Source organism: Pseudomonas sp. SJZ077 (assembly GCF_007993905.1).
GTDB lineage: Bacteria > Pseudomonadota > Gammaproteobacteria > Pseudomonadales > Pseudomonadaceae > Aquipseudomonas > Aquipseudomonas mandelii.
The window spans coordinates 224,102-279,892 of the sequence record NZ_VIUJ01000005.1; the positions used below are offsets into that span (position 1 = coordinate 224,102).

The following is a 55,791-nucleotide window of genomic DNA, read 5'->3' on the forward strand; positions in this document are numbered from 1 at the left end:
GCAGGGTTTTGCTTTCCAGGGCTTGCATGAGGGCGTGGGCGCGGAAGCGCAGGACCAGGTCAAGTTCAGGTGCGCCGATTTCAAGGAGAAGGTGCGTATCCCCCGACAACCTCGCAACCAACCGCGTATCCCCCTGACCCAACTCCAAAACAACAGGCGACACAATCCCTTGTAGGAGTGAGCCTGCTCGCGATAGCGGTGTGTCAGTCACATCAACGTTGGCTGTACCGCCGCCATCGCGAGCAGGCTCACTCCTGCAGGGGGTATTCCATTTCAGGGCCAGGTTGCGGGCGGTTTTGAGATCGACGGGGTGGAACTGAATCTTGTCGCCAGCCTTGAGTTGCCCAAGCTGCCAAAGGTCCGCCTCAATCACCGTCACCGGGCAGACAAACCCGCCCAGGCTCGGACCATCCGGCCCCAAAATCACCGGCATGTCCCCGGTGAAATCCACCGCACCAATGGCATATGGATTGTCATGGATGTTCGATGGATGCAGCCCCGCTTCACCCCCATCGGGCCGAACCCATTCAGGCTTCGGCCCGATCAATCGCACGCCGGTGCGGCTGGAGTTGAAGTGCACTTCCCACTGGGTCGCGAAAAAGGTGCCGATGTAGTGCTCAGTGAAATATTCCGGGGCACCGTGAGGGCCATAGATCACCCGGATCTGCCGCACGGCAGGTAACTCGGTGACGTGGTCCAGTTGTTGACCGACGCGGCTGTCGATCAAGGCAGGCACATGCAACACATCGCCCGCCCGCAACGCACGACCACCATGTCCACCAAACTGTCCGAGGGTGAAGGTGCTTTTGCTGCCCAGATAATCCGGCACTTGCAGGCCACCGCGGAGGCTCAGATAGCTGCGAGCTCCGGCCCCGGCAATCGTGCCGAGGCTCAGCGTAGCGCCCGCTGGAATCAGCAACGCCGTGTTCATCGCGACGGTTTCACCGTTCAACGTCAGCGGGATGACGGCCCCGGTCACCGCCACCACGGCCTCGCAGTTGAAGCGCAGCAACGGCCCGCTCATGGTGATTTCCAGCGCCGCGGCGCCTTCGTCATTACCCAGCAGAAGATTGCCCAGACGCAACGCGCGACTGTCCATCGGCCCCGACGGCGGTACACCTACCGCCCAATAACCGAGACGGCCGGGATAGTCCTGAACGCTGGTCTGAGTCCCTGCGCTGAGCACTTCAAAGGTGTTGGCCTGATACACCAGGCCTTCCAGGCAACGGGTCCACGGCTGGCCGCTGGCGAACGGCGCATCGAGCAGAATTTGCCGCAGGTAATCGCGGTTGGTTTCCACGCCGTACAGCAGGCTGTCACCCAGCGCCTGATGCAGATCCGCAGCGGCCTCTTCACGGGTCGGCGCCCAGCAGATGACCTTGGCGATCATCGGGTCGAAGTACGGCGGGATCTCGCAACCGGCTTCGACCCAGGTGTCGATGCGCAGCTGTTTGCCGTCGGCAGCAGGGAAGTTCACGGCGGTCAGCAAACCTGGGCTCGGCTGGAAATCACGGCCCGGATCTTCGGCATACAGCCGCGCCTGAATCGCATGACCGTCGGCTTTCAAGCCTCGGCTCAAGTCGCTCAATGGCGGCAAATCACCGGCTGCCAGTTCCACCATCCAGCGCACCAGGTCCACGCCCCACACTTGCTCGGTGACGCCGTGCTCCACCTGCAAACGAGTGTTCACTTCCAAGAAGTAGAAGCGCTGATCTTCGCTGTCGAAGACAAATTCCACGGTGCCGGCGCTGCGGTAATTCACCGCTTTCGCCAGTTTGATCGCCGCCGCGCAGAGTTCTTCAGCCATGCCTTCGGGTAAGTTCGGCGCGGGAGTCTCTTCGAGGACTTTTTGATTGCGGCGCTGCACCGAGCAGTCGCGCACGCCGAGGGCAATCACGTCGCCGCGACCGTCGCCGAACACCTGGACTTCCAGGTGGCGGGCGCGCTGGATGTACTTCTCGATGAACACGCCGGCGTCGCTGAAATTGTTCTGGCCGAGGCGTTTGACCGCTTCGAAGGATTCACTCAACTCGGCCGCGCTGCGGCACACGCGCATGCCGATGCCGCCACCGCCCGCCGTGCTTTTGAGCATCACCGGGTAGCCGACCTGGTCGCCGGCAATCAGCGCCGCGTCGAGGCTGTCGAGCAGTTCGGTGCCTTCGAGCATCGGCACGCCGTGTTGCTTGGCCAGGGCGCGCGCGGTGTGCTTGAGGCCGAACACGCGCAGTTGCTCCGGCGCCGGGCCGATGAAAGCGATGTCGGCGGCTTCGCACGCTTCAGCAAACGCAGCGTTTTCCGAGAGAAAACCGTAGCCGGGGTGGATCGCCGTGGCGCCCGAGGCTTTGGCGATGGCGAGAATTTTATCGACGGCCAGATAGGTGCCGGCGGCGGCGCCTTCCCCGAGGCTGTGGGCTTCATCGGCCTGCAGGATGTGCAGGCTCGCGGCATCCGCTTCGGAGTAAACGGCAACGCCCTTGACCTGCACGTCACGCAGGGTGCGCAGGATGCGGCAGGCAATGGCGCCACGGTTGGCAATCAGGACTTTTTCGAACATGGCATAGACCCCGGAGGGGATGCGGGCCGTCCCGCAGTTTTTCGATGAGCGCCAGGGTCGTCCCCGACGGCAGAATCACTAACCTTGAAAACACCACTGAACCCCTGTGGGAGCGAGCCTGCTCGCGATAGCGGTGTGTCAGTCAACATCGATGTTGAATGTGCTGACGCCATCGCGAGCAGGCTCGCTCCCACATTTGGATTGAGGTGTTCTTACTTTTTGAGGCACTGCCCGGAACGGGCCTGGCACAGGGTGAACAACCACCGCCGCAACCGCGCGAATTTCAGTTCCATACCAAAAGCTCCGCAGGAGTGGGGTTGTAGGCGTTGCACGGATTGTTCAGTTGCGGGCAGTTGGAGATCAGTACGATCACGTCCATTTCGGCGCGCAGGTCGACGTATTTGCCCGGTGCCGAGATGCCGTCTTCAAAGGTCAGCCCGCCGTCGGCGGTGACCGGCACGTTCATGAAGAAGTTGATGTTCGGTCCGATGTCGCCTTTGCCCAGTCGCCCGTCATGCACGCAGGCGCGCAGGTAGTTGTCGCGGCAACTGTGCATGTAGCGTTTCTCCAAGGCGTAACGCACGGTGTTGCTCTCTTGCGCGCAGGCGCCGCCGAGGGTGTCGTGACGCCCGCAGGTGTCGGCGACGATGGTCAGCATCGGCTTGCCGAGGTTGGAATAAAGCACGCTGCCGGTACTCAGGTAGACGCTGTTCTGCCGGCGCAACGTGCGCTGCACGTCATAGCGTTCCTTCGGATTGGCCACGCTGTAGAACAAGGTGTCGACGGCCTGGTTACCTTCCAGGTCGAGGATGCGCAGGGTCTGGCCGGCCTTGACCTCCATCAGCCACGGTTCGCCGGCCGGGATGGTGGCGCGGTAGACCGCAGTTTCAGGCGACTGTTGAGCGGTAGCGATTGCAAGTGACATGGCAGCGATCCTCAGGCGAACAAACGGTCGGTGTTGATGAAGCCGCGCTCGTTTTCCGGGCGCGAGGTGCGGCAATGTTCGGCGACGCTGGCGTCGGCGTTCATCCAGCTGAGCTTCAGGGGTTTGGGGGCGTAGTCCGGCGATGGGTCCGTCGGATGCTGCAACGCGGTGAGCACCACCAAGGTGTCCATCGGCGCGTACAACTCGATGTAATCGCCGGCCTTCGAGTTGCCTTCGACAAAGTGGAAACGTCCGGCTTCATCGACGTTGACGCGGCTGAACAGGTTGAGGGTCATCAACAGATCCGACAGGCCCAATCCCCACTTGCCCAGTTCCACCAACAGGTTGTCGGCGCCGTTGCGGAAAAAGCCGTTGCGCAGTTCCTGATAACGGCCGGCGCCGTATTTTTCCGCGACTTCTTCAGCGCAGAGCACGCCGCCGAGGCTGTCGCTCCAGCCACAGGTGTCGGCGGTGATCGCGGCGAGCACGCGGCCCATGTCCGAGTAGAGGCAATGGCCGCGGGTGAGCTTGGCGGTGTGTTGGCATTTGAGGCTGTCGGGCAGGTTCAGGCGTTCGGTTTTTTCATTGGCATTGAGCAGCGTCAGGCTGACGTTGGCGCCGCCACGCAGGTCGGTCAGGCGCAGCAACTGGCCGCGTTTCAACACGAACGAACGATGGCCGCCGCCAGGGAGCATTTCTTCGGCGAAGGGCGGGAACAGCTGGGTCGAATCAGTCATTTCAAAATTCCTCTAAGCGATACGAAGCGTGCCCGCCAGCGCAGCCGGCAAGGCATCGACGGCGGCGCGGTTGACGCGGCGGTCGCTGTTCAAAGGGATGTCGTAAGTGATGCGCGCGCCATAGGCACCGGGGGCGTGCGGGTCGACGCGGACCTTGTCGAACACCAGTAAACGAGTGCCGAGGCTGAAACCTTCGGACAGGTCATGGGTGACCATGAACACCGTCAGTTGCGTCTCGCGCCACAGCTCCAGCAGCAAGGCGTGCATGTCTTTGCGGATGCCCGGATCGAGCGCGCCGAACGGTTCGTCGAGCAGCAACACGCGGGGTTTCATGATCAGCGCCTGGGCGATGGCCAGCCGTTGTTGCATGCCGCCGGACAGCTGCGCCGGGTACTTGTCCAGCGAATGGCCGAGGCCGACCTTGTGCAGCAGCGCTGAGGCCTGTTCGCGGGCGTCTTTTTTTGCACTGCCGAACAAGCGCCCGAGCAAGGGCGAGCGCGGCAGTTCGAGGCCGAGGGCGACGTTATCGAGCACGGTCAGGTGCGGGAACACCGAGTAACGCTGGAACACCACGCCACGGCTGGAATCCGGTTCGCCAGCCAGCGCCTGACCGTCCAGCAGAATCTCGCCGCGACTGGCGCGTTCCTGGCCGAGTAACAGGCGCAGGAAGGTCGACTTGCCGCAACCCGACGCGCCGACCAAGGTGCAGAATTCACCTTCGTTGACGTTCAGGTTCAGGCCTTCGAGCACGACTTGATCGGCGTATTGCTGCCAGACGTTTTTTACCGTGATGAAGCTCATGCGCGGGCTCCTTCATACCAAGGGAACGCGCGTTGGGTCAGGCGTTTGAGGCCCCAATCCATCAACCAGGCGAGCAGGGTGATCCACACCACGTAAGGCAGAATCACGTCCATCGCCAGGTAGCGGCGCACCAGAAAAATCCGATAGCCGAGGCCGTCGGTGGAGGCGATGGCTTCGGCGGCGATCAGGAAAAGCCACGCCGAGCCGAGCATCAAACGCAGCGAGATCAGCAGACGCGGCAACAGTTGCGGCAGCACCACGCGCAGCATCAATGTCCAGGTCGACGCGCCGAGGGTCTGGGCCTTGATCAGCAACTCGACCGGAATTTCCCGGGCGCGCTGTTCCAGATCACGGGCCAGGCACGGGGTGATGCCGATCACGATCAGCATCACTTTCGACAATTCCCCCAGCCCGAAGACGATGAACAGAATCGGCAGGATTGCCAGTGGCGGCACCATCGACAACACCGTCAGCAACGGCGACAACGGCGCGCCGAACAGCGGCAACGTTCCGGCGGCGATGCCCAGGCACAGCCCGGCCAGCGCACTGATGCCGAGGCCGATGGCCAGGCGGCGCAGGCTGGATGCGGTGTCTTGCCACAACAGGTATTCACCGGTGCGGGTGTCGGCAGTGAACGCCAGGCGTTTCACCGCGTCGGTCATCTGCACGGCGCTCGGCAATAGCTTGTCATTGGGGTTATCCGTCAGCCGCTCGGCCGAGCCCATGAAGTAGGCGAACAGCACCAGGGCGAACGGCAGGATCACCAATAGCAGACGACTCGGGCGATCCGGGTGGCGATTGATCAGGCGCATGGCCAGTCCTCCGGTTTACAGCTTGGCGTCAGCGGCCATCTGCACGTAGGTCGGGTCGAAGCGCAGCTTGAGGTTGGTCTTGTCGCCGCTGGTCACGCCATTGGCGAAGGCCATGCCGATGGCGCTGGTGTCTTTGGCGCCTTCACCCAGCAAGCCGTGCTGGAACGAAAACTCGGCGACCTTGCGCATGGTTTCCGGCAATTGCTTGCTGGTGGAGAAGTCCAGGGCTTCCTTGGGCGTGGCGAACAATTTGGTGGTGTCGAGTTGCGACTGGAAACCGGCCAGGTCGGTGCCCGAAGCTTTGGCCATGTGTTCGAGTGCGACCTTGCTGGCGGCGTTTTTTGCGTTCATCAACGCGACCACTTCGAACCAGGCGCCAGTCAGGGCTTTGCCCAGGGCCGGGTTGTCTTTGAGGGTGGCGCTGTTGACCACCATCATGTCCATGATTTCGCCGGGGATCTGGCTGGAGTTGAAGACTTCGGTCACCCCGGGCTTGGCCTTGATGTCCGACAGCATCGGGTTCCAGGTGGTGACGGCGTTGACCTGATCGGTGTTGAAAGCGGCCGAGATATCGGCGTCCGAGGTGTTGACCACTTTCAGGTCTTTCTCGGTGAGGTCGACCGAATCCAGCGCTCGGGCCAGCAGGTAGTGCGACACCGACAGTTCGACCAGATTGACGTCCATGCCCTTGAGGTCGGCGACCTTCTTGCCGTCGCCTTTGAGCACGATGCCATCGTTGCCGTTGGAGAAGTCGCTGACGATCAGCGCGGTGCTGTCGACGCCACCGGCCGCCGGAATGGTCAGCGCGTCCATGTTGGTCATGGTGCAACCGTCGAACTGGCCGGCGGTGTACTGGTTGATGGATTCAACGTAGTCATTGAGCTGCACCACATCGATTTTGATGCCGTACTTCTTCGCCCATTTGTCGACGATGCCTTGGCTGCCGGCGTATTCCCAGGGCATCCAGCCGGCGTAGATGGTCCAGCAGACGCTGAAGTGGTCTTTTTGAGCGGCGTGGGACGGGAGGCTCACGAGGGCTGCGAAGGCAGCGGCGAGCAGGGCGGGTAAACGAAGCTTGAGCATGGGTGGTTCTCCAGTTGATCAAGGGCGGGCAGGAGTCAACGCAGCACCGCGAACGGTGGCTTGTCTCCCGGGCTTTTGTCCCGCCGTGTAACCTCAACTGGAGGTCGCCAACTCTCGGACCAGCCACTCGCCTTAGCGAGCCGGAACCCTAGTCAGCCATTGCAAATTGTGGTGCCGCGAACCTTGTGATGACTCCTGCACGGGTTTGCTAAAGCGAGAGCCGTGCCAAGTTGGCTTGAGGGCTCTAGGGTAGGGGATTGCGCGATGAGCGCGTGGGGCAGGCGAGGCGGTGCTGCCTTGTGATGGTGCGCAGGTGCACCGCTATGGGACGTCGTGGCCGCTGATCTGAAGGTCCGCACCCTTCGGCACTCGCCCCGGCATTGCCAGTCAAATGGATGTCAGCCGGCCTGTTGCGGCTGTGGGTCTTTCAGGAGGCCGCCATGTTTCGTCGACTGTTGTTCGGTATGGTTCTCGGTCTTGGGCTATCCGGCTGCTATTACTACGCCGGTGGTTACGATGTGTATTCCGCGCCTTATTACTACCCCGGCTATTCTCCCTATTCCTATTATTACGGCCCACGTTATTACTACGGCCCGCGCTTCTATGGGGGCTATCGCTACTACTATTGGGGCGGGCACGGGCCACGTCATTACGGCGGTGGATACCGCGGTGGCCACCATTAATCAGCGGGTGAATAGATGAAAAACCTTTCATCGGCTACTTGTTTCAATCTGTTTCAGGAACGCACCAGATTTGGAAAGCGATGTCTGATCTTTCGACAGTCACCGAATAATTGACTGTCGCCTGCCAGCGTCGCTGGTATGGCTCACTCGCGGTCCAGGAGGCCGCCATGCTCTGTCGAAAACAGCTCCACCGAATTCTTCTGATTGCAGTATTGGGATTGTCTCTTGGTGCGTGCGTGCCCTATTCCGATGGAGGAGGCAGCTACTACCGTTCCGATGTCTATACCTCGCCAGCGCCCACCTATTATTCCGGTGGCGGACCTTACTATTCAGGTGGCGGCGGTTACTACACGCAGCCGCGCCGCTACTACGCGCCACCGGCGCGGTATTACCAGCCAACGCCGCGGTATTACCACCAGCCGCGGGTTTATCAACCGGCCCCTCGTTATTACCAGTCGCAACGGGGCGACTACCGGGCCCATGGTTGGGACGGCCGTAACCGCGGCGGTTGGAGCAACGATAACCGTGGCCATGGCGGACGCAACAATCACGGCGGACGAGGCGACCATAACGGTCGCGGCGATCACGACGGCCGGGGTGGCCGTCGTTAACCTCATCAATTAAACGCGATACCTGTGGGAGCGAGCCTGCTCGCGAAGGTGGTAGGTCAGGCGACATCAATGTCGACTGACACGCCCCCTTCGCGAGCAGGCTCGCTCCCACATTTTTTAGTATTCCGACAGATCGGCCAGCGGATGCCGACCTTCCCAGACTTTATGAAAGTGCGCCTCTACCACCGCATCCGGCACGTTATTGATGTCAGGCCAGTGCCAGTGCGGCTTCTGGTCCTTATCAATCAATCGCGCCCGAACCCCCTCGCTGAACTCCGGATGACGGCAGCAGTTGAGGCTTATCGTGTATTCCATCTGAAAGACCTGCGCCAATGACATGTGCCGGGCGCGGGCGATCTGTTCCCACACCAGATGAGCGGTCAGGGGCGAACCTTCGGTCATGGTCTTCGCCGCTCGACTTAATAGCAGATCCGAATGGTCGCGCAGAGCGCTGATGGCTTTCCAGGCGCAGCGCACATCGCTGACATCCAGCAGTTCATCGATTTGCTGGCGTCGAGGCAGCCACTGCGCGGCGGGCATTTGCGCGACGGCTTCCTGCTGCAAGGCCTTGAGCAGACTATTGAGCTGCATTGGCGTCTGTTCCTGCCAATTCAATTGCAGCAAGCCTTCGATCAGCTCTTCTTGCTGTTCATCGAGCAGGAAACGGTCAGCCAGGCCCAGGTCGATCGCATCACGACCGTTCATGTGAGCGCCGGTCAGCCCCAGAAACAGCCCGAGCTTGCCGGGCAGGCGTGACAGAAACCAACTGGCGCCAACGTCCGGATACAGACCGATACTGATCTCCGGCATCGCCAGGCGGCTGCTCGGCGTGACAATCCGGATGCTTGCGCCTTGCAGCAACCCCATGCCACCGCCCAGCACATAACCATGGCCCCAGCAGATCAGCGGTTTGGGGTAGGTATGCAGATTGAAGTCCAGGCGATATTCCGCAGCAAAGAAGTGCGCGGCCAACGGCGGCACTTCACCGGGGTGAGCGCGGCAGGCTTCGACCAGACTGCGCACTTCGCCGCCGGCGCAAAAAGCCTTGGCGCCGTTACCGCGCAGCAGAACGCAGACGATTTGCGGATCCTTGGCCCACGCGTCCATCTGATCGCGCAGGGCATTGATCATCGGCAAGGAGAGGGCGTTGAGCGACTTTTCGGCATCGAGGCTGGCGATGCCAATGCGCGCACCGTCGGTGCCGGTGAGTTCTTCGAAGTGCAGATTCATCGTGACCTCGATAGTGAAATTGAGCGTTCAGTATGATCGCTGTACAGGAAAGTGCCGGATCTGCGTCAGATCAATTGACAAGTGTGGTGGGCTTTCCTAGGGTTCGCCCCATTGTTTTTGCCGGATGTAACCATGACTGCTGATGACCGTATCAAACTCGAACCGGGCTGGAAGGAGGCACTACGTGCCGAATTCGACCAGCCCTACATGGCAGAGTTGCGTAATTTCCTGCAGCAGGAGCGCGCGGCGGGCAAGGAGATTTATCCTCCGGGCCCAATGATTTTCAACGCCCTTAACTCCACGCCGCTGGACAAGGTCAAGGTCGTCATCCTCGGTCAGGACCCGTATCACGGCCCGGGACAGGCCCACGGGCTGTGCTTCTCGGTGCAACCGGGTGTGCCGGCGCCACCGTCGCTGGTAAACATCTATAAAGAGTTGAAACGCGACCTGAACATCGACATCCCCAACCACGGCTATCTGCAGAGCTGGGCTGATCAAGGCGTGTTGATGCTCAACACCACCATGACGGTCGAGCGCGCCAACGCCAATGCGCACAAGGACAAGGGCTGGCAGTTTTTCACGGATCGAATTATTGAAGTGGTCAGTCAACAGCAACCACATCTGGTGTTCATGCTGTGGGGCGCGCATGCCCAGAGCAAACAGAAACTCATCGATGCCACCAAGCACCTGGTGCTGACGTCGGTGCACCCGTCACCGCTGTCCGCTTATCGCGGTTTTCTGGGGTGCGGGCATTTCAGCCGGACCAACAAGTTTCTTGAACAGAATGGCGAAACGCCGATTGAGTGGCGGTTGCCGCCAGTCTAAAAAAGCTTCGCGGGCAACCCTCGCTCCTACAGGTCCTGCACGAATCTGTAGGAGCGAGGCTTGCCCGCGAAGAAGGCGACTCGGTCCTCAGTCTGACTCAGGCTCGCGATTCCAATACCTGAACAACGGCTCCGCCAGAAACAACACAAACAACAACCGCATCACCTGCATCGCCGTCACCAGCGGGACGGACAGTTGCAAGGTCTCCGCCGTCAGGCTCATCTCCGCAATGCCGCCAGGCATCATGCCCAGCGTCAGCGAACGCAGATCCAGATGCGTCAGCGCACTCAAGCCCAGTGCCGCCGCCGTAGCGATCAGCATGGTCAAAATCGTGCCGACCAAGGTCCGTCCCATAAAAGAGGGCGCCCGGCGGAAAAACTGCCGATTGAAATGACAACCCAGGCCGCTGCCAATCAGCCATTGGCCGATCTGGCTCCCGCCATGGGGCAAGCCGATGTGCAAATCCCAACCGATGCTCACCGTTGCACTGACCAGCAACGGCCCGAACAGCCACGGATTGGGTTGACGAAGACGTTCCCAGAGCCAGGCCGCCAAGGCGCCCGCCGGGAAGAGAAGCGCCAGCCACCACCAATTGACGGCGGAGGGATGAAAAATCGGTGTGCCGCTGCCCAGCAAATACTTGAAGGCTGCCGGCACGCAAAGCACGACGACCAGCACTCGCAGACTTTGCCCAGCCGCGACTCGACTCAGCACCGCGCCATTACGCGCGCCGAGGTTGACCATCTCCCCGGAGCCACCTGGCATGCTGGAAAAGAAGGCGGTAGCGCGATCCTCCCCGGTGCGCCGCATCAACCAGACCCCGACCACGGCGGACAGGCTGGTGATCAACGCACCGAAGAAAATCAGGCCGAAGTGACTCAACACCTGCTCCATCACCACTGGGGTGAAATGCAGGCCGATGCCGATCCCGACGATCCATTGGCCGCACTTGCGGCCACCAGGGATTTCCGCCAATTGCCAGGGTGTCAGGCAGCGCACCAGGATGATCGCCAGCAACGAGCCAACCATCCACGGCAGCGGCCAGCCGACCAGACTGGCCAGGTAACCGCCCAGCGCGCCGACCAGCGGCGTACCCCACCAGGCGTTGAAAGGTGGTCGATCAGACATCGGCGATGGCGCGTTGAGCAGCCGAACGTTTACGCCAGATCCGCAGGATCGGCATCAACAGCATGATCGCCGTCAGGACCCAGCAACCGAACGTGATCGGGCTCGACCAGAGGATCTCCAGCGCACCGTTGGAGATCGACAGCGCACGGCGCAGGTTTTGCTCCATCAAGCCACCGAGGATGAAGCCCAGCAGCACGGGCGACAACGGGAATTCCAGCTTGCGCAGGATGTAACCGAAGATGCCGATGCCGATCATCAGGAACAGGTCGAAGGTGGTGGCGTGCACCGCGTAGACGCCGATCCCGGTAATGATCGCGATCACCGGCACCAGCGCCCAGTTCGGCACGGCGAGGATGCGGGTGAAGATGCGGATCATCGGGATATTGAGGATCACCAGCATGACGTTGGCGACGAACAACGAGGCGATCAGGCCCCAGACGATGTCAGGTTGTTGCTGGAACAACAGCGGGCCGGGCGTGATGTTGTACAGCGACAGCGCGCCGATCATCACTGCTGTGGTCCCCGAACCTGGAACGCCGAGGGTCAGCATGGGCACCAGTGCACCGCAGGCTGCACCGCCGATGGCGGTTTCCGGGGCGGCGAGGCCGCGCATGTCACCTTGGCCGAAGGTGCCCTTGGCGCCGGCGATACGCTTCTCGGTCATGTAGGCCACGGCGCTGGCGAGGGTCGCGCCCGCACCCGGCAACACGCCCATGATGAAACCCAGCAAGCCGCAACGGATGTTCACCATGAACACCGCCGAAGCCTCCTTGACGTTGAACATCATTCGGCCGGTCGCTTTCACCGCTTCCTGACCGCGATGGGTCTTCTCCAGCAGCAGGAGGATTTCGCTGATGGAGAACAGGCCCAGCACCAGCACCACGAACTGAATGCCGTCAGTCAGATGGATGTTGTCTCCCGTGAAACGGTACACGCCGCTGTTGGCATCGATCCCGACGCTCGACAGAAACAGACCGATGAGCGCGGCAATGAACGTTTTCAGGGGACGATCACCGGCCATGCCGCCGAGACAGACAATCGCAAACACCATCAGCACGAAATATTCTGCCGGACCGAAGGCAATCGCCCATTTCGCCAGCAACGGCGCGAACAGCACCATGCCGCACGTGGCGATGAACGCACCGATGAACGAACTCCATGCCGACAACGACAGGGCCACACCGGCCATGCCTTTGCGGGCCATCGGATAACCGTCGAGGGTGGTCATGACAGTGGACGCTTCGCCCGGAATGTTCAGCAGGATCGAGCTGATCCGGCCGCCGTATTCGCAGCCCAGGTAAACCGCCGCCAACAGGATCAAAGCCGACTCCGGTGGCAGGCCCAGGGCGAACGCGATCGGGATCAACAACGCCACGCCATTGATCGGGCCCAGGCCGGGCAACAGGCCGACCACGGTACCGATCAGGGTGCCGCAGAGTGCGGTCACCAGGTTATACGGGGTCAGCGCGACGCCGAAGCCCTGACCCAAATAGCCAAGAGTATCCATATCAGTTCTCCAGAACGTCGAGTACGCCCAAAGGCAGTGGCACGTCCATCAACTTGTCGAACAGCAGGTAAAGACCGATGGCCATCAGGCTGATGATCACCGCGCTCGGTAGCCAGCGGCCGCCATACAGGCGAGCCATGGGGACGCCGATCAGGATGCTGGCGACGATGAAACCCAGGGGTTCGAAGGTGCCGGCGAACACCAGCAACAGCACCACACAGATGCCGATCTTGATCAGCGTTTCGCGGTCCAGTTTTGGGTCATCGTCGCTGTGGATGATCGGCGTCGGCCGAAACACCATGTACAGCAGGCCGAGCCCCATCAAACCGAGCATCAGTAGCGGAAACGCGCGAGGGCCCACCGGTTCGTAGGAAAAAGCCGCCTGGTACGGCCAGGCCATCAGTGCCAGGCCAACACAGGCCAGCAACAGCACCGAAGCAAAAATGCGTTGTAAGAGCATGGGAAACTCCTGTGCCACGGCCCCGCAAATCGGGGCCGCAGCCGCTAGACAGAGGCGATCACTGGATCAGGCCGAACTCTTTGGCCAGCACTTTGTAGTCCGCGACCTGCTTCTTCACGTAGGTGTCCAGCTCTGGGCCGGTCATGGCGAACGGGAAGAGTTCACGTTGATCGCGCAGCTTGGAGAAGTCTTCGGACGCCAGCAGTTTGTCGAAGGCGGCTTTCCACCAGGCGTAGTCTTCGTCGCTGACCTTTGGCCCGAGGTAGAAACCGCGAACCACTGGCCAGACGATGTCGTAGCCTTGCTCCTTGGCGGTCGGGATGTCTTTCATTTCCGGCTCGTCCAGGCGCTTCTCGGCGAATACGGCGAGCAAGCGCATGTCACCGCTCAGGATGTGCGGCATGGAGTCGGAGATGTCGGTGCTGCCGACCTGGATGTGGCCGCCGAGCAGGGCGGTGGCGATTTCACCGCCGCCTTCAAGGGCGACGTAACGCAGGTCGCGCGGGTTGATCCCGGCGGCCTTGGCAATCAGCGCGGTTTGCATCCAGTCCTGGCTGCCGACGGTGCCGCCGGAGCCGATCACCACTTTGCTTGGATCTTTCTTCAGTGCTTGCACGAGATCGTCGAGTGTCTTGTAAGGCGAATCGCTTTTTACTGCGATGGCGCCATAGCTGGTGCCGACGGCGGCGAGCCAGCGAACATGGGTTTCATCGAAGCGACCGAACTTGCCCTGGGCCAGGTTCAGCAGCGAACCGCTGGACCACGCTACCAGCGTGCCGGCATCGGCCGGACGCTGAGCAACCACCGCGTTGTACGCCACCGCGCCGACACCGCCGGGCATGTAGGTCACGCGCATCGGTTTGGTCAGCAGTTTTTCGTTCACCAGCGCGCTTTGCGCCAGTTTGCAGGTCAGGTCGAAACCGCCGCCTGGCGAGGCCGGGGCGATGCATTCAGGGCGTTTTGGCTCGGCCATCAGTTGGCCGGCGAACAGCATGCAGCTGGCGGCGAGGGCGAAACGGCGCAGTGATCGATTCATTGTTGTCTCCACGGGAGTTTTTGTTTTTGGGGATGTTTCAGGTGCGGCGGATTCGCGTCGTGCAGCCGGTAGGAGCGCTGACAAACGTGAACGAGAGGGATTGAAAAAACGGGTGGGACGGGCAAACCTGAAGCTGTCTGGCCAGCATGGTGCAGTACCTCGTTATTGTTCTTATTGGCGAAAACGCATCGAGGCGTTTTTCGGGAGCTACATTTCAAAGCACGATCGGGTGGCCTGCAGTCGAAACCATCCATGGGGCGACTCTAACGGGCTAACCTTTCGCTAACCTTTCAGTTGGCTTTCACAGTTTTCAGGCTTCACAGCGGCGGATGCGGCTGTAAACTCCGCGCCAAAGAATGGCGTCGACCATCCCTGAATGAGGTAAAGATCCATGCGTGTCCTGCTCGTCGAAGACCATCTGCAGCTCGCCGAAAGTGTCGCCCAGGCGCTCAAGAGCACCGGGTTGACCGTGGATGTGCTGCACGACGGCGTGGCGGCCGACCTGGCCTTGAGCAGCGAGGAGTACGCGGTGGCGATCCTCGATGTCGGTCTGCCGCGCATGGATGGTTTCGAAGTGCTGGCGCGCCTGCGGGCCCGGGGCAAGAACCTGCCGGTGCTGATGCTGACCGCGCGCAGCGACGTCAAGGACCGGGTGCACGGGCTCAACCTCGGTGCCGACGATTACCTGGCCAAACCTTTTGAACTGACCGAACTCGAGGCCCGGGTCAAAGCCTTGTTGCGGCGCAGCGTGCTGGGCGGTGAGCGTCAGCAGCGCTGCGGCGTCCTGGCCTATGACCTGGACACTCGGCGCTTCACCCTCGGTGAAGAATTGCTGACCCTGACCTCTCGCGAGCAGGCAGTCCTCGAGGCATTGATCGCCCGGCCCGGTCGGGTGATGAGCAAAGAGCAACTGGCCGCTCAGGTGTTTGGCCTCGATGAAGAAGCGAGCCCGGATGCCATCGAAATCTACGTCCACCGCCTGCGCAAGAAACTGGATGGCCAACCGGTCGCTATCGTGACCTTCCGCGGCCTCGGCTATTTGCTGGAAAGCCGCGATGCATAAGCCCAGCAGCCTGCGCTGGCGATTGTTGTGGAACCTGGCGCTGTTGTTGGTGGTGTTAATGCTGGCCAGTGGTTTGAGTGCGTACTGGAATGGCCGCGAAGCCGCTGATACCGCCTATGACCGGACCCTGCTGGCGTCGGCGCGGACCATCGCCGCCGGTGTGTCCCAGCGCGATGGCAGCCTCAGCGCCGACGTGCCCTACGTGGCCCTCGATACCTTCGCCTACGACAGCGCCGGTCGGATCTTCTACTTGGTCAACGACATCAATCAGAAGCTGATTTCCGGTTACGAAAACCTCCCTCCGCCGCCCCCGGGAACGCCGCGTACCGATGACTATCCGGCGCTGGCGAGCTTCTATAACGCTAAATACCGAGGGCAGAATGTGCGCGTGGTGAGCCTGCTCAAGCCGGTGAGCGAGCCGAACATGAACGGCATGGCGGAAATCCGCGTGGCAGAAACCGACGAGGCGCGGGTCGCGATGGCTCGCAGTCTGGCGGCGGACACGTTGCTGCGTTTGGGCATGTTGGCCATCGGCGCGTTGCTGATGGTGTGGTTTGCGGTCAGCGCGGCGTTGCGCCCGCTGGAGCGCTTGCGCACGGCGGTGGAAGAGCGTCAGTCGGATGATTTGCGGCCGTTGCCGCTGGTGGAAGTGCAGCATGAGTTGTGGCCGCTGGTGCGCGCACTCAACCACTTTACCGAGCGACTGCGCGGGCAGTTCGAGCGGCAGGCGCAGTTTATTGCCGATGCCGCCCATGAGCTGCGCACGCCGTTGGCGGCGCTCAAGGCGCGACTTGAACTGGGCCTGCGTTCAAACGAACCGCAAACCTGGCGCAGCACCCTGGAAACCGCTGCCCAAGGCACGGATCGCCTGACTCACCTGGCCAATCAATTGCTTTCGCTGGCGCGGGTAGAGAACGGGGCCCGGGCGATTGCCGAGGGCGGCGCGCAGTTGTTGGACCTGAGTCAGTTGGCGCGCGAACTGGGCATGGCCATGGCGCCGTTGGCCCATGCCCGCGGCGTCGCCCTGGCGCTGGAGGCGGACGAGCCAGTGTGGCTGCGCGGCGAACCGACGTTGCTGAATGAACTGCTGAGCAACCTGGTGGACAACGCCCTCGCTCACACGCCGCCGGGGGGCAATGTGATTCTTCGGGTCACGGCGCCGGCGGTGCTGGAGGTCGAGGATGACGGGCCGGGGATTCCCGTTGATGAGCGGGATCGGGTGTTCGAGCGCTTCTACCGGCGCAACCAGCAAGTGGCCGGGTCCGGGCTGGGGTTGGCGATTGTCGGTGAGATTTGTCGCGCGCACCTGGCACAGATCAGCCTGCACGATGGTGAGTCGGCGGGGTTGAAGGTACGGGTGAGTTTTATTGCGGGGGAGTGAACACTTTACCTGTGGCGAGAGGGCAAGCCCCTCGCCACAAAGATCAGTAAAACATCGACCGCGACTCTTCCAGATCCCGGCACATCGCCTCATTCTCCGGGTCGATCCCCAGTTTCTTGAACGCCGGCACGCTGAACACATCGATACGGGCCAGCGGGTGGTCGGTGTCCTTGTGGCAATACAGGCTGGCCACCTGAACCAGATCGACATAATCGACCCGCTCGGACTGGCGTTTGAAGTCCAGGTACAACCCCGGCAACTGCACCAGCATTTCCGGGAATTCCCAGACCCTGAGCAGTTTGTCGCCGATCAAGGGATGAATGCGATCGATGACATGGTTGAGGCTGACCGCATCAGACAGCAATTCGTAATGGTCTTCGGCGTAGGTCAGGATAGGCAGTACACCAATCTGATGCACCAGCCCGCCAAGGGCTGCCTGATCTGGTTTGAGTTGTGTGTAACTGCGGCACAGCGCGTAGCTGACGCCGGCGATTTCCAGGCTTTTACGCCAGACATCGCGCATTTTCTGCGCCACCACTTCAGAGCGGGCGTGGAAAATTTGCTCCATCACCAAGCCGATCGCCAGATTACTGCTGTAGTTGACGCCCAACCGTGTGATCGCCGTGTGCAGGTCAGTCACTTCCTGGGTCGCGCGCAGCAGCGGGCTATTGACCACTTTGATCAGACGCGCCGACAACGCCGTGTCACGGCCGATCACTTTACTCAGGGTGCTGACACTGACTTCCGGGTCTTCAGCGGCCTTGCGAATCTGCAGGGCCACTTCCGGTAACGTTGGCAGAACCAGGTCATCGTTATCGATGGCCTCAACCAAATCCTGTTGGACCTTATCCGCCAGCTCGCTCATTTCTTTTCTCTAGGGTGTTACAACAAGTGCTGCGGTTAACGCTGGATTTCGCGATCGCGATCCAGTTGATAAGGCAGGTCGAGCAGGTGCAGGGCCGGCCCTTCGAGGGTGCCCAGATGAATGTCGCCACCTTCTGCTGCTTCGGCTTGCAGCACGGCCAGGAGTTCAATGTTTTGCCCGGCGCTGGCGGCCAGCACCACTTCGCCGATAGAACTGCCGTGTGACGGGGAAAACAGTGGCGTGCCAGGCTCGGGCAATTCTCTGGCATCCAACGTCAAGCGATACAAACGACGCTTGAGTTTGCCCAGGTACTGCATGCGCGCGACGATTTCCTGGCCGGTGTAGCAACCCTTTTTGAAACTCACACCACCGACGGCTTGCAGGTTGAGCATCTGCGGGATGAACAGCTCGCGGGTGCTCGGCATGACCTGGCCGATCCCTGCGCGGATCTGGCCCAGCAGCCATTGATTCAGAGTGCCTTCGGACAGCAGGGCGGACAGCTTGCTTTTGATGAGGTCGGCCTGATCGGCGGCGACCCACAGTTCGGCGCGGTCCGGCGAGACACGAATGGCGATCAGACTTTCATGACGCACGACGCTGTCGGTGTCTGCCGGCAACTCAAGACCCAGGCTGCTCAGTGCGGCATCGCCATGATCGAGTCCGAAGCGGACCCAGGCGGCGCTTTCATCTGTCAGTTTGGATTTGGAGAACACGGCGTACTTTTTCAGGTCCGCCAACTGCGGCTCAAGCAGCTCGCTGGCCATCGCCAGCAGCACGCCGTCACCTTCCAGCACGATACGGAAACTCGATTGCATCCGGCCTTTCTGCGTGCAGCGTGCGCCGAGGCTGGCCTGGGTATCGCTCAGGTAATTGAGGTTGCAGGTCAATTGGCCTTGCAGGAATTTGCTGGCGTCCGCGCCGCGGACTGCAAGAACGCCTTCATGGGACAGGGTGCAGAAAAAAGCAGAATCGGCCATGGGTCATCGCAGGGTAAAGAGTCTGGGGGACATCATAAGGGGGCGCTCTCGAAATGGGTAGTTCACAAAGGTCGATGGCGCCCGACCAAAGCCGAGTGTTCGACCGGGGCCGGGGCTGTATACTTGCCGCCTATTTGAGGAGCGCTCCATGGTCGAAGATGTTGAACTGAATCGCCTCTACTGGCACAGCCGCCGCGGCATGCTTGAGCTTGACGTGTTGCTGGTGCCGTTCGTTAAGGAGGTCTACCCGCACCTCAACAAGGAAGATCGCGAGTGCTACCGCAAGCTGCTTGAATGCGAAGACCAGGACATGTTCGGCTGGTTCATGGAACGCGCCGAATCGGAAGATCCGGAGCTTCAGCGCATGGTTCGCATGATCCTGGATCGTGTCCAGCCCAAGTAATGCGTTCGAATGCCGCTGGCATGCCTCACGGCAGTTGCTGGCGGCGTATCTTATGGCCCAGCTGTTCGCGCTGGGTTCTTTGTTTCTGCTCTCCTTACCGCTCTGGGCCAGTCTGCTCGGCATGACGCTGTGTGTGGTTCACGGAATCTGGCTGCTGCCACGCCAGATTATGCTGACGCATCCACAGGCATTTTGCGGTTTGCGGCGTGATGCCGACGGCTGGCAGTTGTGGAATCAGGCCGCAGGTTGGCAGCCCGTGCAGCTAAGGCCGGACAGCCTGGCGTTACCGCTGATGGTGGTGCTGCGTTTTCGACTGCGAGGCGAGCGGCGAGTCAGATCAATCTGCGTTCCCCACGACTCGCAGGCGGCGGATGTGCACCGGCGCCTGCGGGTCAGGCTTACATTCAGTCGACGTAGGTGGGCGGCACCAGAATAGTGTCCAGCGCAACGGGTAGCATGTTCGGGTAGTCGAGGGTGTAATGCAGGCCGCGACTTTCCTTGCGCTCCATGGCTGACCGAATCATCAACTCCGCCACCTGGGCCAGGTTGCGCAACTCGATCAAATCGCGACTGACCTTATAGTTGCTGTAGAACTCGTCGATCTCGTCCAGCAACAGCCGCACGCGATGTTGCGCGCGTTGCAAGCGCTTGTTGGTGCGCACGATGCCTACGTAGTCCCACATGAATCGCCGCAGTTCATCCCAGTTGTGCGCAATGATCACGTCTTCGTCGGAGTCGGTGACCTGGCTGGCATCCCAGACGGGCAGGGCGATCGGAACCGACACCTGCGGCAGCTGTTCCAGAATGTCCGCCGCGGCCGAACGGGCATAGACAAAACACTCCAGCAGCGAGTTGCTGGCCATGCGGTTGGCGCCGTGCAGGCCGGTGAAACTGGTTTCGCCAATGGCATACAGCCCCGGCACGTCGGTGCGACCGTGCTGATCGACCATCACACCGCCGCACGTGTAGTGCGCCGCCGGAACCACCGGGATCGGTTGTTTGGTGATGTCGATGGAAAACTCGAGGCAGCGTTCATACACCGTCGGGAAGTGAGTCTTGATGAACGCTTCGGGCTTATGGCTGATGTCCAGATAGACGCAGTCGACACCCAGGCGCTTCATCTCATGGTCGATGGCGCGGGCGACGATGTCCCGGGGCGCGAGTTCGGCACGCGGGTCGAAACGCTGCATGAAGCGTTCGCCGTTGGGCAGCTTCAGGTGTGCGCCTTCGCCGCGCAGGGCTTCAGTGATCAGGAAACTCTTGGCTTGCGGGTGATAAAGGCAGGTCGGGTGGAACTGATTGAACTCCAGGTTGGCCACCCGGCAGCCGGAACGCCACGCCATGGCAATGCCATCACCGCAGGCGCCGTCGGGGTTGCTGGTGTAGAGGTAGACCTTGGCTGCGCCGCCGGATGCCAGGATGACGAATCGTGCACCGTACGTGTCGACTTCGCCGGTGCTGCGATTCAGCACGTAAGCACCCAGGCAGCGATCGCCTTCCAGGCCCAGGCGTTTTTCGGTGATCAGGTCGATGGCGACCCGCTGTTCCATCAGTTCGATATTCGGTCTGAGTCTGGCCTGGGCGAGCAGGGTTTTGAAGATCGCCGCGCCTGTGGCATCGGCCGCATGAATAATGCGTCGATGACTGTGACCGCCTTCCCGGGTCAGGTGAAACTCGAATCCACCGTCTTCAGTGCCGGATTGTTCATCGCGGGTAAACGGTACGCCTTGATCGATCAGCCACTGGATGGCTTCTTTACTGTGCTCGACGGTAAAGCGCACGGCGTCTTCGTGGCAGAGGCCACCGCCGGCATTGAGGGTGTCATCGACGTGGGATTCGACAGTATCGGTGTCGTCCAGAACGGCAGCAACGCCGCCCTGGGCCCAGAAAGTCGAGCCGTTGGCGAGGTCGCCTTTACTCAGTACGGCGATGCGCAAATGACCGGGCAAGGTCAGCGCAAGGCTCAAACCGGCAGCACCGCTGCCAATGACCAGAACATCGTGTTGAAACTGTTGGCTCATTTCAGGATTCCGCTCAAAGCGACCCGGGTCGGGGTTGGCGCAAGACTCGTGGAACGGCGAGTCAAGGCAGCCACACAGCCCACTAGTATATAGAGGGGGGGAGCGGCACAATACCCGAGCGCATATGGCATTGTGAAACTACTGTGACGGAAAATACCTGACGCTTCGTCGGATGATTTTTCGTCCGGTTCGGCGACGAGGTGACTGTATCAACGATTTAACAGTCTTTTTCTGTCCAGGGTTGCACAATGTCGCTTTCGCCTGGCTATAAATATTTGGAACTTTTGCCAAAGGCCCAAGATCAATAGACGGTGCCTGAAAAGAAGGACAGTGTCGGTTTCAGGAGGGGGGCTTGCGTTTTGGTCCTGGCCAGTGAATCCGATGACAAGATTATTCGCGCAGCCGGGTCATGCCGAGCTGCGCTTTTCGTGCGTGCCAAAACAGAGCCCGCAGGAAACTTGCTTGGAGGGGGAGAACTTTTGCGAAAAGCCCGAGTCTATGTTTGCAAGTCTGGTCGTTTAGTTATGCAAGCCTCCTCCGAGCTTATCGAGGAGTGTTCATGCTAACCCAGGAAGAGGATCAGCAGCTCGTCGAGCGCGTTCAACGCGGCGACAAGCGGGCTTTCGATCTGCTAGTGCTGAAATACCAGCACAAAATTCTCGGGTTGATCGTGCGTTTCGTGCACGACACCCATGAAGCCCAGGATGTGGCACAGGAAGCCTTTATCAAGGCCTACCGCGCACTTGGAAACTTTCGCGGAGATAGCGCGTTTTATACGTGGCTTTACCGCATCGCCATCAACACGGCGAAGAATTATCTGGTTTCACGCGGCCGCCGGCCGCCGGATAGCGATGTCAGTTCCGAAGATGCAGAGTTCTACGATGGCGATCATGGCCTCAAGGATCTCGAGTCGCCAGAGCGTGCATTGCTGCGGGATGAGATCGAAGGCACCGTCCATCGAACCATTCAGCAACTGCCAGAAGATTTGCGTACAGCTTTAACTTTACGTGAATTCGATGGTCTGAGTTACGAGGACATTGCGGCAGTCATGCAATGTCCGGTGGGTACCGTGCGCTCCCGGATATTCCGCGCTCGGGAGGCCATCGATAAAGCCCTGCAGCCGTTGTTGCAGGAAAACTGAGACAGCGGCGATAGCCAAGAGAGGAACGCCATGAGTCGTGAAGCCCTGCAGGAATCGCTGTCCGCAGTGATGGATAACGAAGCGGACGAACTGGAATTGCGTCGGGTATTAAATGCCTTTGACGATGTAGAAACCCGTGAAACCTGGGCTCGTTATCAAATCGCTCGGGCAGTTATGCACAAGGATCTGCTGCTTCCTCGTCTGGACATCGCCGCGGCAGTTTCTGCTGCTTTGGCCGACGAAGCCGTACCGGCAAAAGTCTCCCGTGGTCCATGGCGCAGCCTGGGTCGACTGGCTGTCGCTGCTTCGGTGACCGTTGCCGTACTGGCAGGTGTGCGTTTGTACAACCAGGACGAGATCGCGGGTGTCGAACTTGCCCAGCAATCCAGTCAACCGGGTCTGGCCGTTCCTCAGGTCAAGGGTCCAGCTGTATTGGCAGGCTACAATGAAAGTTCGGAAGCCACTGGCCCTATGGCCAACGGCGTATTGCAAGGTCAACCAGGCTGGCACGATCAGCGTCTGCCAGGCTACTTGCGCCAACATGCTCAACAGGCTGCACTGAAAGGTACTGAGAGCGCTCTGCCTTACGCTCGTGCAGCAAGCTTGGAAAACCGTTAAGGAGGATCATGCGCGCCATACCTCTACTTTCGCTTCTGCTCGGTGGCTGGTTCATTGTTCCAGCCCACGCCGATGAAGCCCAGGACTGGTTGACCCGTCTTGGTCAGGCCGAGCAACAGCAAAGCTTTTACGGCACTTTCGTTTACGAGCGTAACGGTAGCTTTTCTACCCATAACATCTGGCACCGTGTCCAGGATGGTAAGGTCCGTGAGCGTTTACTGCAGCTCGACGGCTCAGCACAGGAAGTCGTTCGCATTGATGGGCATACTCAATGCGTCAGCGGCGTCCTGATAGCAGGGCTTGGGGACTCTTCCAACTCCGCTCCTCGTGCACTCGATCCACAAAAGTTGAAGAATTGGTATGAGCTTGCCGTCATTGGCAAGTCGCGTGTGGCTGGGCGTGCGGCAGTGATTATTTCATTGAAGCCACGTGATCAGCATCGCTACGGTTTTGAGCTGCACCTTGATAAGGAAACCGGCTTGCCGTTGAAGTCATTGCTACTGAATGACAAAGGGCAGTTGCTTGAGCGTTTCCAGTTCACCCAGCTGAATACCGACAACGTGCCGTCTGACCGCGACTTGCAGGCAGGCGACGATTGCAAGGTGGTCAAACTCGACAGCGACAAGGCTTCCGCCGTCAAGGCCGCCCAAGTTTGGCATTCGGACTGGCTCCCGCCCGGTTTCGAGCTGACCAGCAGCAGCACCCATAAAGATACGGAGACCAAAACCCAGATCACCAGTCTGATGTACGACGATGGTCTGGCGCGGTTTTCGGTATTCCTTGAGCCGTTGAATGGTGCCACCGTAACCGACACCCGCACCCAGTTAGGCCCAACCGCTGCTGTTTCTCGGCGCTTGACGACCCCTCAAGGCGAGATGATGGTGACCGTGGTCGGTGAGATTCCGATAGGTACTGCTGAACGGATTGCGCTGTCCATGCGCTCCGATGCCACTGCAACCAAGTAGTGAGCTGATATCGAAATGTTTAGTGAGCATTTCAATTTGCAAAAAAACCTGAATTTTTCTATAGGTCAGAGCCTCACGGCTCTGGCCTTGTTTTGTTGTTCCCGGAACAAAAATACCGGCGTATCTTTCCCGGTGTTCCTTGCTCCATATCGCTTAACCATGCTCGTCGTAACGGGAGCCGTATGTCGATACCACGCTTGAAGTCTTATCTGTCCATTTTCGCCACCGTGCTGGTGCTCGGTCAGGCGGTCACTGCTCAAGCAGTCGAATTGCCTGACTTTACCCAGTTGGTCGAGCAGGCCTCGCCCGCGGTGGTGAACATCAGTACCACGCAAAAGCTGCCGGACCGCAGAGTGTCTGACCAGATGCCCGACCTTGAAGGCCTGCCACCCGCGCTGCGCGAGTTTTTCGAACGGGGCATGCCGCAACCGCGCTCGCCTCGCGGTGATCGCCAGCGTGAAGCGCAGTCCCTGGGCTCGGGCTTTATCATCTCGCCGGACGGCTACATCCTGACCAACAACCACGTGATCGCCGATGCCGACGAAATTCTCGTTCGTCTCTCCGACCGCAGTGAGTTGAAAGCCAAGCTGATAGGCACCGACCCACGTTCCGATGTGGCGCTGCTGAAAATCGAAGGCAAGGACCTGCCAGTCCTGAAACTGGGTAAATCCCAGGACCTGAAGGCCGGCCAATGGGTCGTAGCGATCGGCTCGCCGTTCGGCTTCGACCATACCGTGACCCAAGGCATTGTCAGCGCTGTCGGTCGTAGCCTGCCGAACGAAAATTATGTGCCGTTCATCCAGACCGACGTGCCCATCAACCCGGGTAACTCGGGTGGTCCGCTGTTCAACCTGGCCGGTGAAGTGGTCGGGATCAACTCGCAGATCTACACCCGCTCCGGTGGCTTCATGGGCGTATCGTTCGCGATCCCTATCGACGTGGCCCTGGACGTATCCAACCAGCTGAAAAGTGGCGGTAAAGTCAGCCGTGGCTGGTTGGGTGTGGTGATTCAGGAAGTGAGCAAGGATCTGGCCGAGTCGTTCGGTCTTGAGAAGCCGGCCGGTGCGCTGGTGGCTCAGATCCAGGAAGATGGCCCGGCTGCCAAGGGGGATCTGCAAGTCGGCGACGTGATCCTGAGCATGAACGGTCAGCCAATCGTCATGTCTGCCGATCTGCCGCACCTGGTGGGCGCACTCAAGGAAGGCGCGAAGGCCAACCTTGAAGTGATCCGCGACGGCAAGCGCAAGAATGTCGAACTGACGGTCGGCGCGATCCCTGACGAAGGTAAAGAGCTGGACTCGAAACTCAAGTCCGGTGTTGAAACCAACAGCAATCGTCTGGGCGTCGCCGTCGCCGATCTGACTGCTGAGCAGAAGAAAGCCTACGACCTCAAAGGTGGTGTGGTGATCAAGGAAGTTCAGGACGGTCCTGCATCGCTCATCGGCTTGCAGCCAAATGATGTGATCACTCACCTGAACAACCAGGCAATCAACGATAGCAAGGAGTTCGCTGAAATCGCCAAGGCACTGCCGAAGAATCGATCGGTGTCCATGCGAGTTCTGCGTCAAGGTCGTGCCAGCTTCATCACCTTCAAACTGGCTGAATAAACCGGTTGTCGGCTGAATGAAAAACCGCCTCGAAAGAGGCGGTTTTTTTGTGTCTGCGTTTTATGTTCCGCAAGCAGGTCAGCCCATCATGTCCTTGACCATACGTTCCTGCTCCATCAACTCACGTTGCCGGGCGTCGATACGCGACGACAACGGGAAGTTGGTGCCGGCCTTGCGCTTGGCGAAGTCCAGTTGCTGAATGGCCTGGCGATAGTCGCCAACCAGGGCGAAGTACTCCGCGCGAGCCTGATGCAGACCGATGATGTTGCCTGACAGGCCGCGAGTCTCGGCCACCTGATACCACACGTCCGGATCGTCCGGGCGCGATTTCAGCAGGCCTTCGAGCGCCTTTTCCGCATCGGCGGCGCGGTTTTGTTTCAGCAACAGATCGACACGCACCTGGTTCAATGGATAGTTGCCAGGGTACTGGGTGAGCATCCGGTCAACCCGTGTTTGAGCATCGGGCAGGCGATTGTTGGTGATATCCAGGTCGACCTGGGCCAGGTTGTAGATGATCTCGTTCGGTGATTTGGCCAGCAGCAGCTTGAGGTTCTCGCGGGCTTCATTCAACTGGCCGCCCTTGATCTGGGCGATTGCCAGGCCATAACGAGCGACGTCATTTTTCGGGTTCTCGTCGAGCTGCGCGCGAAAGCGCTTGGCGCCCAAGCCTGGGGTTTCTTCATAGACCAGCTGAACGCGTGCACGAATCAGCTGATAGCGCATGGTGTCTTCGACGCCGCCCGCTTTGGCCTGTTCGGCGCGGTTGCGGGTGTCGGCGATCCGCGATTCGGTCACCGGGTGAGTCAGCAGGAATTCTGGTGGCTTGGCGTCAAAGCGGTATTGACGCATCAACCGCTCGAACATGGTCGGCATCGACCGCGGGTCATAACCGGCCTTTTCCAGATTGAGGATGCCGATACGGTCGGCTTCCTGTTCGTTCTGGCGCGAGAAACGTCGTTGTTCCTGAATCGCCGCCGCCTGAGTGCCCGCAATCGCCGCGATCCCGGCATCACCGGCACCGGCAGCTGCAATGACGATCCCGGCCAACAGAGCCGCCATCATCGGCACTTGCATGCGCTGCTGGGCTTCCACGCCTCGGGCAAAGTGGCGTTGCGACAAGTGAGCCAATTCGTGCGCCAGTACCGAAGCGTATTCGCCCTCGGTCTGCGCATTGAGGAACAGACCGCCGTTGACCCCGACAATCCCGCCCGGCGCCGCAAAGGCGTTGAGCTGCGGGCTGTTGATCAGGATGAATTCCAGGCGCCGGTCATTGACCTGGCTGGTTTCCACCAGGCGGTAAACGCTGGATTCGACGTAATCCTTGAGCTGCGGATCGTTGAGCTGCGAGACCTGGCTGCGCAACAGCGCGAGCCACGCACGGCCCAGTTGATATTCCTGTTGCGGCGAGACAATGGCAGAACTGGCGTCGCCGAGTGACGGCAAGTCGTCGGCGAAGCCCGGTGAGGCGAGCAGGCAAGCGAGCGTCAGCAGGGTAGGGCGCAAAAAAGTCATGCACAAAGCCTTAGTCGACAAAGACCTTACTGTAGCCGGACACTTGGCCTGGGACCAGATATTCTAGGCAACTCCACCACCTGACCCGGAGCGATGCAATGACCGATGCTGTAACCCATGACGCCGAACTGGATGCCAGTGGCCTGAATTGCCCGCTGCCATTGCTCAAGGCCAAGCTGGAGCTGAATCGACTGGCCAGTGGCGCGGTGCTCAAGGTCATCGCCACCGATGCGGGTTCCCAGCGCGACTTTCGCACCTTTGCCCGATTGGCCGGTCATACGCTGCTTCGCGAAGAAGATGAGGCGGGTGTTTACCGCTACTGGTTGAAAAAAGCCTGAAACCTGCTGCGTTCATTTCTAAGGATTATTGATGTTCAAGGTGTTACGCGACTGGATTCAGCGCTACTTTTCCGATGAAGAAGCCGTGGTGCTGGCGGTGCTGCTGTTTCTGGCCTTTACCGCCGTACTGACGTTGGGCGGCATGCTCGCGCCAGTGCTGGCCGGGATGGTGCTGGCGTATCTGATGCAGGGCCTGGTCGTTACCCTCGAACGCCTGCGCATGCCCGGTGGGGTCGCGGTGGGGTTGGTCTTCGCCTTGTTCATGGGCGTTTTGCTGGTGTTCATTATTGTCGTGGTGCCGTTGCTCTGGCATCAGTTGATCACGCTGTTCAACGAACTGCCCGGGATGCTGGCCAAGTGGCAATCGCTGCTGTTGCTGCTGCCCGAACGCTATCCGCACCTGGTGTCGGACGAGCAGGTGTTGCAGGCCATCGAAGTGGCGCGGGGCGAGATCGGAAAGTTCGGTCAGTGGGCACTGACGTTCTCGCTGTCGAGTCTGCCTCTGCTGGTGAACATCATGATCTACCTGGTGCTGGTGCCGATCCTGGTGTTCTTCTTTCTCAAGGACCGCGAGATGATCGGTCAGTGGGTGCGCGGCTACCTACCGCGTGAGCGGGCGCTGATTACCCGGGTTGCCCATGAGATGAACCGGCAGATCGCCAATTACATCCGCGGCAAAGTCATCGAGATTTTCATCTGCGGCGGTGTGACCTACATCGGGTTCGTCGTACTGGGGCTCAACTACGCGGCGTTGCTGGCATTGCTGGTGGGGGTGTCGGTGGTGGTGCCTTACGTCGGCGCAGTGGTGGTGACGGTCCCGGTCATGCTGATCGCGCTGTTCCAATGGGGCTGGAGCGATCAGTTCATTTACCTGATGGCGGTCTACGGGATTATCCAGACGCTGGACGGGAATGTGCTGGTGCCGCTGCTGTTTTCGGAGGCGGTGAATTTGCATCCGGTGGCGATTATCTGTGCGGTGCTGTTGTTTGGCGGGTTGTGGGGATTCTGGGGGGTGTTCTTTGCGATTCCGCTGGCGACGCTGTTCAAGGCTGTGCTGGATGCCTGGCCGCGCAAGGAGCCGGTGGTGGCGCCGTTGCTTTAGCAGTCAGCCGGGATGAGGCAGTGGGGCAGGTGGCGGCTCCCGAGCAGGCCCGCTCCCACATCGGATCGCGTCAGGCTGGCCAACTCGGTCAACCGTGGGAGCGAGCCTGCTCGCGATAGTGTCCGAACAGACGACGATAAAACTCAGGCCTTGTTCAACGCCTGTGCAGCCGCCAACACCGCATCCACATGCCCCGGCACCTTCACACCGCGCCATTCCTGACGCAGCACTCCGTCCTTATCAATCAGGAATGTGCTGCGATCGACGCCCATGTATTCCTTGCCATACAGCTTCTTCAGCTTGATCACATCAAACAGCTGGCAGAGCGCTTCTTCCTTGTCGCTGATCAGCTCGAAGGTGAACGCTTGCTTGGCCTTGAAGTTCTCGTGGGATTTCAGGCTGTCACGCGAAACACCGAAGACTTCGGTGTTTGCTGCTTTAAAGGCGTCAAGCTGATCGCGAAAGCCCTGGCCCTGAGTGGTGCAGCCCGGCGTGCTGTCCTTCGGATAGAAGTAGATCACCACTTGCTTGCCTTTAAGGCCCGCGAGGCTGACGGTCTGTCCATTGGTGGCGGGTGCTTCGAAGTCGGCAACCGGTTGGTCGATGGCAACGGCCATGAAAGCTTCCTTACATTGGGTTTTGTGGGCGCCACGGTTCGATCAGTGCGTCCAGGTTCAGCGCGTCGGCGAAATCCAGGAACTGATCGCGCAACCAGCTGATCTGCACGCCCGCCGGCAAGGTCACGGTAAACGTGGCGTTGAGCATGGTGCCGCCGGTTTGCGGCGCCTGATACGTGTCGCAGGTCAGGTTTTCCAGCTCGACGTTGTGGTCCATGAAGAACTGGCACAGCTCGTTGATGATGTCCGAGCGATAGGCCGAGCTGACATAAGCGACGTAAGGCAAAGCCTGAGGACGATTCTCCAGCGCCGCGCTGCGCACCACGTTAACGGTGAATGCATGCTTCTTGGCGAGGCCCGGCAGGCTGCCTTCAAGGCGCGCCAGGGCGTCCCAGCTGCCGGAGATTTCGAGGATCAACGCGCTGCACTCGCCATGACGGGTCAGGCGAGAAGTGACCACGGCGCAGCGGTTTTCATGGCTGGCGCGGCACAGGACGTTAGTCAGCTCCATGGGGTTGGCGCCGAGGGCACTGATGACAAGGAATTGTTCGCGAACTGTGGGGGTGGACATGCAGCATTCCTAAAGCGATGAGCGGTCGATACTTTTACGGGCTTTTACTACCGGGGGCGAGCCTGCGGATGCGAATTCAAAAAACCCGGGCCGAAGGTTGCAACGTGCTCCATCAAGGCAGGAGCGAGGGGTGGCAACGCTGGATCGGGGCTTGTGATGCCGAAAATGGAGGCTCAAACCCGACGTGCGAGCTTATCAGTACCGATCAAAGCCTGAAGGGTAGCGAAAAGCAGCGCCAAGGGGAATGGCAGCAGCGCAGTACTTTGCTTGTACAAGCATCTTGGCGCCAGTACCATTACCGCTCTCTTTTTCCGGCAGGAGCGGTTGCATGATTGCGGGCAGTATGGTGGCACTGGTCACACCCATGGATGCACAAGGTCGTCTCGACTGGGACAGCCTGAGCAAACTGGTGGACTTTCACCTGCAGAACGGCACCCACGCGATCGTGGCCGTCGGCACTACAGGTGAATCGGCCACCCTTGACGTGAACGAGCACATCGAAGTGATTCGTTACGTGGTGAAGCAGGTGGCAGGGCGCATTCCGGTGATCGCCGGTACCGGCGCCAATTCGACGCGCGAAGCCATCGAGCTGACCACCAATGCGAAGACCGCCGGCGCCGATGCTTGCCTGCTGGTGACGCCGTACTACAACAAGCCGACCCAGGAAGGCTTGTACCAGCACTTCAAGGCCATCGCCGAAGCCGTCGACATCCCTCAGATCCTGTACAACGTGCCGGGCCGTACCGCCTGCGACATGCTGACCGAAACCGTGATCCGCCTGTCGACCGTGAAAAACATTATCGGCATCAAGGAAGCCACCGGCGACCTGGCCCGCGCCAAAGCCATCATCGACGGCGTCAGCAAAGACTTCCTGGTGCTGTCCGGTGACGACGCCACCGCAGTCGAGCTGATCCTGCTCGGCGGCAAAGGCAACATCTCGGTCACCGCCAACGTCGCCCCGCGCGACATGAGCGACCTGTGCAACGCTGCCCTGAAAGGCGACGCCGTCACGGCCCGCGCGATTCACGAAAAGCTGATGCCGCTCAATAAAACCCTGTTTATCGAATCCAACCCTATCCCCGTGAAATGGGCGCTGCATGAAATGGGCCTGATGCCGGACGGTATCCGTCTGCCGCTCACCTGGCTCAGCGCTGCCTGTCACGAACCGCTGCGGCAGGCCATGCGCCAGTCCGGCGTACTGGTTTAATTGAGGAAGCACTACGCATGAAGCGATTGGCCGGACTTTCCGCACTTGCCTTGATTATCTCCAGCACCAGTGGCTGTGGATGGGTCTGGGGCCCGGAAGGTTATTTCCGTGACCGTGGTAGCGATTACCTGGAAGCGCAACAGACTGCACCTATGCAACTGCCAACGGATGTCAGCACCGCCAAGCGTCTGGATCCGCTGCTGCCGATCCCGCGCAACGTGGCTGATGACACCGCCAAAGGCGAATACATCGTGCCGCGTCCGCAGCCACTGACGGCATCGGCTGACGCCAGCGCCTACTCGCTGCAGAAGAGCGGTGATTCGCGCTCGATCCTGGCCCAGAATCCACCCGCCGAAGCCTGGCCAGTGGCGATACAGTTCTTCCAGGACAACGGTTTCCGTCTGGACGAACAGAAGCCGCAAACCGGTGAATTCACCACCACCTGGCAGCGTTCCGACGAACTGTCGGCAGCGATGGCCAAGCGCCTGAGCTCCGCCGGCGTCAGCACCGACAGCGAAACCCGCGTTCGAGTGCGTATCGAGCCGGGCGTTCAGCGCAACACCAGCGAAATCTACGTGGTCAGCGCCGAGCGTCCTGCCGGCAGCACCGCCGACGTGGCCTTCACCAACCGTTCGGTCAACACTGGCCTGGACGCGGCACTGGTCGACGACATGCTCGCGAGCATGAGCCGCATCTCGGAAAAGGGCGGTTCGGTTTCCATGCTGGCTTCGCGTGATTTCGATACGCCGAGTCGTGTCAGCCTGAGCGAAGACGGCAGCGGCAACCCGGTTCTGAACGTCGGCAATGACCTTGATCGTGCCTGGTCGAGCGTTGGTCGTGCGTTGGAACAGGGCGAATGGCGCGTTGAAGACATCAACCGCAGCCTGGGCCTGTACTACATCAATCTCTCCGAAAAAGCCGAGAAGAAAGACGAGAAGCCTGGCTTCTTCAGCAGCCTGTTCGGCAGTGCGCCGAGCAAGGAAGAAGTTGAAGCCCGTGCCGAGCGTTATCAGGTTCGCCTGAGCAAGGTAGGCGAGAACGTCCAGGTCACCGTCGAGAAAAACATCAACACCGTGGCGCCGGCAGAAGTGGCGCGCAAAGTGTTGAGCGTGATTCAGGACAACCTGGGCTGATCACATGCGTTTTGCCGTTCTCGGCAGCGGTAGCCAAGGGAACGGCACGCTGATAGCCAGCGCTGATACGTATGTGCTGGTGGATTGTGGTTTCTCCCTGCGGGAAACCGAAAAACGCCTGCTGCGCCTGGGTGTGAACCCTGCGCAGTTGAGCGCGATACTCGTGACCCACGAACATGCCGACCACGTGCATGGCGTGGGTTTGCTGTCTCGGCGCTACAATCTGCCTGTCTACCTCAGTCGCGGGACCCTGCGCGGGATGCGCAAACCGATTGAACCGGCTGGCCTTCTGGCTGGCGGCGAGCAACTGCAGATCGGCGCACTGAGCATCGGCGTCATTGCCGTGGTCCACGATGCACAGGAACCGACGCAGTACGTTTTCAGCGACGGTGAGCGGCGCTTTGGCCTGCTGACCGATCTGGGCTCGTATTGCAACAAGGTGCTGGACGGCTATCGGGACCTCGATGCGCTGATGATCGAGTCCAACCATTGCCGTGACATGCTCGCTCGCGGTCACTACCCGTACTTCCTGAAGCAGCGGGTGGGCGGTGAACTGGGACATCTGAACAACCACCAGGCGGCATTCCTGGTGTCTGAGTTGGGCTGGCAAGGCCTGCAACACCTGGTCCTGGCCCATCTGAGCAGCAAGAACAACCTGCCGCAGCTGGCCCGGCAATGTTTTGTCGACACCCTCGGGTGCGACCCGGACTGGCTGCAACTGGCCGATCAAGATTCAGGGCTCGACTGGCGACACATCGCCTAGCCCACCTACTTAGCAAGCGGAGCCCATCATGGAAAAACGTGAAGAACTCTACCGCGGCAAAGCCAAATCGGTTTTCAAGACCGACGACGCTGACCGCTTGATCCTGCTGTTTCGCAACGACACCTCGGCGTTCGACGGCAAGCGCATCGAGCAGCTCGACCGCAAAGGCATGGTGAACAACAAGTTCAACGCCTTCATCATGCAGAAACTCGAAGCCGCCGGCGTGCCGACCCAGTTCGACAAACTGCTGGGCGACAACGAATGCCTGGTGAAGAAACTCGACATGATCCCGGTCGAGTGCGTCGTGCGTAACTACGCCGCCGGCAGCCTGGTCAAGCGCCTGGGCGTCGAAGAAGGCATGAAGCTCAACCCTTACACCTTCGAACTGTTCCTGAAGGACGACGCCAAGGGCGACCCGTTCATCAACGAATCCCACGTCGTGGCCTTCGGTTGGGGCACCGCCGAGCAACTGGTTCGCATGAAAGAACTGTCGCTCAAGGTCAACGAAGTCCTGAGCAAACTGTTCGACGACGCCGGCCTGCTGCTGGTCGACTTCAAACTCGAATTCGGCGTGTTCTCCGACGGCTCTATCGTCCTGGGCGACGAATTCAGCCCGGACGGCTGCCGCCTGTGGGACAAGGCCACCGGCAAGAAAATGGACAAAGACCGCTTCCGCCAGGGCCTCGGTGATGTCATCGAAGCCTACGAAGAAGTCGCCAATCGTCTGGGCGTACCGCTTTAATCGACGCAAGCATCTGATAGCACGGAAAAATTTCGCTTAGGGGGTTCGCTTCCGGCGAAAGTGTTGTTATGATGCGCGCCGTTGGAGAGATGCCAGAGTGGCCGAATGGGACGGATTCGAAATCCGTTGTACCTTCACCGGTACCTAGGGTTCGAATCCCTATCTCTCCGCCATATTGAATAAGACGAAGCCCCTGAAATTGTTAAAGATTTCAGGGGCTTTTTCGTTTCTGGCGTTTCATTTAGGGCATTTTAGGGCAGAAAATGCCGTCCTAGGGCCGCATCAGGCCGCTGCTGCCCATGTCTCATTCGCTGATACACGACGCTCTCGTAGCTTTGTGTTGGTGGCTTGCTATGATTTCCTTCCGTATCGTTGCTTCAATCCTGCGATAGGTACAGGGAGTAATGAATGCTAATCGCGATATTGCATATAGCTGGTGCCATATTCGGGACTATTGCGCTTGGGGTGATCGTGTTTTTGATTTCTTCATGGGAAATAGAAAGGAACAACAGAGCAGTTATGCAGGACCTTTCGATCAGACTCGGGGTGGCTGTGGAGGATCTCTCCGATGAAAAGCTCTCCCCTAGGATTGTTGAGTTGACATCCGAGAGGTTCAGTAACGATCGTTTTAGCAATCGTTTTTCTGACTTATGTGGAGCGGTGCGGACTGTTTGGGACTGGCTTGGGTCATTGCTTCAAATTGGCACACTTGTTGGTGTCGTATGGATGACAGTTACAGAGTCGCTAACGAATGCCGTCCATGCTTGGTGGATCGTCGCAATCGGAGTTTTCTTTTGGATTGCCGGTGTACTTTTCGCTCTGTTGTGCCGGCTATTGACCGGTCGATACCCAGGTCAAGCTAAGAAAGCGAGGAAGGGGATGGCTGAATTTCTCAGTGCTCGGAGAAATCAATGATTTCGTGATTAGTTCGGGTGCGATCATCTGGGTATCGCCGCCGTGAAAGACATCACACACCAAATACCCGCAGCGATAGCTGCAAGACATTTTGTCAGCTCCCAGACCCGTCGCCATCCTTCTGCACGCATCTCACTCCCTCCCTCTGTTCACAGCGTGAGCTGTTGCTGGCTTATAAGTTGCTCTGTCATGATCACCGTCCGCCCTTGATGATACACAGGGAGTGTCAATGCGACTGAAATCCGCAGCATTGCTAACCACTTTGCTCGCAATGCCTTTCATGGCTCAAGCTGAGATGAAGCTCACGTCAGGTTACATCCTCGTTCTTTACGAGAATGCAGACTTCGACCTAGCCAATGCGAAGGGGTGTAACCGTCCCGACCTCTACCAAGATTTCACCGTCGCTCTTGAGGATGCTCTACAACACATTCCCAATGTGAAGCGCGATAAGATTCCGGCACTGATGCGGAATTTGAAAGCCAAAACCGAAGACACCTATAACGTCTTGGGGTTCGAGAATCCTGCTCACCAAGCAGAACAGCAGGCTAGTTGCTCTGAGAACATAAAGACCCTCACCGAACGCCTTGCAGACTTAAACCGCTGGGTTCTGGAAAGCTAGCGGGCGAAACCCTAATGTAAACCTAGGGGGAACCTTAGATAGGGTACAGGGTTATTTTAGAAAAGCTGGCGACCAGACAAGCAGGATGCCGCTCAAGGAATTGTTGACCGTTGCGATCAGCTATAAGAAACCCGGCCAGCGCCGGGTTTTTGTATGAAGTATTGTGAGTTCGAACATGACTATTGTGAAAAATAAAGCGCGACAGAATTAAAGAAGCCGGTATTGCTTCGGCTTGTTAAACACTCAATATTACTTTTTTATGCGCTTGGCTTTCGCTTCCGCTGCCTTCTGTACGACAGGGTAATACTCAATGTCTAATCGCCCCATTTTGGGCAGAGGCGTGGAGGCATAGACGCTTTGATTCGAAGCAAACCAATCGGAATCAAAATAGACTTGGACTTCGTTGTTCAAGTCGAACTTCGTGCGCTGGGCCAGACCGCTCAATGCAAAGCCAGCGTCCGAAGGGTCTAAAACAAATTCGCCTGGGTACAGTTTTTCTGTTTTTCGCGTAGTGCCATAGGCAATTCTTACCGCATGGTCATCTTCGAAAACAGCGACTACCAATGCGGGGCGAGCTTTGGGGCCTGGGTTCCCGATGACTTCAGGGAAATGACACCAGACAAAGTCGCCTGGTGCAGGCAGTGGGCGAAAAGGTGTGGTCATTTTTCAATAGAGCCTTTTAGTAATGCGCTCCTCCGGAAGGTCCGTAGCAGGGCTAGCTGCACGAATTGCGGAGACTTGAGCCGGGGTTAGAGGTCCATCGTCTAGCTCGTACTTGGGCAAATAGCGGTCAGCAAATTGCCTCAAGGCGAGGTGGGCGACTTCGGTTTTACTCAAACCGGTCTGATTCATAAGCAACTCGATTGTCGAGATGCTTACCCCTGTTGGCGTGTCCTGTTTGCGTAATCGCAGCAGAAAGCTTTCAGATTTTTCAGTGGTGAGGGTCATGGGGTACTCCAAAGCGTATGTTTCTTGGTAGAGCGTCCGAGCTCTGACTATCCTTCAATCTAGAAGGTGATATAGATTCTATATCTCTCCAGTGAAAAAGCAATCACCCCAAGCCGTGGTACTCAGTCAGCGAGTGGGTGGCAGCATAGGCGCCATGGGAAAGTGACTAACATCACCCCCCCATGGCGGTCTGATACCCCGAATGTCCAGGGCACCTATCAGAAAGGCTAGCCGCTATTTTGCGGCTTTCTTGTCCTTCCGAGCCGGTCTGGGTGTTACCGCCTTCACCACATCATCAAGCAGCGCTTTACCCATCGCCGTTAAATAGTGCGCGGCCCAGGCATGACGGTCGGTGTCTCTTACGTAGGCGGCGTCTTCCGTGAACGCCTTGGCCAGGAACAGAAAATCAGAGGCCTGTGCCAATGCATCACTCACAGGCACTCCAGCGCTGACGTGGAACATCGCTTTTCCTGAGCAGTAGATGGGGGTGAAGCCGATGGTTTTTGCTTCTGCTGATTCGGTCATTTGCCACCTCCAGTGACGGAGATGCAGCGGGATCGACAGTGAGAATTGAGGTGAGGGAAGCGCAGAAATTTGTACGGATTTACAGTGTGCATTGTCTACTCCTTGACGTTAGGAGCTGCCGTTTTCGTTACCAAGCGAATGGGTGGCAGCTGCGCGCAGGTTGGTAAACCGGGAGTCAAGGAGACCGGCACGCCCGAAGGCGTCCCACGCACAGCCGCCATAGCACAAGATCACTGGTGAAAAAACCAGCATTGTGATGGGGACGCTGTTGCGTAACTCGTCGGGTTACCAAGCCCGGTCGCTGAATGTGCAGCGACGTCTGGAGAGTATCCCGCCGAAGATATGGCCAACAAGGCGGCAACCTGCCCAAAAGCACAGCAAGCGTACCCCCTTACGCAACTCTCGGATTTTGCCTACAACTTCAGCGAGAGTCACCCGGATATTCTGGCGCCGGCTCTACTCTGACAAAGACGCGAAGCCTTACCAAAGTTCGTGATGCTCGGATTTTCCTTAAACAAGCAGTAGTCCCGCCGTAAACGTCAAGGCTACGCCGCCCGAATCTGGATACATGCGAGAAAGAAGGCGCATCCCGCCCATTAGCTATCATGCAATAAAGAGCGAAATCACCGGATAGCGGGGAAGAGCATGAATAGATGGCGGCGGCTTTGGTTGATTATCAAGCTGATTGCAGCCCTGGCGGCCTGTGTGGCCGTCGCTGTTCAGGCTTTTCTCTACATGCTGGACAGCTCCGACGCCGTGCAAATTCATCCATTGAGCATTTTGGTTGTCGGGCTGATTTTTGGCTTCATTACTTTCGGACTTCTCTCATTGATTGAGAGGGGTGTGTTGCGACTGGTGGCCCCGATCATTTCCAGACCTCAGGCAGAACCTGAAGACGATGCCGGTGCAATGCCGGAACGGCCACTGACCTTTTCAACCGAAGACCCCACTCATCAGAGAAATCTGTGACCTTGCGCTGGCAGCTTTCGCAAGAGCCCGTGGACGGATCTCACAGGCGTAATTCCGGGCTGACACAAACGAGAGAATCGTCCTACTTCGCACGCGGATACGTCCGAGATTGATCGAAGGTATATTCGTTTTTCAGCGAAGGCATCCATAATGACTTCGCGGTCGAGCAGGTGGCTGGACGTTACGCACCATCTTCTGGTTGATCGGTTAATCGATGATTTATTCCCTCAAGGAGGAGGTAGCGATGTACAGCAGCAGTGAAGATGGTTTTCAGAGTAATGATCAGACCGGGGTGTCACGAGGCAAGCCAATGCCTGGGGATCTTCATCTGGATACCGGGCGGTTGGCCAACATTTTCAAAGCGCGAATAAAGAATACCGGGTGCCCGTTCTGTGAGCATGATGAGTGGGAGTTACCACTCCAGGCCGGGGCGACGGGTGTCGGGTTGCCTTGGGCGTGTGGCAAAGAGTATTTCCGCTCCGGCACGCAGGCGGTGATGCTTAATTGCAAATACTGCGGATTTATTCGCCTGCATTCGCTCAATGTGCTGGCAGATATCGTCGTCGAAGACAGCAGCAAAACCGTAGCGCTGGAGGTCTGCGATGAGTGAACCTTTTGTGCTGGTAAACCTTGATGAGCATTACCCCGACCGCTTCCCGAGCAACAAAAGAAGTGGCACTGACGAGAATGGACGAAGACCATCAGGTCCTCCAGGAGAAAACCCATTGGAACCGCGAGTATCTAAACTTGAGACGCATATCGAATACGTCCGACGTGACATTGGTGACCTTCGCGTGGAGTTTCGTGAGCACCGTCAAGAGGCTCGAACGGATTTTCGGGAGCACCGCAAAGACGCTCGAACGGATTTTCGTTTACTGTTCGGCGCGTTGATCACCACGGCGCTGGGCTTGGCAGCCATGATGGGAAAAGGGTTCGGTTGGTTGTAAATGAGCGAGTAAAAAGAAAAACCGGCTAAACGCCGGTTTTTTCGTGCAATTTGCCGACACCCTGATTTTGTCTCCGCTCTGAGGTCGCCAGCCCCTCAAAACGAAGGCGGCGTAATCACCCAGATCACCACCGCGTCTACCTCACCAGGATTCCCATACCGATGCGGCTCCTGGCTCGAAAAGCTGAAACTGTCCCCTTCATTCAGCTGGAAATAACGCTCCCCCACCCACAGCTCAAAACTCCCCGACAGCAAATACCCAGCCTCTTCCCCTTCATGGCTGTAACTCTGCTGACTGTAAGTCCCGGGTGGAAACCGTGAGTGCAGCATTTCCAACTGCCGATTCGGCTGCGGCGTCAGCAGCTGATCCACAATCCCGTCCTCATAGTGCACGCTCATCCGAGTGTTCTTGCGCACCACAACGCCGTTGTCTTCAGGCGCTGTAGTGCCCTCGCTGGCAAAGAACCATTGGATGGTCACACCCAAACTGCGGGCGATATTGAACAGCGCAGGAATCGACGGATAAGCCAGATTCCGTTCCAGCTGGCTGATATACCCCGCCGTCAGCTCGCTCATCTGCGCCAGTTCCGCCAGGGTCATGCCCCGACGTTTACGCAACCCACGAATCCGTGTGCCGAGAAAATGCGGTTCTGCCGTGGCGCTGTCCTGTGTGGGCGTGCTGCTGGCAGGCGGCATCTTGCTGCTGTTGCTCATGGCGTGCTCCAAACCGGGGTGTGTAAAAGCCCCGGAGTATAAAACAGCCTCAAAGCGCCCAGGCGACTTTCAAACCTTCGTAGATGGCTTCTTCGGCGGTGCGCGGGGCGAGGCAGTCGCCGATGCGACGAAATTCCACCAGACCTTGCAGCTCGGCGCCGAGGGTGTCGACGGGTTGATGGCCCTGGCAGAGCACCAGTGTGTCGATGTTTTCGAAGAGCATCGGTTCGCCGCTGGCGGTGTGTTGCAGGTAGACGGTGTTGTCGTCGCAGCCGTAGAGGCGGGCGTAGGGGGTGATCGGGATGCCGAGTTTGTGCAGTTCGCCGGCCAATTGATCGCGCACGTACAGCGGCAGGTTTTCCCCGCAATGGGTGCCGTTGACGGCGAGTTGCACTTGGTGCCCGTCGCGTACCAGACGTTCGGCGATGCCGGGGCCGATCCAGTCGGCGCGCCAATCGACGACCACCACGGAACGACCGATTTGCACCTCCTCGCGCAGCACTTGCCAGGCGTCTACGACCTGCAATTCGCCGCCTCGCTCGAAGTCCGGCCAATACGGTTCGGCGCCGGTAGCGACGATCACCATGTCCGGCCGTTCGCGTTCGACCAGCGCCCGGTCGACGCGGGTGTTACGCACGACGCGCACCCCGGCCAGTTCCATTTCACGTTGCAGGTTGGTGCTGGCGCCGCCGAATTCGGCGCGTCGAGGCAGCAGTTGCGCCAGCAAGACCTGGCCGCCAAGTTGCGAGCTGGCTTCGTAAAGGGTCACGTCATGTCCGCGCTGGGCGGCCACCGCGGCAGCTTTCATCCCGGCCGGTCCGCCGCCGGCGATCATGATGCGCTTGCGTTGGGCCGCTGGTTGTCGCTGGCCGAAGATCAATTCACGCCCGGTTTCCGGGTGCTGGATGCAGGAAATCGGCAGGCCTTTGTGGAAGTGGCCGATGCAGGCCTGGTTGCAGGCGATGCAGGCGCGGACGTCTTCGACATGGCCAGTGTCGGTTTTGTTGGGCATTTGCGGGTCGCAGATCAGGGCGCGGGTCATGCCGCAGACGTCGGCCTGGCCGCGGGCCAGAATCAATTCGGCTTCTTGCGGCTGGTTGATGCGCCCGGTGACAAACAGTGGAATCGACAACCCGGCCTTGAACGTTCCGGCTTCCTTGGCCAGGTACGCGGCTTCGATCGCCATCGGCGGCACGATGTGCACGGCCCCGCCCAACGAAGCCGAGGTGCCGGCGACGATGTGCACATAGTCCAGAATCGGTTGCAGGGATTGCACGGCGGCCAGGGATTCGTCCTCGGTCAGCCCCTCGGGATCGCGTTCATCGGCGGAAATGCGCAGGCCGACGATGAAGTGCTCATCGGTGTTGGCGCGCACCGCCGCGATCACTTCCCGCAGGAAACGCAGGCGCTGTTCCAGCTCGCCGTTATAGCCATCGGTGCGACGGTTGACCCTGGGGTTGAGGAATTGCGCCGGCAGGTAGCCATGGCTGGCGACCACTTCCACACCGTCGATTCCGGCCTGGTACAGACGTCGGGCAGCGGCGCCGTAACCGGCGACGATCTCGTCGATCATCGCTTGATCCAGCGCACGCGGCATCACCCGGAAACGCTCGTTGGGCACCGCTGACGGCGAGTAGGCGACGGCCAGCAAGCCATCGCTGGACTCCATGATTTCCCGACCTGGATGGAAGATCTGCGACAGCACCACGGTGCCGTGCGCATGGCAACGTTCAGCGATCGTCCGATAGCCCTCGATGCAAGCGTCGTCAGTGGCCATCAGCACATGGGAGGTGTACCGCGCGCTGTCATGCACCCCGGCCACTTGCAACACGATCAGGCCGACGCCACCTTCGGCCCGAGCGGTGTGGTAAGCGATCAGTTGTTCGTTGACCAGGTTGTCGGTGGGCATCGAGGTGTCGTGACCGCTGGACATGATGCGGTTTTTCAGGCGTTTGCCACGCAGCTGCAAGGGTTCGAACAGGTGTGCAAAAGCGGGGGACGAGGTCGGCATGGGACGGTTACTCCAGGCAGGCTGCAGCCGAAAGGCCGGCTTTTTGGTGTTGTTATTATTTGCCTATAGAAATTTACCTGTAGTAAAAAATCAACTTGTTTTTTTACTGTGCCTCGCAGTAGATTCGTTTGGCGCCCGCACCTGGGGCGAACCTCACAACAATAAAAAAGGGCCACGCCGACGTTAAGTCGAGTGGCACCGGCAAGAGGAACCACTGATGAAATCGAATACGCTCAAGCACGGTTTTTATCCCTTGATGCTGTCCTTGGCCGTCAGCCTTGGCAGCGCTCAGGCAGCACCGGACATGGTGGTGGTGGGTTACGGCGGCGCCGGCCAGAAAGCCCAGGATGTGGCGTTCTTCCAGCCGTTCAGCATTGCGGATCGCAGCAAGCTGATTCAAAGCGAATACAACGGTGAGATGGCCCGGATCAAAGTGATGGTCGACACCGGCAACGCCGATTGGGACGTGGTGCAGATAGAAGGCCCCGACCTGATGCGCGGTTGCGATGAAGGAATGTATGAAAAACTCGATTGGAAAACCCTCGGTCGCGTCGAACAATTGATTCCCGACGCCGCGCAGCCGTGCGGTTCGGCAGCGCTGGTGTGGAGCGTGGCGATTGCCTACGACACGCAGAAGCTGGCGCAGGCTCCGACGTCGTGGGCCGACTTCTGGGATGTGCAGAAAACCCCCGGCAAACGCGGGCTGCGCAAGCGAGCTGTGTATAACCTGGAGTTCGCGTTGCTGGCCGACGGCGTGAAAGTCGAAGACGTTTATTCAGTGTTGAACACGCCGCAAGGTGTCGACCGGGCCTTCGCCAAGCTCACCGAGCTCAAACCCTACATCCAGTGGTGGGAAGCCGGCGCGCAACCGGCGCAATGGCTGACGGCCGGGGATGTGGTAATGACCTCGACGTACAGCGGACGTGTGGCCGCTGCCGCGCAAAATGGCAGTCCGCTGGGGCTGGTTTGGTCGGGCAGTCTGTATGGCATGGATTACTGGGCGATCATCAAAGGCTCGAAACATGTCGATCAGGCCAAGCGCTTTATCGCGTTCGCCAATCAGCCGGACGCGCAGGTCAAGTATGTCGAGCAGATCCCTTACGGCCCTACCAATACGCAAGCGGCAGCCAGACTCGACGGCAAACTCGCGCAATGGGTACCCACGGCGCCGCAAAACCTGAAAGGCGCGCTGTCGATGGACGTGGCGTTCTGGGTCGATCACGGCGAAGAACTCGAAGAGCGTTTTAATGCCTGGGCCAGCAAGTAGCCGCTGGCGGCTGGACGTTTCACCGCGTCCGGCCTTACTGTTTTGCGCAGTCGATCACCCTGGAGACCCACAACAATGAACGAGATCGCCCACCCGCTGCGCAGCACGACGGAACAGCATCTGCGCGAGGAACTGGCCGCCTGTTATCGATTGATCGCGCACTTTCGCATGACCGATCTGATCTTTACCCACATCTCGGTGCGACTGCCGGGGCCTGAGCATCACTTCCTGATCAATCCATACGGGCTGATGTTCGATGAGATCACCGCGTCGAATCTGGTGAAGATCGGCCTTGATGGCCGGGCCGTGGAGCCGTCGCCGTATCCTGTGAATCCGGCAGGTTTTGTGATTCACAGCGCCATCCATGGTGCCCGTGACGATGCGCAGTGCGTGCTGCACACCCACACCCGATCCGGCTGCGCGGTCGCGGCGTTGAAGTGCGGGTTGTTGCCGGTGAACCAGATCTCCATGGAGTTCTACGGGCGGGTGGCCTATCACGACTATGAAGGCGTGGCGCTGGACATGAGCGAGCAGCAGCGCCTGGTGCAGGACCTTGGCGACAAGCCGGTGCTGATGCTGCGTAATCACGGTTTGCTGACCGTTGGCCAGACCGTGGGGCAGGCCTTCTTGCGCATGTACTACCTGGAAAAAGCCTGTGAAATCCAGCTCGCTGCGCAAGCTGCCGGTGAGTTGGTCTTGCCGCCGAGCGAGGTGTGCGAACACACCGAACGTCAGTTCAATGATCCTGGCCGGCCGCTGGACGAAGGGGAGTTGAGCGACCCGGATGCCATGCAGTTGGCCTGGGCCGCGCTGTTGCGATTGCTTGAGCGGGTGGCGCCGGGTTATCGCGACTGACTGGAGACTTGCCACGCTCTTGTTGTACAGTCGTTCAGCCCGCGGCTTTCACCGCCGCGCCCTAATGATTGATCCACGGAGAGTGTCGCGCATGAGTCAGGAAGCCCGTTTTTCCCGCATGGAGCCGGAGTTGCGCAAGGCCAACCTGATCGAAGCCACGCTGGTTTGCCTCAAGCGCCACGGCTTTCAGGGCGCATCGATCCGCAAGATTTCCGCCGAGGCCGGCGTCTCGGTCGGGTTGATCAGCCATCATTATTCCGGCAAGGACGAATTGGTGGCCGAGGCCTACCGGGCGATTACTGGCAGGGTCATGGGGTTGCTGCGCGACGCCATGGAACACGCGGCACCCAGCGCCCGGGAACGCTTGTCGGCGTTTTTTCGCGGCTCGTTTTCAGCCGAATTACTCGACCCGCAATTGATTGATGCCTGGCTGGCATTCTGGGGGGCTGTACGCACGGCGGAATCAATCAACCTCGCGCACGAGCATTCCTACGGCGAGTATCGCGGCATCTTGCGTAAAGTCCTGACCGAATTGGCGCAGGAGGAGGGCTGGGAACACTTTGATGCCGACCTGGCCGCCATCAGCCTTAGCGCGTTGCTTGATGGTTTGTGGCTGGAGTCGGGACTCAACCCGGGCACCTTTACCCCGGAGCAAGGCATTCAGATTTGCGAAGCCTGGGTCGACGGCTTGCAGGCCGGCGGTCGTCAACGGTTTTGCGTTCAGACGACGGGCTGTTGATCGGTCGTTCAGCTGCCGATACTCTCTGGCGCCAAGGCAACAAAACACTCTAATAAGAAACACGCCTTCGGGCATACGCGGGACACCTAGCGATGACTCCTCGGGTACTGATCGTCGATGACGATCCGCTGATTCGCGAACTGCTGCATGCCTACCTGTCCCAGGAAGGTTATGACGTGCATTGCGCCGCCACTGCGGAGCTGGCCGAAACCTTTCTGGCGAGCCAGACGGTGGATCTGGTGATGCTCGATATCCGCTTGCCGGGCAAGGACGGGCTGACCCTGACCCGGGAGCTGCGGGTCCGTTCGGAAGTCGGGATCATTCTGATCACCGGGCGCAACGATGAAATCGATCGCATCGTCGGCCTCGAATGCGGCGCCGACGACTACGTGATCAAACCCCTCAACCCACGCGAGCTGGTGTCCCGGGCGAAAAACCTGATACGCCGGGTTCGCCACGCGCAGGCGCCCCAGCCGGTGGCGGCCATTGCAAAACCGGTCAAGCAATTCGCCGACTGGGCGCTGGACACCGATCGCCGACGGCTGATCGACGCCACTGGCAGCGAAACCCTGCTGACCCACGGCGAATACCAGCTGCTCAGCGTGTTCCTGCGCAACAGCGGCCACACGTTGAGCCGCGATCAGTTGATGGACCAGATCCGCAACCGCGAGTGGGTGCCCAATGATCGTTCCATCGACGTGTTGGTCGGACGTTTGCGGCGCAAGTTGCACGACGACCCGGCCGAGCCGCAGTTGATCATTACCATCCACGGTGCCGGTTACCTGTTCACCGCCAGCGTAGCGGCCTGACTCTTATGTGGCGGCTGTTTGCGCTGCTGCTGGGGGTGGTCGCCCACAGCACAATGGCGGCGGAAAAGATTCGCTATTGCGACTATCCGGTCTACCCGCCGATCTCCTGGAGTGACGGCAAGCAGGTGCGCGGCCTGGCCCCGAGCGTGGTGAAAAACCTCTTCGAGAAACTCGGCTATGAAGTCGACATCATCGTGCTCGGCAACTGGAAGCGCTGCCTGCTCGACGCCGCTGAAGGCCGGGTCGATGTGGTGTTGGCCTACAACACCGCACAACGTGAGCAGAGCATGATGTTTTCCACGGTGCCGGTGTTGCGTGAAGAGGTCGCACTGTTCATCAACCGCCAGCGTCCGGTGAAATTCGAGCGTCTGGAGGACCTGGCCCATTACCGTGGCGGGCTGCTGTTCGGTGAAAGTTATGGCGTGGAATTCGACCGCTTGGTCGCCCAGCACCAAAACATCGAGTGGGTCTCTGACAGCCGCCAGAACTTCGGAAAACTGATTCGCGGGCGCATCGACTTCATCACCTCGGAGCGACGCACCGGCGAGCTTTACGTCGAGAACCTGCCGGGCGCACAAGACATCGTCGCCTTGCCGACCTCCTTGAGCGTTGACTACCTGCGGATTGCGGTATCACGCCGTTCGCCACTGGCCAGCCGCATGCCGGACATCGATGCGCAACTCAAACGCATGGTCGATGCCGGGGAGGTCGAGCGTTTACTCGACGAAAGCGAAGTCACGTACCGTGACATGATCAACCTGCCGGCGAATTCGAAATGATCGGCGCACGGCCCGGGGGGCTGTTGCGGCGTCTGCTGTTGTTCATTCTGTTGTTCAGCCTGTGCTTCACCGTCCTGGCGAGCACCGTGCAGTTGTACTTCGAATACCGCCGCGAGATGCGCGAGATCGATTCGCGCATGGAGCTGATTCGCGCCGGGTATCTGGCCAGTCTGGAGCGCAGTCTCTGGGACTTGAACCAGGAGCAATTGAATGTGCAGTTACGCGGCCTGGTGGATTTTTCCGACGTGGCACGGGTGCATCTGATCAGCCCTGATTTCGATCTGCTGCATGGCAACGCGGAGCCGGTCGGGCCGTTGCGCATTGAGCGTTTTCAATTGGACTATCAACCGCCGTCCGGGCCGTTGCGGCATCTGGGCCAGTTGGAGGTCAGCACCGATCTGGGCGCCGTGCACCAGCGTTTGTATGCCACCGGTTTGACCAGCCTGTTATGGATGAGCGTGTTCTTATGCGGGCTGGCGGTGGCGCTGTCGGGGCTGTTTTACCGCTTGGTCACGCGGCACCTGCAAGTCATGGCCGAATTCGCCCGGCGCGTTGCCGCCGGTGACTGGCACGACCCCTTGCAGCTGGACAAGCGCCGTGGCGCCGACGAGGACGAAATCGACACCGTGGCCCATGCGCTGGACGACATGCGCCGGGCAATCCTCAGTGACATTGACCGCCGGGAAACCGATCGACTGGCCCTGCAAGACAACCGCGATGAACTGCTGCGAAGGGTCGAGCGCCGCACCGCCAGCCTGATGCGTGCCAAGGATGAAGCCGAAGCGGCCAACCTTGCGAAATCACGGTTCCTGGCGACCATGAGCCACGAACTGCGCACGCCGCTCAACGGCATCCTTGGCATGGCCGAATTGCTGCGTGACGCCCACTTGGATGAGCGCAACGGCAAACGTCTGGATGCGTTGTACAAGGCGGGCGAAGGATTGTTGTCGATTCTCAATGAAGTGCTGTATTTCGCTCGATTGGAGGAGGGCGTCAGCCACCCGGAACCGGTCGACTTTTCCCTCCAGCGGTTGCTCGACGAGGTGCTGACGCTGTTGGAACCGCGCGCGCTGAGCAACGACACGACGCTGCACTGCCGGATGGATCCGCAAGTCGCGGGTCGCCACCGCGGCGCCGAACAATTCTTGCGTCAGGTATTGAGCAACTTGCTGGCCAACGCGATCAAGTTCACCGAAGGTGGAGAGGTCAGAGTCGAGGTCGTGCTGCTGGCTCCCAACCCGCAACAGACCGGGCAACGGCTGCGCCTGAGCGTGACGGACAACGGCATCGGCATTGCGCCGGCGGTGCAGGATAAGATTTTCGAGCGCTTCACGCAGGCCAGCGAGGAGGTGGCGCAACGTTTCGGCGGAACCGGTCTCGGATTGGCCATTTGCAAACATCTGGTGGAGCAGTTGGGCGGGCAGATCGGTGTTGAAAGCCAGGTCGGGCAGGGCAGCTGTTTCTGGTTTGAAGTGACGTTGCAACCGTCGACCGGCACCACCGAGGTGGCGTCAAGCAGCGAACCCGGCAGGTCACTGAAGATTCTGGTGGTCGAGGACGTGGCGCTGAACCGTGAAGTGGTCAGCGGCTTGCTGCAACGGGACGGGCATCAGGTCTGGCTCGCCGAAGACGGCGAGCAGGCGCTGATGCAATGCGCCGGGCAGACGTTCGATTTGATCCTGCTCGACGTGCACCTGCCGGGCATCAGTGGCGTCGAGTTGTGCACATTGATTCGCGGCACCGAAGGCCCGAACCGCCAATGCCGAATCTTCGCCCTGACCGCCAGTGTGCAGCCGGCGCTGGTGCGCGGTTATCTGGATGCCGGGATGGACGGCATTCTCGCCAAACCTCTGAAACTCGACAATCTGCGTCAGGCCCTGGCCGGGCATTCACCCATACCCACGCCGCAGCCTGTTGACGAGGCAATGGATTGGCCGTTGCTGGACACCCACCGCACCTTGCTCGGTGAACAGAAACTCCAGGGATTGCTGGCGGTGTTGCGCGATTCGATCAGCCAGCATCGCGAAGCGCTCACGGAAGCGATCGAGGCCGACGATTGCACCGAAGTCGCTCACTTGGCGCATCGCTTGGCCGGCAGCAGCGACTCATTGGGCTTTCGTGCATTGGCCACTGTGCTGCGCGCGCTGGAAGAGGCTGCGCTGGTCAACGACGAATCAAGGTTGCGGATATTGGCACCGCAGGTTCACGCGCACTTGCAGCATTCGCAACAGACGCTGACCGACCTGCTGCACCCCTGACATACAAGTTCGTTACGACTTTTTACAACTTCGAGCGTTAAGGTCAACGGGAGCTTACATGGCCTTCCAATAATCGAGATAACCGCCACAGCGCGGTCTTCGAAGCTTATTGGAGATAATAATAATGAACCGCCGTAAAGCTGATCCCTCCTCGCGCCAAGCGCACCTTGCTGATGGGGTGCGGACATGAGCGAATCTATCGAACGTAATGGCATCCACCTGACCCGCGCTTTAAAAAGCCGACACATTTTCATGTTGTCACTGGGGGGCGTGATCGGCACGGGGTTGTTTATGGGCTCCGGAGTGACGATCAATCAGGGCGGGCCGGTGGGGGCGATTCTCGCTTACCTGGTCGCCGGTTTCCTGATGTACCTGGTGATGGTGTGCCTGGGCGAATTGTCCGTGCAAATGCCGGTGTCCGGCTCGTTTCAAACCCACGCGACCAAGTTCATCGGGCCGGCCACCGGCTTCATGATCGGCTGGGTGTACTGGATGAGTTGGGCGACCACGGTGGGCCTGGAGTTCACGGCGGCAGGCATGCTGATGGAACGCTGGTTTCCAACCATTCCGATCTGGTACTGGTCGGCGCTGTTCGTGGTGGTGCTGTTCGGCCTGAATGCGTTGGCCACACGCGCTTTTGGTGAAGCGGAATACTGGTTTTCCGGGATCAAGGTCGCGGCGATCCTCGGGTTTATTGTGGTCGGCGTGCTGGTGATTTTCGGCGCGATCCCACTGACCAGCGGTGCACCGGCACCGATGATGACCAACCTGATCGGCGATTCGCTGTTCCCCAACGGTTTGTCGGCGGTGTTCGCAGTGATGATGACCGTGGTCTACGCCTTCCAGGGCTGCGAGATCATGGGCGTGGCCGCCGGCGAAACCGATCAGCCGGAAAAAAGCATCCCGCGTGCCGTGCGCAACGTGGTGTTTCGCGTGTTGATTTTCTATGTGCTGGCGATCGTGGTGCTGTCGGCAATCGTGCCGTGGCAGCAGGCCGGGTTGATGGAAAGTCCGTTCGTGCAAGTGTTCGACATGGTCGGCATTCCTTATGCGGCTGACTTGATGAACTTTGTGATTCTTACGGCGATTCTGTCGGTGGGTAACTCGGGCCTGTATGCCTCTACGCGCATTCTGTGGGCGATGTCCAAGACCGGCATGGCGCCGAAAAGCCTGTCGCCGTTGAGCAAGCGCGGCGTGCCGTTGCGGGCGCTGAGCATCACCTTGTGCTTCGCGCTGGTGTCGTTGATGACCAGCTTCGTCGCGGCGGACACGCTGTTCATGGTGTTGATGGCGGTGAGCGGCATGTCGGGCACGGTGACCTGGATCGTGATCGCGCTGGCGCAGTACAAATTCCGCAAGGCTTACCTGCGCGATGGCGGCAAGCTCAGCGACTTGAAATACCGCGCGCCGTGGTTCCCGCTGTTGCCGCTGACATGCATTGCGTTGTGCTGTTCGCTGTTCGTGTTCCTGGCATTGGATGAAACGCAGCGCCCTTCACTGTATTGGGGCTTCGGGTTTATCGCGGTGTGCTACGCCGCGTACTTCCTGACTCAACGCAAGCGCCAGGCGGTGCTGGCACCGAGCTTGCCGACGGCGTAGCGGTACACGCCAAGACAAAACCCCATGGGAGCAAGCCGTGGCGAGAGGATCAATCCCCTTGCCACAGCTCGCTCCCATCGTTGTTTTTGGCGGGTTACGCGCTGTAGGCAGTTGTTCAAAGTTGTAACAGCGCAGTCGTCGCATGGCTGGATGTCAGAACTTAAACCAACAAAATCAATTACTTACTAAGTAAGAGCAGCTGTTACAGCCCGTTCTTCAGCCAATTGCCGTCTTGCTGAACACTCGTTTAGTATTGCCCTAAGTCGCACCACCTCACGCCAAACACAATAATTCGAGGATTCGCATGACTACTCACATTTCTCTGCTGTGCCAAGTAAAAGCCGGCGTGGCCTGGATCACCCTCGATCGCCCCGATCAGCGTAATGCGCTGGACATTCCGACCCTGAAAAACCTGCACGCCGTGCTCGATGAGTTCAACGCCGATCCCTCCGTTCGGGTCGTGGTGCTGACCGGCAGCGGCCGCAGTTTCTGTTCCGGCGCGGATCTCGCCGAGTGGGCCGATGCCGAAGCCCGTGGCGCCCTCGAAAGCTACGGCTGGACCGAAACCGCCCATGCATTGATGAGCCGTTTGTACAGCCTGGAAAAACCGACCATCGCCGCCATCAACGGCACCGCCGTCGGCGCCGGGATGGACCTGACGCTGTGCTGCGACCTGCGCATCGCCGCGCAATCGGCGCGCTTCAAGGCCGGCTACAACAGCATGGCCTACTCGCCGGACGCCGGTGCCAGCTGGCATCTGCCGCGCCTGATCGGCACTGAACAAGCCAAGCGCCTGCTGTTCCTCGACGAGTTGTGGGGCGCCGATCGTGCCTTGGCCGCCGGTCTCGTCGGCGAAGTCTGCGCCGATGAACAACTGCACGACGTGACCACCGAATTGGCCACGCGCCTGGCCAACGGCCCGACGTTCGCTTTCGCCCAGACCAAAAAACTCATGCGCGAAGGCGCCCAGCGCAGCCTGCCGGAGCAACTGCAAGCCGAGCTCGCCGCCGGCCTGCTTTGCGGTCGCAGCACAGACGGCGCCGAAGCCTTGCGCGCCGCCATCGAAAAACGCCCGGCACACTTCAGCGGCCAATAGGCCCGATGACTGGCCTCGTACACCTACTCAGCACATGAACAACAGGTAGCCCCATGAATTTCCAACTGACCCAAGAACAAGACATGTTGGTGGACGCGGTACGCAGCTTTGTCGCCAAGGAACTGCTGCCTCATGAGGAAGCGGTCGACCGCGCCGACGAAGTCTCCCCGGAGCTGGCGGCACAGATCCGTGGCAAGGCGATTGCGGCAGGTTTCTATGCCTTCAACATGCCCGAAGAAGTGGGCGGTGGCGGCCTCGATTACCTGTCCCAGGCGCTGATCGAGCGTGAACTGTCCAAGGTTTCGTGGGCGCTGCATGTGTTTGTCGCGCGGCCGTCGAAAATCCTCATGGCCTGCACCGGCGAGCAGATCAACGACTACCTGCTGCCGTGCATCCAGGGCGAGAAAATCGATTGCTTCGCGCTGACCGAGCCGGGTGCCGGTTCCGACGCCAACGCGATCAAGACCCGTGCCGTGCGCGACGGCGATGACTTCATTCTCAACGGCAGCAAGCACTTCATCAGCCACGCCGGTCACGCCGATTTCGCCATCGTTTTCGCGGTCACCGACACCTACGAACACAACGGCAAACAGCGCAACGCCGTGACGTCGTTCCTGGTCGACCGAGACACGCCGGGCATGACCATTCGCCGGGGTCCCAAGTGCGTGAGCAACCGCGGTTATCACACCTTTGAAATGTTCTTCGACGACTGCCGCGTTCCCGCCAATAAAGTGCTGGGGGAAGTGGGCAAGGGCTGGGACGTGGCCAACGCCTGGCTCACGGCCGGACGGGTGATGGTCGCCGCCAACTGCGTCGGCCAGGCGCAACGCGCGCTCGATGTGTCGCTGCAATGGGCCGCCGACCGCAAGCAGTTCGGCCAGCCGATCGGCACCTACCAGGGCATCTCGTTCAAGCTCGCCGACATGGTCACGCAGATCCGCGCCGCCGAACTGCTGACCTTGCACACCGCCTGGAAAATGGACCAGGGCACCATGACCGACGGCGAGGCTGGCATGGCCAAGTTGTTTGCCAGTGAAGTGCTCGGCAAGGTCGCCGATGAGGCGGTGCAGATTTTTGGCGGCATGGGCCTGATGGACGAATGCCCGGTGGAACGCATCTGGCGCAACGCGCGGATCGAGCGCGTCTGGGAAGGCACCTCGGAGATCCAGCGCCACATCATTTCCCGCGAATTGCTGCGGCCACTGTTGCGCTGACCGGTCGGGAGAATGGCTATGTCGCAAACGATTCGTGACAACCTCAAACGCATGCTCGCACCGCGCCACCTGGCGTTTATCGGTGGCCGCAGCATGGCCCGCGCGCTCAAGCGCTGCGCCGAAGGCGGTTACCTTGGCGAGATGTGGCTGGTCAATCCGCAGCACGACAGCCTTGAAGGCGTGCCGTGTGTGCGCCGTATTGCCGAACTGCCGTGCGGCCCGGACGCGGTGTTCATCGCGACCAACCGCGAGCTGACCCTGACCTGCGTTGCCGAACTGGCCGCCAAGGGCGCAGGCGGGGCGATCTGCTACGCCTCCGGGTTCGCCGAAACCGGTGCCGAGGGCCAGGCTTTGCAGCAACAATTGCTCAAAGCCGCCGGCCACATGGCCTTGCTCGGCCCCAACTGTTACGGCCTCCTCGACTACTTGCACAGCTCCGCGCTGTGGCCGGTGGCCCATGGCGGAAAACCGGTGGAGAAGGGCGTCGCCGTCCTGACCCAAAGCGGTAACTTTGCCTACAACCTGTCCATGAGTGACCGCTCGCTACCAGTGGCCTACATGGCGTCGGTCGGCAATCAGGCGCAACTGGGCATCGCCGAATTGATGGACGTGTTGCTCGATGAGCCGCGCGTCACCGCCATCGGCTTGCACCTCGAAGGCCTGAAAAACGTCCCGGGTTTCGCCCGCGCGGCGCACAAGGCATTGGAGAAGGGCATTCCGATCATCGCCTTGAAAACCGGCGTGTCGCAGATCGGTGCCGAGCTGGCGCTGAGTCACACAAGCTCGCTGTCCGGTTCCGATGCGCTGTACGACAGTCTGTTTGCGCGCCTCGGTGTGATCCGCGTCAGCGGCCCGGTGAGTTTCGTCGAAACCTTGAAAGCGGCGGCGTGCGGCAAGTTGCCGGCGGGCAACAGCCTGATCGCACTGGCCTGTTCGGGAGGCGATGCCGGGCTGATTGCCGACTACGCCGAGCGCAACGAGCTGAGCTTGCCGAAACTCGACGAAGGCCAGCGCGATGAGCTGGCGCAAGTGCTGCCGAGCTACGCCAATCTGGTCAATCCGCTGGATTTCACCACGGCGATCTGGGGCGACGGCGAAGCCTTGAACCACATGCTCGACAGCGCCCTGCGCACCGAAGCCGATGCGGCGATGCTGGTGCTCGATTACCCGGCCGAATTTACCGGCGAACGCAAGGAATGCGACCTGCTGCTGGAGCTGTTCTGTGCAGCGCTGATCCGCCACGGCAAGACCGGTTTTGTCACCTCGGCTTTCCCGGAATTGCTGCCGGCCCACGCTCGCGAACGTCTGCATACCCAAGGCGTGGCGGCGTTGCAAGGCGTCGAAGACGGGCTGGCCGCGTGGGGGCGGATTGCTGGCTATCAACGCAACCGTCAGGCGCTGCTGGCGCTCGGTGAATCAGTGCTGGTGCCGCACTGCCCTCAGGCGCTGGAAGGCGAAGGTCGCTTGCTCAATGAATGGGATTCGAAAAAAGCGTTGCGCGCCTTCGGCCTGCAGACGCCCAACGGCGTGTTGAGCTCACCGGACGAGGCGTTGAGCGACGCCAACGCGCTGGGTTATCCGTTGGTATTGAAAGCGGTCAGCTCCCAACTGCCGCACAAAACCGAAGCCGGCGCCGTGGCGTTGAACCTCAAGGACGGCGCCGCTCTGAACGCTGCCCTGGAAAAAATGCGCGCCAGCCTCGTCGATTACGCGCCGCACGTGCCGTTCGATCAGGTGCTGCTGGAGCCCATGGCCAAGCCGCCGTTGGCCGAGCTGATCGTCGGCATCAAACGCGAAAACGACTTCGGCCTGGCCCTGGTCATCGGCGCGGGCGGAGTTCTGGTGGAGTTGCTCAAGGACAGTCGCAGCCTGTTGCTGCCCACCACCGATGGCGCCATTCGCCAAGCGTTGCTCGGCCTGCGCAGTGCCGCGTTGCTGCAAGGTTTTCGCGGTCGCCAAGTGGCGGATCTGGACGCGCTGGTGGCGGCGATTCGAGCGGTGGCCGATTACGCCTGCGAGAACGCCGGGCAGTTACTGGAACTTGATGTGAACCCATTGTTGGTCGGTGCCGATGGCACGACTGCGGTCGATGCGTTGATTCGCCTCGGCCACGAGTGAGGACTTGAATATGCAAAGCACAACATTGACCGGCGGCCAGGCCCTGGTCCGCCTGCTGGCCAACTACGGCGTCGACACCGTATTCGGCATCCCCGGCGTACACACGCTGGAGTTGTACCGTGGCCTGCCCGGCAGCGGCATTCGCCATGTGCTGACGCGCCATGAGCAAGGCGCCAGTTTCATGGCCGACGGCTACGCCCGAGTCAGCGGAAAACCGGGTGTGTGCTTCATCATCACCGGGCCGGGCGTGACCAATGCCGCGACCGGCATCGGCCAGGCCTATGCCGACTCGATTCCGATGCTGGTGATATCCAGCGTCAACCACACCGCCAGCCTTGGTAAAGGTTGGGGGTGCCTGCACGAAACCCAGGACCAGCGCGCAATTACCGCGCCGATCACGGCGTTTTCGGCGGTAGCGCTCAGCGCCGAAGACCTGCCTGAACTGATCGCCCGTGCCTACGCGGTGTTTGACAGTGAGCGTCCGCGCCCGGTGCACATTTCCGTGCCGCTCGACGTGCTGTCGGCAAAGGTCAGCCGCGACTGGAGCAATGAAGTGGTGCGTCGCCCGAGCCGTGGCGTACCGGCCGCTACGGCGCTGGATCAGGCCGTGGCCAAACTGCAAAGCGCCAAACGGCCGATGATCATCGCCGGCGGTGGCGCATTGAATGCGCAGCAGCAAGTGCATGAACTCAGCACCCGACTCGCCGCGCCGCTGTTTACCAGCGTGGCCGGCAAAGGCCTGTTGCCGCCGGATGCACCCCTCAATGCCGGCTCGACCCTGTGCGTCGAGCCGGGCTGGCAACTCATCGTCGAGGCGGACGTGGTGCTGGCCGTTGGCACCGAAATGGCCGACACCGATTTCTGGCGCGAGCGTCTGCCGCTGAATGCCGAGCTGCTGCGCGTGGACATCGACCCGCGCAAGTTCAACGATTTCTACCCGTGCGCGGTGGCGCTGCAAGGCGATGCGCAACACACCCTCGCCGCGTTGCTGGAACGTCTGCCGCCCGCCAACCGCGATGCCAGTGCAGCGATCGCGTCCGTCGCAGCGCTGCGTGAAGCGGTGCAAAACAACCACGGTCCCTTGCAGTCGATCCATCAAGCGATACTCGAACGTATCGCTGCGGAGCTGCCGGACGATGCCTTCATCAGCACCGACATGACCCAACTGGCCTACACCGGCAACTACGCCTTCAACAGCCTGGCACCACGCAGCTGGTTGCATCCGACCGGCTACGGCACGCTGGGTTATGGTTTGCCGGCGGGCATCGGCGCCAAGTTCGGCGCGCCGCAGCGGCCGGGTCTGGTGCTGGTTGGCGACGGCGGTTTTCTCTACACCGCGCAAGAACTGGCCACCGCCGTCGAAGAGCTGGACAGCCCGCTGGTGGTGTTGCTCTGGAACAACGACGCGCTGGGGCAAATCCGCGACGACATGATCGGGCTGGATATCGAGCCGATTGGCGTGCTGCCGCGCAACCCGGACTTTGCCGCCCTGGCCCGTGCGTTCGGTTGCACGGTGAGCGAGCCGCAAAGCCTGGCCGAGTTGCAAACCGACTTGCGCCACGGCTTCAAGCGCAACGGCGTGACCCTGATCGAACTCAAGCACGCGTGCGCGCAGTGACTCCAATTTTGTAAAAAGGATACCGCCATGCGCTTTTCCGATCTGACTCAACGCATCGCCGGTGACGGCGCTGCCGCCTGGGACATTCACTACCGCGCTTTGGCGCTGAAAGAGCAGGGCGAAGACATTCTGCTGCTGTCAGTCGGCGACCCGGATTTCGACACCCCGGTGCCGATTGTGCGGGCGGCCATCGACAGCCTGTTGTCCGGCAACACCCACTACGCCGACGTGCGTGGCAAACGCGCACTGCGTGAAAGCATCGCCCGGCATTACGCCAAACGCAGTGGCGAGCACGTTTCGGCGGAGCAGGTCACCGTGCTCGCCGGGGCGCAATGCGCGTTGTTCTGCGTGGCGCAGTGCGTACTGAATCCGGG

At 60.0% G+C, this 55,791-nt stretch carries 56 protein-coding genes, 1 tRNA gene and 1 riboswitch (2 of these 58 only partly in view); of the genes, 35 read left to right on the top strand and 22 right to left on the bottom strand.

The features are described 5' to 3' along the window. From uca to FBY01_RS10985, 6 genes are all read right to left on the bottom strand, one after another. Positions 1-2,554, bottom strand: the 5' portion of a protein-coding gene (gene uca, locus FBY01_RS10955; protein WP_145307411.1) for an urea carboxylase. 1,088 nt of this gene lie to the left of the window's left edge; only the first 2,554 of its 3,642 coding nucleotides appear in the window; the start codon lies at positions 2,552-2,554; its stop codon lies beyond the left edge, outside the window. A gap of 283 nt (positions 2,555-2,837) precedes the next feature. Beyond that, positions 2,838-3,479 carry an urea amidolyase associated protein UAAP2 gene (locus tag FBY01_RS10965; protein ID WP_077749606.1) on the bottom strand — a complete coding sequence of 214 codons (642 nt, stop codon included), beginning with the start codon at positions 3,477-3,479 and terminating at the stop codon, positions 2,838-2,840. An 11-nt stretch (positions 3,480-3,490) separates the two neighbouring features. Further along, entirely contained in the window at positions 3,491-4,216 is a 726-nt protein-coding gene (locus tag FBY01_RS10970; RefSeq protein WP_145307409.1) for an urea amidolyase associated protein UAAP1, read from the bottom strand. 12 nt (positions 4,217-4,228) lie between these two features. Next, entirely contained in the window at positions 4,229-5,017 is a 789-nt protein-coding gene (locus FBY01_RS10975; RefSeq protein ID WP_010462305.1) for an ABC transporter ATP-binding protein, read from the bottom strand. Beyond that, complete coding sequence (locus FBY01_RS10980) at positions 5,014-5,829, bottom strand: ABC transporter permease (RefSeq protein WP_077749608.1); 816 nt, start codon at positions 5,827-5,829, stop codon at positions 5,014-5,016. Before FBY01_RS10980 ends, FBY01_RS10975 begins: the two co-directional genes overlap by 4 nt. A 15-nt stretch (positions 5,830-5,844) precedes the next feature. Next, positions 5,845-6,912 carry a putative urea ABC transporter substrate-binding protein gene (locus tag FBY01_RS10985; protein WP_145307407.1) on the bottom strand — a complete coding sequence of 356 codons (1,068 nt, stop codon included), beginning with the start codon at positions 6,910-6,912 and terminating at the stop codon, positions 5,845-5,847. A gap of 62 nt (positions 6,913-6,974) precedes the next feature. Beyond that, positions 6,975-7,075: riboswitch (guanidine-I (ykkC/yxkD leader) on the bottom strand. 277 nt (positions 7,076-7,352) lie between these two features. On the opposite strand from FBY01_RS10985, the gene FBY01_RS10995 reads away from it, so the two are divergent. Beyond that, complete coding sequence (locus FBY01_RS10995) at positions 7,353-7,595, top strand: hypothetical protein (protein WP_083374831.1); 243 nt, start codon at positions 7,353-7,355, stop codon at positions 7,593-7,595. A gap of 167 nt (positions 7,596-7,762) precedes the next feature. Then, positions 7,763-8,206, top strand: a complete 444-nt coding sequence (locus FBY01_RS11000; RefSeq protein ID WP_083374830.1) for a hypothetical protein — start codon at positions 7,763-7,765, stop codon at positions 8,204-8,206. 117 nt (positions 8,207-8,323) lie between these two features. On the opposite strand, the gene FBY01_RS11010 is transcribed toward FBY01_RS11000, so the two are convergent. Next, on the bottom strand, positions 8,324-9,436 hold the full coding sequence (locus FBY01_RS11010) for an enoyl-CoA hydratase/isomerase family protein (RefSeq protein ID WP_145307405.1): 1,113 nt from the start codon (positions 9,434-9,436) through the stop codon (positions 8,324-8,326). Positions 9,437-9,568: 132 nt separating this feature from the next. On the opposite strand from FBY01_RS11010, the gene ung reads away from it, so the two are divergent. After that, complete coding sequence (ung, locus tag FBY01_RS11015; protein ID WP_010462292.1) at positions 9,569-10,261, top strand: uracil-DNA glycosylase; 693 nt, start codon at positions 9,569-9,571, stop codon at positions 10,259-10,261. An 87-nt stretch (positions 10,262-10,348) separates the two neighbouring features. Here ung and FBY01_RS11020 read toward each other — a convergent pair whose 3' ends face one another. The 4 genes from FBY01_RS11020 to FBY01_RS11035 are packed head-to-tail and all read right to left on the bottom strand — an operon-like array spanning position 10,349 to position 14,392. Beyond that, positions 10,349-11,389: an AbrB family transcriptional regulator gene (locus tag FBY01_RS11020; protein WP_083374829.1), complete on the bottom strand. Its 1,041-nt coding sequence runs from the start codon at positions 11,387-11,389 to the stop codon at positions 10,349-10,351. Then, positions 11,382-12,896: a tripartite tricarboxylate transporter permease gene (locus FBY01_RS11025; RefSeq protein ID WP_145307403.1), complete on the bottom strand. Its 1,515-nt coding sequence runs from the start codon at positions 12,894-12,896 to the stop codon at positions 11,382-11,384. The genes FBY01_RS11020 and FBY01_RS11025 overlap by 8 nt, the downstream gene beginning before the upstream one ends. Before the next feature lies 1 nt (position 12,897). Beyond that, entirely contained in the window at positions 12,898-13,356 is a 459-nt protein-coding gene (locus FBY01_RS11030; RefSeq protein WP_010462287.1) for a tripartite tricarboxylate transporter TctB family protein, read from the bottom strand. Between the two features lie 58 nt (positions 13,357-13,414). After that, complete coding sequence (locus FBY01_RS11035; RefSeq protein WP_145307401.1) at positions 13,415-14,392, bottom strand: tripartite tricarboxylate transporter substrate binding protein; 978 nt, start codon at positions 14,390-14,392, stop codon at positions 13,415-13,417. Between the two features lie 391 nt (positions 14,393-14,783). Here FBY01_RS11035 and FBY01_RS11040 point away from each other — a divergent pair, with 391 nt between their 5' ends. Both FBY01_RS11040 and FBY01_RS11045 read left to right on the top strand, forming a co-directional pair. Beyond that, the gene (locus FBY01_RS11040) at positions 14,784-15,455 is read left to right on the top strand and encodes a response regulator (RefSeq protein WP_007898613.1); all 672 of its coding nucleotides are present in this window, start codon (positions 14,784-14,786) and stop codon (positions 15,453-15,455) included. Then, entirely contained in the window at positions 15,448-16,836 is a 1,389-nt protein-coding gene (locus FBY01_RS11045; protein WP_010462282.1) for a sensor histidine kinase, read from the top strand. The genes FBY01_RS11040 and FBY01_RS11045 overlap by 8 nt, the downstream gene beginning before the upstream one ends. Positions 16,837-16,879: 43 nt before the next feature. On the opposite strand, the gene FBY01_RS11050 is transcribed toward FBY01_RS11045, so the two are convergent. Continuing rightward, positions 16,880-17,701: an HDOD domain-containing protein gene (locus FBY01_RS11050; protein WP_145307399.1), complete on the bottom strand. Its 822-nt coding sequence runs from the start codon at positions 17,699-17,701 to the stop codon at positions 16,880-16,882. A gap of 35 nt (positions 17,702-17,736) precedes the next feature. After that, a complete protein-coding gene (locus FBY01_RS11055; protein ID WP_145307397.1) occupies positions 17,737-18,678 on the bottom strand; it encodes a folate-binding protein YgfZ in 942 nt (313 codons plus the stop codon). A 148-nt stretch (positions 18,679-18,826) separates the two neighbouring features. On the opposite strand from FBY01_RS11055, the gene FBY01_RS11060 reads away from it, so the two are divergent. Together FBY01_RS11060 and FBY01_RS11065 are read left to right on the top strand one after the other, a co-directional pair. Next, positions 18,827-19,081, top strand: a complete 255-nt coding sequence (locus FBY01_RS11060) for a succinate dehydrogenase assembly factor 2 (RefSeq protein WP_145307395.1) — start codon at positions 18,827-18,829, stop codon at positions 19,079-19,081. Beyond that, positions 19,065-19,517, top strand: a complete 453-nt coding sequence (locus FBY01_RS11065; protein WP_145307393.1) for a protein YgfX — start codon at positions 19,065-19,067, stop codon at positions 19,515-19,517. Before FBY01_RS11060 ends, FBY01_RS11065 begins: the two co-directional genes overlap by 17 nt. Here FBY01_RS11065 and nadB read toward each other — a convergent pair. Further along, positions 19,486-21,102: an L-aspartate oxidase gene (gene nadB / locus FBY01_RS11070; RefSeq protein ID WP_010462271.1), complete on the bottom strand. Its 1,617-nt coding sequence runs from the start codon at positions 21,100-21,102 to the stop codon at positions 19,486-19,488. The two genes, FBY01_RS11065 and nadB, sit on opposite strands and share 32 nt — an antisense overlap. 559 nt (positions 21,103-21,661) lie before the next feature. Here nadB and rpoE point away from each other — a divergent pair. From rpoE to FBY01_RS11090, 4 genes are all read left to right on the top strand, one after another. Continuing rightward, positions 21,662-22,243, top strand: coding sequence for an RNA polymerase sigma factor RpoE (gene rpoE, locus FBY01_RS11075; protein WP_007944079.1), 582 nt, complete (start codon positions 21,662-21,664; stop codon positions 22,241-22,243). Between the two features lie 30 nt (positions 22,244-22,273). Then, complete coding sequence (locus FBY01_RS11080; protein ID WP_010462268.1) at positions 22,274-22,861, top strand: sigma-E factor negative regulatory protein; 588 nt, start codon at positions 22,274-22,276, stop codon at positions 22,859-22,861. Between the two features lie 8 nt (positions 22,862-22,869). Then, positions 22,870-23,826, top strand: a complete 957-nt coding sequence (locus FBY01_RS11085) for a MucB/RseB C-terminal domain-containing protein (RefSeq protein WP_145307391.1) — start codon at positions 22,870-22,872, stop codon at positions 23,824-23,826. A gap of 188 nt (positions 23,827-24,014) precedes the next feature. Beyond that, the gene (locus tag FBY01_RS11090) at positions 24,015-25,433 is read left to right on the top strand and encodes a DegQ family serine endoprotease (protein WP_370654422.1); all 1,419 of its coding nucleotides are present in this window, start codon (positions 24,015-24,017) and stop codon (positions 25,431-25,433) included. 78 nt (positions 25,434-25,511) lie between these two features. Here the strand turns inward: FBY01_RS11090 and FBY01_RS11095 are convergent, their stop codons facing one another. After that, positions 25,512-26,945, bottom strand: a complete 1,434-nt coding sequence (locus tag FBY01_RS11095) for a M48 family metalloprotease (protein WP_010462262.1) — start codon at positions 26,943-26,945, stop codon at positions 25,512-25,514. 98 nt (positions 26,946-27,043) lie between these two features. Here FBY01_RS11095 and FBY01_RS11100 point away from each other — a divergent pair, with 98 nt between their 5' ends. Both FBY01_RS11100 and FBY01_RS11105 read left to right on the top strand, forming a co-directional pair. Next, positions 27,044-27,283 (top strand): sulfurtransferase TusA family protein, encoded by a 240-nt coding sequence (locus FBY01_RS11100; protein WP_007898654.1) that lies wholly within the window; start codon positions 27,044-27,046, stop codon positions 27,281-27,283. 31 nt (positions 27,284-27,314) lie between these two features. After that, a complete protein-coding gene (locus FBY01_RS11105) occupies positions 27,315-28,385 on the top strand; it encodes an AI-2E family transporter (RefSeq protein ID WP_010462259.1) in 1,071 nt (356 codons plus the stop codon). A 143-nt stretch (positions 28,386-28,528) separates the two neighbouring features. Here FBY01_RS11105 and FBY01_RS11110 read toward each other — a convergent pair whose 3' ends face one another. Then, a complete protein-coding gene (locus FBY01_RS11110; RefSeq protein WP_010462257.1) occupies positions 28,529-29,002 on the bottom strand; it encodes a peroxiredoxin in 474 nt (157 codons plus the stop codon). A gap of 10 nt (positions 29,003-29,012) precedes the next feature. Further along, positions 29,013-29,573: a glycine cleavage system protein R gene (locus tag FBY01_RS11115; protein ID WP_010462255.1), complete on the bottom strand. Its 561-nt coding sequence runs from the start codon at positions 29,571-29,573 to the stop codon at positions 29,013-29,015. A gap of 328 nt (positions 29,574-29,901) precedes the next feature. Here FBY01_RS11115 and dapA point away from each other — a divergent pair, with 328 nt between their 5' ends. The 7 genes from dapA to FBY01_RS11155 all read left to right on the top strand — a co-directional run bounded on the left by dapA (position 29,902) and on the right by FBY01_RS11155 (position 34,952). Beyond that, positions 29,902-30,780 (top strand): 4-hydroxy-tetrahydrodipicolinate synthase, encoded by an 879-nt coding sequence (gene dapA, locus FBY01_RS11125; protein WP_010462253.1) that lies wholly within the window; start codon positions 29,902-29,904, stop codon positions 30,778-30,780. A 17-nt stretch (positions 30,781-30,797) separates the two neighbouring features. Beyond that, complete coding sequence (gene bamC / locus FBY01_RS11130; RefSeq protein WP_077749619.1) at positions 30,798-31,913, top strand: outer membrane protein assembly factor BamC; 1,116 nt, start codon at positions 30,798-30,800, stop codon at positions 31,911-31,913. 4 nt (positions 31,914-31,917) lie between these two features. Continuing rightward, a complete protein-coding gene (locus tag FBY01_RS11135) occupies positions 31,918-32,676 on the top strand; it encodes an MBL fold metallo-hydrolase (RefSeq protein ID WP_145307389.1) in 759 nt (252 codons plus the stop codon). Between the two features lie 28 nt (positions 32,677-32,704). Then, complete coding sequence (gene purC / locus FBY01_RS11140; protein ID WP_008034929.1) at positions 32,705-33,418, top strand: phosphoribosylaminoimidazolesuccinocarboxamide synthase; 714 nt, start codon at positions 32,705-32,707, stop codon at positions 33,416-33,418. A gap of 83 nt (positions 33,419-33,501) precedes the next feature. After that, positions 33,502-33,591 (top strand) — tRNA-Ser (locus tag FBY01_RS11145). 235 nt (positions 33,592-33,826) lie between these two features. Beyond that, positions 33,827-34,333, top strand: a complete 507-nt coding sequence (locus FBY01_RS11150) for a hypothetical protein (protein WP_145307387.1) — start codon at positions 33,827-33,829, stop codon at positions 34,331-34,333. 229 nt (positions 34,334-34,562) lie between these two features. Further along, positions 34,563-34,952, top strand: coding sequence for a hypothetical protein (locus FBY01_RS11155; RefSeq protein ID WP_083374823.1), 390 nt, complete (start codon positions 34,563-34,565; stop codon positions 34,950-34,952). A gap of 249 nt (positions 34,953-35,201) precedes the next feature. Here the strand turns inward: FBY01_RS11155 and FBY01_RS11160 are convergent, their stop codons facing one another. The 3 genes from FBY01_RS11160 to FBY01_RS11170 all read right to left on the bottom strand — a co-directional run bounded on the left by FBY01_RS11160 (position 35,202) and on the right by FBY01_RS11170 (position 36,425). Then, the gene (locus FBY01_RS11160; protein WP_145307385.1) at positions 35,202-35,615 is read right to left on the bottom strand and encodes a type II toxin-antitoxin system PemK/MazF family toxin; all 414 of its coding nucleotides are present in this window, start codon (positions 35,613-35,615) and stop codon (positions 35,202-35,204) included. A gap of 3 nt (positions 35,616-35,618) precedes the next feature. Further along, complete coding sequence (locus FBY01_RS11165; protein WP_131060378.1) at positions 35,619-35,900, bottom strand: hypothetical protein; 282 nt, start codon at positions 35,898-35,900, stop codon at positions 35,619-35,621. A 234-nt stretch (positions 35,901-36,134) separates the two neighbouring features. Then, on the bottom strand, positions 36,135-36,425 hold the full coding sequence (locus tag FBY01_RS11170) for a DUF3077 domain-containing protein (RefSeq protein ID WP_145307383.1): 291 nt from the start codon (positions 36,423-36,425) through the stop codon (positions 36,135-36,137). A gap of 645 nt (positions 36,426-37,070) precedes the next feature. Here FBY01_RS11170 and FBY01_RS11175 point away from each other — a divergent pair. The 3 genes from FBY01_RS11175 (at position 37,071) to FBY01_RS31680 (ending at position 38,341) form a co-directional block, all read left to right on the top strand. Continuing rightward, a complete protein-coding gene (locus FBY01_RS11175) occupies positions 37,071-37,394 on the top strand; it encodes a hypothetical protein (protein WP_145307381.1) in 324 nt (107 codons plus the stop codon). A 244-nt stretch (positions 37,395-37,638) separates the two neighbouring features. Beyond that, positions 37,639-38,004, top strand: a complete 366-nt coding sequence (locus FBY01_RS11180; RefSeq protein WP_145307379.1) for a hypothetical protein — start codon at positions 37,639-37,641, stop codon at positions 38,002-38,004. Next, entirely contained in the window at positions 37,997-38,341 is a 345-nt protein-coding gene (locus tag FBY01_RS31680) for a hypothetical protein (RefSeq protein ID WP_197678981.1), read from the top strand. Before FBY01_RS11180 ends, FBY01_RS31680 begins: the two co-directional genes overlap by 8 nt. A 95-nt stretch (positions 38,342-38,436) precedes the next feature. Here FBY01_RS31680 and FBY01_RS11190 read toward each other — a convergent pair whose 3' ends face one another. Both FBY01_RS11190 and FBY01_RS11195 read right to left on the bottom strand, forming a co-directional pair. Further along, positions 38,437-39,036, bottom strand: coding sequence for a cupin domain-containing protein (locus FBY01_RS11190; RefSeq protein WP_145307572.1), 600 nt, complete (start codon positions 39,034-39,036; stop codon positions 38,437-38,439). Between the two features lie 67 nt (positions 39,037-39,103). Beyond that, on the bottom strand, positions 39,104-41,065 hold the full coding sequence (locus FBY01_RS11195; protein ID WP_145307377.1) for an FAD-dependent oxidoreductase: 1,962 nt from the start codon (positions 41,063-41,065) through the stop codon (positions 39,104-39,106). A 217-nt stretch (positions 41,066-41,282) separates the two neighbouring features. Here FBY01_RS11195 and FBY01_RS11200 point away from each other — a divergent pair, with 217 nt between their 5' ends. From FBY01_RS11200 to FBY01_RS11255, 12 genes are all read left to right on the top strand, one after another. Further along, positions 41,283-42,332, top strand: coding sequence for an ABC transporter substrate-binding protein (locus FBY01_RS11200; RefSeq protein ID WP_145307375.1), 1,050 nt, complete (start codon positions 41,283-41,285; stop codon positions 42,330-42,332). A 75-nt stretch (positions 42,333-42,407) separates the two neighbouring features. Next, entirely contained in the window at positions 42,408-43,187 is a 780-nt protein-coding gene (locus FBY01_RS11205; RefSeq protein WP_083374819.1) for a class II aldolase/adducin family protein, read from the top strand. 91 nt (positions 43,188-43,278) lie between these two features. Further along, complete coding sequence (locus tag FBY01_RS11210) at positions 43,279-43,926, top strand: TetR family transcriptional regulator C-terminal domain-containing protein (RefSeq protein WP_010462200.1); 648 nt, start codon at positions 43,279-43,281, stop codon at positions 43,924-43,926. Positions 43,927-44,018: 92 nt separating this feature from the next. Further along, positions 44,019-44,735, top strand: coding sequence for a response regulator (locus tag FBY01_RS11215; protein ID WP_010462198.1), 717 nt, complete (start codon positions 44,019-44,021; stop codon positions 44,733-44,735). 5 nt (positions 44,736-44,740) lie between these two features. After that, the gene (locus tag FBY01_RS11220; protein WP_010462196.1) at positions 44,741-45,514 is read left to right on the top strand and encodes an ABC transporter substrate-binding protein; all 774 of its coding nucleotides are present in this window, start codon (positions 44,741-44,743) and stop codon (positions 45,512-45,514) included. Beyond that, positions 45,511-47,772: an ATP-binding protein gene (locus FBY01_RS11225; protein ID WP_145307373.1), complete on the top strand. Its 2,262-nt coding sequence runs from the start codon at positions 45,511-45,513 to the stop codon at positions 47,770-47,772. The genes FBY01_RS11220 and FBY01_RS11225 overlap by 4 nt, the downstream gene beginning before the upstream one ends. A 186-nt stretch (positions 47,773-47,958) precedes the next feature. Then, a complete protein-coding gene (locus FBY01_RS11230) occupies positions 47,959-49,371 on the top strand; it encodes an amino acid permease (protein ID WP_010462192.1) in 1,413 nt (470 codons plus the stop codon). Between the two features lie 304 nt (positions 49,372-49,675). Further along, on the top strand, positions 49,676-50,467 hold the full coding sequence (locus FBY01_RS11235; protein WP_145307371.1) for an enoyl-CoA hydratase/isomerase family protein: 792 nt from the start codon (positions 49,676-49,678) through the stop codon (positions 50,465-50,467). 53 nt (positions 50,468-50,520) lie between these two features. Then, positions 50,521-51,681 (top strand): acyl-CoA dehydrogenase family protein, encoded by a 1,161-nt coding sequence (locus FBY01_RS11240; RefSeq protein WP_010462188.1) that lies wholly within the window; start codon positions 50,521-50,523, stop codon positions 51,679-51,681. A gap of 18 nt (positions 51,682-51,699) precedes the next feature. Beyond that, positions 51,700-53,799 carry an acetate--CoA ligase family protein gene (locus FBY01_RS11245; protein ID WP_145307369.1) on the top strand — a complete coding sequence of 700 codons (2,100 nt, stop codon included), beginning with the start codon at positions 51,700-51,702 and terminating at the stop codon, positions 53,797-53,799. Between the two features lie 10 nt (positions 53,800-53,809). Beyond that, positions 53,810-55,417, top strand: a complete 1,608-nt coding sequence (locus FBY01_RS11250; protein ID WP_145307367.1) for a 5-guanidino-2-oxopentanoate decarboxylase — start codon at positions 53,810-53,812, stop codon at positions 55,415-55,417. Positions 55,418-55,444: 27 nt separating this feature from the next. Next, on the top strand, positions 55,445-55,791 hold the start of the coding sequence (locus tag FBY01_RS11255) for a pyridoxal phosphate-dependent aminotransferase (protein ID WP_145307365.1). It continues 844 nt past the right edge of the window; only the first 347 of its 1,191 coding nucleotides appear in the window; its start codon is at positions 55,445-55,447; its stop codon lies beyond the right edge, outside the window.

What these genes read in the sequence shown, in the direction of transcription:
- FBY01_RS11225 (WP_145307373.1), top strand. Translation starts at nt 45,511, where the DNA reads ATGATCGGCGCACGGCCCGGGGGGCTGTTGCGGCGTCTGCTGTTGTTC.
- FBY01_RS11045 (WP_010462282.1), top strand. Translation starts at nt 15,448, where the DNA reads ATGCATAAGCCCAGCAGCCTGCGCTGGCGATTGTTGTGGAACCTGGCG.
- FBY01_RS11060 (WP_145307395.1), top strand. Translation starts at nt 18,827, where the DNA reads ATGGTCGAAGATGTTGAACTGAATCGCCTCTACTGGCACAGCCGCCGC.
- FBY01_RS11175 (WP_145307381.1), top strand. Translation starts at nt 37,071, where the DNA reads ATGAATAGATGGCGGCGGCTTTGGTTGATTATCAAGCTGATTGCAGCC.
- nadB (WP_010462271.1), bottom strand. Translation starts at nt 21,102, where the DNA reads ATGAGCCAACAGTTTCAACACGATGTTCTGGTCATTGGCAGCGGTGCT.
- ung (WP_010462292.1), top strand. Translation starts at nt 9,569, where the DNA reads ATGACTGCTGATGACCGTATCAAACTCGAACCGGGCTGGAAGGAGGCA.
- FBY01_RS11155 (WP_083374823.1), top strand. Translation starts at nt 34,563, where the DNA reads ATGCGACTGAAATCCGCAGCATTGCTAACCACTTTGCTCGCAATGCCT.
- FBY01_RS11110 (WP_010462257.1), bottom strand. Translation starts at nt 29,002, where the DNA reads ATGGCCGTTGCCATCGACCAACCGGTTGCCGACTTCGAAGCACCCGCC.
- FBY01_RS11040 (WP_007898613.1), top strand. Translation starts at nt 14,784, where the DNA reads ATGCGTGTCCTGCTCGTCGAAGACCATCTGCAGCTCGCCGAAAGTGTC.
- FBY01_RS11190 (WP_145307572.1), bottom strand. Translation starts at nt 39,036, where the DNA reads ATGCCGCCTGCCAGCAGCACGCCCACACAGGACAGCGCCACGGCAGAA.
- FBY01_RS11245 (WP_145307369.1), top strand. Translation starts at nt 51,700, where the DNA reads ATGTCGCAAACGATTCGTGACAACCTCAAACGCATGCTCGCACCGCGC.
- bamC (WP_077749619.1), top strand. Translation starts at nt 30,798, where the DNA reads ATGAAGCGATTGGCCGGACTTTCCGCACTTGCCTTGATTATCTCCAGC.
- FBY01_RS11150 (WP_145307387.1), top strand. Translation starts at nt 33,827, where the DNA reads ATGCTAATCGCGATATTGCATATAGCTGGTGCCATATTCGGGACTATT.
- dapA (WP_010462253.1), top strand. Translation starts at nt 29,902, where the DNA reads ATGATTGCGGGCAGTATGGTGGCACTGGTCACACCCATGGATGCACAA.
- FBY01_RS10975 (WP_010462305.1), bottom strand. Translation starts at nt 5,017, where the DNA reads ATGAGCTTCATCACGGTAAAAAACGTCTGGCAGCAATACGCCGATCAA.
- FBY01_RS11010 (WP_145307405.1), bottom strand. Translation starts at nt 9,436, where the DNA reads ATGAATCTGCACTTCGAAGAACTCACCGGCACCGACGGTGCGCGCATT.
- FBY01_RS11135 (WP_145307389.1), top strand. Translation starts at nt 31,918, where the DNA reads ATGCGTTTTGCCGTTCTCGGCAGCGGTAGCCAAGGGAACGGCACGCTG.
- FBY01_RS11165 (WP_131060378.1), bottom strand. Translation starts at nt 35,900, where the DNA reads ATGACCCTCACCACTGAAAAATCTGAAAGCTTTCTGCTGCGATTACGC.
- FBY01_RS11170 (WP_145307383.1), bottom strand. Translation starts at nt 36,425, where the DNA reads ATGACCGAATCAGCAGAAGCAAAAACCATCGGCTTCACCCCCATCTAC.
- FBY01_RS11115 (WP_010462255.1), bottom strand. Translation starts at nt 29,573, where the DNA reads ATGTCCACCCCCACAGTTCGCGAACAATTCCTTGTCATCAGTGCCCTC.
- FBY01_RS11025 (WP_145307403.1), bottom strand. Translation starts at nt 12,896, where the DNA reads ATGGATACTCTTGGCTATTTGGGTCAGGGCTTCGGCGTCGCGCTGACC.
- FBY01_RS11100 (WP_007898654.1), top strand. Translation starts at nt 27,044, where the DNA reads ATGACCGATGCTGTAACCCATGACGCCGAACTGGATGCCAGTGGCCTG.
- FBY01_RS11235 (WP_145307371.1), top strand. Translation starts at nt 49,676, where the DNA reads ATGACTACTCACATTTCTCTGCTGTGCCAAGTAAAAGCCGGCGTGGCC.
- FBY01_RS10995 (WP_083374831.1), top strand. Translation starts at nt 7,353, where the DNA reads ATGTTTCGTCGACTGTTGTTCGGTATGGTTCTCGGTCTTGGGCTATCC.
- FBY01_RS10965 (WP_077749606.1), bottom strand. Translation starts at nt 3,479, where the DNA reads ATGTCACTTGCAATCGCTACCGCTCAACAGTCGCCTGAAACTGCGGTC.
- FBY01_RS11195 (WP_145307377.1), bottom strand. Translation starts at nt 41,065, where the DNA reads ATGCCGACCTCGTCCCCCGCTTTTGCACACCTGTTCGAACCCTTGCAG.
- FBY01_RS10985 (WP_145307407.1), bottom strand. Translation starts at nt 6,912, where the DNA reads ATGCTCAAGCTTCGTTTACCCGCCCTGCTCGCCGCTGCCTTCGCAGCC.
- rpoE (WP_007944079.1), top strand. Translation starts at nt 21,662, where the DNA reads ATGCTAACCCAGGAAGAGGATCAGCAGCTCGTCGAGCGCGTTCAACGC.
- FBY01_RS10970 (WP_145307409.1), bottom strand. Translation starts at nt 4,216, where the DNA reads ATGACTGATTCGACCCAGCTGTTCCCGCCCTTCGCCGAAGAAATGCTC.
- FBY01_RS11210 (WP_010462200.1), top strand. Translation starts at nt 43,279, where the DNA reads ATGAGTCAGGAAGCCCGTTTTTCCCGCATGGAGCCGGAGTTGCGCAAG.
- FBY01_RS11055 (WP_145307397.1), bottom strand. Translation starts at nt 18,678, where the DNA reads ATGGCCGATTCTGCTTTTTTCTGCACCCTGTCCCATGAAGGCGTTCTT.
- FBY01_RS11020 (WP_083374829.1), bottom strand. Translation starts at nt 11,389, where the DNA reads ATGTCTGATCGACCACCTTTCAACGCCTGGTGGGGTACGCCGCTGGTC.
- FBY01_RS11200 (WP_145307375.1), top strand. Translation starts at nt 41,283, where the DNA reads ATGAAATCGAATACGCTCAAGCACGGTTTTTATCCCTTGATGCTGTCC.
- FBY01_RS11035 (WP_145307401.1), bottom strand. Translation starts at nt 14,392, where the DNA reads ATGAATCGATCACTGCGCCGTTTCGCCCTCGCCGCCAGCTGCATGCTG.
- FBY01_RS11180 (WP_145307379.1), top strand. Translation starts at nt 37,639, where the DNA reads ATGTACAGCAGCAGTGAAGATGGTTTTCAGAGTAATGATCAGACCGGG.
- FBY01_RS11205 (WP_083374819.1), top strand. Translation starts at nt 42,408, where the DNA reads ATGAACGAGATCGCCCACCCGCTGCGCAGCACGACGGAACAGCATCTG.
- FBY01_RS11030 (WP_010462287.1), bottom strand. Translation starts at nt 13,356, where the DNA reads ATGCTCTTACAACGCATTTTTGCTTCGGTGCTGTTGCTGGCCTGTGTT.
- purC (WP_008034929.1), top strand. Translation starts at nt 32,705, where the DNA reads ATGGAAAAACGTGAAGAACTCTACCGCGGCAAAGCCAAATCGGTTTTC.
- FBY01_RS11240 (WP_010462188.1), top strand. Translation starts at nt 50,521, where the DNA reads ATGAATTTCCAACTGACCCAAGAACAAGACATGTTGGTGGACGCGGTA.
- FBY01_RS10980 (WP_077749608.1), bottom strand. Translation starts at nt 5,829, where the DNA reads ATGCGCCTGATCAATCGCCACCCGGATCGCCCGAGTCGTCTGCTATTG.
- FBY01_RS11000 (WP_083374830.1), top strand. Translation starts at nt 7,763, where the DNA reads ATGCTCTGTCGAAAACAGCTCCACCGAATTCTTCTGATTGCAGTATTG.
- FBY01_RS11085 (WP_145307391.1), top strand. Translation starts at nt 22,870, where the DNA reads ATGCGCGCCATACCTCTACTTTCGCTTCTGCTCGGTGGCTGGTTCATT.
- FBY01_RS31680 (WP_197678981.1), top strand. Translation starts at nt 37,997, where the DNA reads ATGAGTGAACCTTTTGTGCTGGTAAACCTTGATGAGCATTACCCCGAC.
- FBY01_RS11250 (WP_145307367.1), top strand. Translation starts at nt 53,810, where the DNA reads ATGCAAAGCACAACATTGACCGGCGGCCAGGCCCTGGTCCGCCTGCTG.
- FBY01_RS11160 (WP_145307385.1), bottom strand. Translation starts at nt 35,615, where the DNA reads ATGACCACACCTTTTCGCCCACTGCCTGCACCAGGCGACTTTGTCTGG.
- FBY01_RS11050 (WP_145307399.1), bottom strand. Translation starts at nt 17,701, where the DNA reads ATGAGCGAGCTGGCGGATAAGGTCCAACAGGATTTGGTTGAGGCCATC.
- FBY01_RS11105 (WP_010462259.1), top strand. Translation starts at nt 27,315, where the DNA reads ATGTTCAAGGTGTTACGCGACTGGATTCAGCGCTACTTTTCCGATGAA.
- FBY01_RS11095 (WP_010462262.1), bottom strand. Translation starts at nt 26,945, where the DNA reads ATGACTTTTTTGCGCCCTACCCTGCTGACGCTCGCTTGCCTGCTCGCC.
- FBY01_RS11215 (WP_010462198.1), top strand. Translation starts at nt 44,019, where the DNA reads ATGACTCCTCGGGTACTGATCGTCGATGACGATCCGCTGATTCGCGAA.
- FBY01_RS11080 (WP_010462268.1), top strand. Translation starts at nt 22,274, where the DNA reads ATGAGTCGTGAAGCCCTGCAGGAATCGCTGTCCGCAGTGATGGATAAC.
- FBY01_RS11230 (WP_010462192.1), top strand. Translation starts at nt 47,959, where the DNA reads ATGAGCGAATCTATCGAACGTAATGGCATCCACCTGACCCGCGCTTTA.
- FBY01_RS11220 (WP_010462196.1), top strand. Translation starts at nt 44,741, where the DNA reads ATGTGGCGGCTGTTTGCGCTGCTGCTGGGGGTGGTCGCCCACAGCACA.